The sequence below is a fragment of the Rhizobium sullae genome (assembly GCF_025200715.1).
Classification (GTDB): Bacteria; Pseudomonadota; Alphaproteobacteria; order Rhizobiales; family Rhizobiaceae; genus Rhizobium; species Rhizobium sullae.
Window position 1 is genome coordinate 509,416 of record NZ_CP104144.1, and the last position, 57,671, is coordinate 567,086.

48 protein-coding genes and 4 pseudogenes (2 of these 52 only partly in view) are annotated in these 57,671 nt (G+C 59.3%); 16 read left to right on the forward strand and 36 right to left on the reverse strand.

Annotated features, from left to right (window positions below; translation table 11 throughout):
• Window positions 1-1,135 carry the 3' portion of an MFS transporter gene (locus N2599_RS23075; protein WP_027511108.1) on the forward strand. Its footprint begins 200 nt before the window's first position, so the window shows 1,135 of its 1,335 coding nt (coding positions 201-1,335); the start codon falls outside the window, past its left edge; it ends in the stop codon at window positions 1,133-1,135.
• Window positions 1,136-1,203: 68 nt separating this feature from the next.
• On the opposite strand, the gene N2599_RS23080 is transcribed toward N2599_RS23075, so the two are convergent.
• The 10 genes from N2599_RS23080 to N2599_RS23125 all read right to left on the reverse strand — a co-directional run bounded on the left by N2599_RS23080 (window position 1,204) and on the right by N2599_RS23125 (window position 15,841).
• Window positions 1,204-1,674 carry a cyclic nucleotide-binding domain-containing protein gene (locus N2599_RS23080; RefSeq protein WP_027511109.1) on the reverse strand — a complete coding sequence of 157 codons (471 nt, stop codon included), beginning with the start codon at window positions 1,672-1,674 and terminating at the stop codon, window positions 1,204-1,206.
• Between the two features lie 107 nt (window positions 1,675-1,781).
• Window positions 1,782-4,496 carry an ABC transporter transmembrane domain-containing protein gene (locus N2599_RS23085; RefSeq protein WP_027511110.1) on the reverse strand — a complete coding sequence of 905 codons (2,715 nt, stop codon included), beginning with the start codon at window positions 4,494-4,496 and terminating at the stop codon, window positions 1,782-1,784.
• A 191-nt stretch (window positions 4,497-4,687) separates the two neighbouring features.
• Window positions 4,688-5,821 (reverse strand): glycosyltransferase family protein, encoded by a 1,134-nt coding sequence (locus tag N2599_RS23090; RefSeq protein WP_027511111.1) that lies wholly within the window; start codon window positions 5,819-5,821, stop codon window positions 4,688-4,690.
• Complete coding sequence (locus N2599_RS23095; protein WP_027511112.1) at window positions 5,818-7,065, reverse strand: glycosyltransferase family 4 protein; 1,248 nt, start codon at window positions 7,063-7,065, stop codon at window positions 5,818-5,820. Before N2599_RS23095 ends, N2599_RS23090 begins: the two co-directional genes overlap by 4 nt.
• Window positions 7,066-7,076: 11 nt before the next feature.
• Window positions 7,077-8,285 (reverse strand): glycosyltransferase family protein, encoded by a 1,209-nt coding sequence (locus N2599_RS23100; RefSeq protein ID WP_027511113.1) that lies wholly within the window; start codon window positions 8,283-8,285, stop codon window positions 7,077-7,079.
• 93 nt (window positions 8,286-8,378) lie between these two features.
• Entirely contained in the window at window positions 8,379-9,551 is a 1,173-nt protein-coding gene (locus N2599_RS23105) for an ABC transporter permease (RefSeq protein ID WP_027511114.1), read from the reverse strand.
• Entirely contained in the window at window positions 9,551-10,549 is a 999-nt protein-coding gene (locus N2599_RS23110) for an ABC transporter permease (RefSeq protein ID WP_027511115.1), read from the reverse strand. The genes N2599_RS23105 and N2599_RS23110 overlap by 1 nt, the downstream gene beginning before the upstream one ends.
• Window position 10,550: 1 nt before the next feature.
• Window positions 10,551-12,461 (reverse strand): ABC transporter substrate-binding protein, encoded by a 1,911-nt coding sequence (locus N2599_RS23115; protein ID WP_027511116.1) that lies wholly within the window; start codon window positions 12,459-12,461, stop codon window positions 10,551-10,553.
• Entirely contained in the window at window positions 12,455-14,350 is a 1,896-nt protein-coding gene (locus N2599_RS23120) for an ABC transporter ATP-binding protein (protein WP_027511117.1), read from the reverse strand. The genes N2599_RS23115 and N2599_RS23120 overlap by 7 nt, the downstream gene beginning before the upstream one ends.
• 147 nt (window positions 14,351-14,497) lie before the next feature.
• Window positions 14,498-15,841, reverse strand: a complete 1,344-nt coding sequence (locus N2599_RS23125) for an adenylate/guanylate cyclase domain-containing protein (protein WP_027511118.1) — start codon at window positions 15,839-15,841, stop codon at window positions 14,498-14,500.
• 448 nt (window positions 15,842-16,289) lie between these two features.
• Here N2599_RS23125 and N2599_RS23130 point away from each other — a divergent pair, with 448 nt between their 5' ends.
• On the forward strand, window positions 16,290-17,630 hold the full coding sequence (locus tag N2599_RS23130; RefSeq protein ID WP_037142409.1) for a nucleotide sugar dehydrogenase: 1,341 nt from the start codon (window positions 16,290-16,292) through the stop codon (window positions 17,628-17,630).
• On the opposite strand, the gene N2599_RS23135 is transcribed toward N2599_RS23130, so the two are convergent.
• A complete protein-coding gene (locus N2599_RS23135; RefSeq protein ID WP_027511120.1) occupies window positions 17,620-18,795 on the reverse strand; it encodes a DUF3095 domain-containing protein in 1,176 nt (391 codons plus the stop codon). The two genes, N2599_RS23130 and N2599_RS23135, sit on opposite strands and share 11 nt — an antisense overlap.
• Before the next feature lie 123 nt (window positions 18,796-18,918).
• Between N2599_RS23135 and N2599_RS23140 the strand changes: the two genes are divergently transcribed.
• Complete coding sequence (locus N2599_RS23140; protein ID WP_027511121.1) at window positions 18,919-19,398, forward strand: class I SAM-dependent methyltransferase; 480 nt, start codon at window positions 18,919-18,921, stop codon at window positions 19,396-19,398.
• On the opposite strand, the gene N2599_RS23145 is transcribed toward N2599_RS23140, so the two are convergent.
• Both N2599_RS23145 and N2599_RS23150 read right to left on the reverse strand, forming a co-directional pair.
• Window positions 19,399-20,277, reverse strand: coding sequence for an FkbM family methyltransferase (locus N2599_RS23145; RefSeq protein ID WP_027511122.1), 879 nt, complete (start codon window positions 20,275-20,277; stop codon window positions 19,399-19,401).
• Complete coding sequence (locus N2599_RS23150; RefSeq protein ID WP_027511123.1) at window positions 20,267-21,994, reverse strand: adenylate/guanylate cyclase domain-containing protein; 1,728 nt, start codon at window positions 21,992-21,994, stop codon at window positions 20,267-20,269. Before N2599_RS23150 ends, N2599_RS23145 begins: the two co-directional genes overlap by 11 nt.
• Before the next feature lie 302 nt (window positions 21,995-22,296).
• Here N2599_RS23150 and N2599_RS23155 point away from each other — a divergent pair, with 302 nt between their 5' ends.
• Window positions 22,297-23,385 (forward strand): glycosyltransferase family 4 protein, encoded by a 1,089-nt coding sequence (locus N2599_RS23155; RefSeq protein WP_027511124.1) that lies wholly within the window; start codon window positions 22,297-22,299, stop codon window positions 23,383-23,385.
• Window positions 23,382-24,161 carry a polysaccharide deacetylase family protein gene (locus tag N2599_RS23160; protein ID WP_027511125.1) on the forward strand — a complete coding sequence of 260 codons (780 nt, stop codon included), beginning with the start codon at window positions 23,382-23,384 and terminating at the stop codon, window positions 24,159-24,161. Before N2599_RS23155 ends, N2599_RS23160 begins: the two co-directional genes overlap by 4 nt.
• Here N2599_RS23160 and N2599_RS23165 read toward each other — a convergent pair.
• Both N2599_RS23165 and N2599_RS23175 read right to left on the reverse strand, forming a co-directional pair.
• Complete coding sequence (locus N2599_RS23165) at window positions 24,143-24,973, reverse strand: MBL fold metallo-hydrolase (RefSeq protein ID WP_027511126.1); 831 nt, start codon at window positions 24,971-24,973, stop codon at window positions 24,143-24,145. The genes N2599_RS23160 and N2599_RS23165 overlap by 19 nt on opposite strands.
• Before the next feature lie 289 nt (window positions 24,974-25,262).
• Window positions 25,263-26,013: pseudogene (locus N2599_RS23175) on the reverse strand (SDR family oxidoreductase).
• A gap of 89 nt (window positions 26,014-26,102) precedes the next feature.
• Between N2599_RS23175 and N2599_RS23180 the strand changes: the two are divergent.
• Window positions 26,103-26,606 carry a GNAT family N-acetyltransferase gene (locus tag N2599_RS23180; RefSeq protein WP_027511127.1) on the forward strand — a complete coding sequence of 168 codons (504 nt, stop codon included), beginning with the start codon at window positions 26,103-26,105 and terminating at the stop codon, window positions 26,604-26,606.
• Between the two features lie 14 nt (window positions 26,607-26,620).
• Here N2599_RS23180 and N2599_RS23185 read toward each other — a convergent pair whose 3' ends face one another.
• From N2599_RS23185 to pcaD, 11 genes are all read right to left on the reverse strand, one after another.
• The gene (locus N2599_RS23185) at window positions 26,621-27,337 is read right to left on the reverse strand and encodes an ABC transporter ATP-binding protein (RefSeq protein ID WP_027511128.1); all 717 of its coding nucleotides are present in this window, start codon (window positions 27,335-27,337) and stop codon (window positions 26,621-26,623) included.
• Window positions 27,318-28,082 (reverse strand): ABC transporter ATP-binding protein, encoded by a 765-nt coding sequence (locus tag N2599_RS23190; protein ID WP_027511129.1) that lies wholly within the window; start codon window positions 28,080-28,082, stop codon window positions 27,318-27,320. Before N2599_RS23190 ends, N2599_RS23185 begins: the two co-directional genes overlap by 20 nt.
• On the reverse strand, window positions 28,079-29,074 hold the full coding sequence (locus N2599_RS23195; protein ID WP_100771692.1) for a branched-chain amino acid ABC transporter permease: 996 nt from the start codon (window positions 29,072-29,074) through the stop codon (window positions 28,079-28,081). The genes N2599_RS23190 and N2599_RS23195 overlap by 4 nt, the downstream gene beginning before the upstream one ends.
• Window positions 29,075-29,087: 13 nt before the next feature.
• Complete coding sequence (locus tag N2599_RS23200) at window positions 29,088-29,951, reverse strand: branched-chain amino acid ABC transporter permease (protein ID WP_027511131.1); 864 nt, start codon at window positions 29,949-29,951, stop codon at window positions 29,088-29,090.
• A gap of 189 nt (window positions 29,952-30,140) precedes the next feature.
• A complete protein-coding gene (locus N2599_RS23205; protein WP_027511132.1) occupies window positions 30,141-31,313 on the reverse strand; it encodes an ABC transporter substrate-binding protein in 1,173 nt (390 codons plus the stop codon).
• A gap of 163 nt (window positions 31,314-31,476) precedes the next feature.
• Window positions 31,477-32,523: a 3-carboxy-cis,cis-muconate cycloisomerase gene (locus N2599_RS23210; RefSeq protein ID WP_027511133.1), complete on the reverse strand. Its 1,047-nt coding sequence runs from the start codon at window positions 32,521-32,523 to the stop codon at window positions 31,477-31,479.
• Window positions 32,524-32,635: 112 nt separating this feature from the next.
• Window positions 32,636-33,805, reverse strand: coding sequence for an acyltransferase family protein (locus N2599_RS23215; protein ID WP_027511134.1), 1,170 nt, complete (start codon window positions 33,803-33,805; stop codon window positions 32,636-32,638).
• 184 nt (window positions 33,806-33,989) lie between these two features.
• Window positions 33,990-34,601: a protocatechuate 3,4-dioxygenase subunit alpha gene (pcaG, locus tag N2599_RS23220; RefSeq protein WP_027511135.1), complete on the reverse strand. Its 612-nt coding sequence runs from the start codon at window positions 34,599-34,601 to the stop codon at window positions 33,990-33,992.
• Between the two features lie 2 nt (window positions 34,602-34,603).
• Window positions 34,604-35,353 carry a protocatechuate 3,4-dioxygenase subunit beta gene (gene pcaH, locus N2599_RS23225; RefSeq protein ID WP_027511136.1) on the reverse strand — a complete coding sequence of 250 codons (750 nt, stop codon included), beginning with the start codon at window positions 35,351-35,353 and terminating at the stop codon, window positions 34,604-34,606.
• A gap of 9 nt (window positions 35,354-35,362) precedes the next feature.
• On the reverse strand, window positions 35,363-35,767 hold the full coding sequence (gene pcaC / locus N2599_RS23230; protein ID WP_027511137.1) for a 4-carboxymuconolactone decarboxylase: 405 nt from the start codon (window positions 35,765-35,767) through the stop codon (window positions 35,363-35,365).
• Entirely contained in the window at window positions 35,764-36,573 is an 810-nt protein-coding gene (gene pcaD / locus N2599_RS23235) for a 3-oxoadipate enol-lactonase (protein WP_027511138.1), read from the reverse strand. Before pcaD ends, pcaC begins: the two co-directional genes overlap by 4 nt.
• Before the next feature lie 92 nt (window positions 36,574-36,665).
• On the opposite strand from pcaD, the gene pcaQ reads away from it, so the two are divergent.
• The 5 genes and pseudogenes from pcaQ to N2599_RS23260 all read left to right on the forward strand — a co-directional run bounded on the left by pcaQ (window position 36,666) and on the right by N2599_RS23260 (window position 39,781).
• Window positions 36,666-37,589, forward strand: a complete 924-nt coding sequence (pcaQ, locus tag N2599_RS23240) for a pca operon transcription factor PcaQ (RefSeq protein ID WP_027511139.1) — start codon at window positions 36,666-36,668, stop codon at window positions 37,587-37,589.
• A gap of 728 nt (window positions 37,590-38,317) precedes the next feature.
• Window positions 38,318-38,584 (forward strand): DUF2277 domain-containing protein, encoded by a 267-nt coding sequence (locus N2599_RS23245; protein ID WP_027511140.1) that lies wholly within the window; start codon window positions 38,318-38,320, stop codon window positions 38,582-38,584.
• Window positions 38,585-38,690: 106 nt separating this feature from the next.
• Window positions 38,691-38,984: pseudogene (locus N2599_RS23250) on the forward strand (RES family NAD+ phosphorylase); the annotation flags it as partial.
• 233 nt (window positions 38,985-39,217) lie between these two features.
• Window positions 39,218-39,364, forward strand: a pseudogene (locus N2599_RS23255) (DUF2934 domain-containing protein); the annotation flags it as partial.
• 231 nt (window positions 39,365-39,595) lie between these two features.
• Window positions 39,596-39,781 (forward strand): DUF3008 family protein, encoded by a 186-nt coding sequence (locus N2599_RS23260; protein WP_027511141.1) that lies wholly within the window; start codon window positions 39,596-39,598, stop codon window positions 39,779-39,781.
• A 32-nt stretch (window positions 39,782-39,813) separates the two neighbouring features.
• Here the strand turns inward: N2599_RS23260 and N2599_RS23265 are convergent.
• A pseudogene (locus tag N2599_RS23265) lies at window positions 39,814-40,227 on the reverse strand (recombinase family protein); the annotation flags it as partial.
• 99 nt (window positions 40,228-40,326) lie between these two features.
• On the opposite strand from N2599_RS23265, the gene N2599_RS23270 reads away from it, so the two are divergent.
• Window positions 40,327-40,683, forward strand: a complete 357-nt coding sequence (locus N2599_RS23270; RefSeq protein WP_037142410.1) for a hypothetical protein — start codon at window positions 40,327-40,329, stop codon at window positions 40,681-40,683.
• A 392-nt stretch (window positions 40,684-41,075) separates the two neighbouring features.
• On the opposite strand, the gene N2599_RS23275 is transcribed toward N2599_RS23270, so the two are convergent.
• The 4 genes from N2599_RS23275 to N2599_RS23290 all read right to left on the reverse strand — a co-directional run bounded on the left by N2599_RS23275 (window position 41,076) and on the right by N2599_RS23290 (window position 44,372).
• Window positions 41,076-41,522 carry a hypothetical protein gene (locus N2599_RS23275; protein WP_311319507.1) on the reverse strand — a complete coding sequence of 149 codons (447 nt, stop codon included), beginning with the start codon at window positions 41,520-41,522 and terminating at the stop codon, window positions 41,076-41,078.
• A 519-nt stretch (window positions 41,523-42,041) separates the two neighbouring features.
• The gene (locus N2599_RS23280) at window positions 42,042-42,509 is read right to left on the reverse strand and encodes a transposase (protein ID WP_027511142.1); all 468 of its coding nucleotides are present in this window, start codon (window positions 42,507-42,509) and stop codon (window positions 42,042-42,044) included.
• Between the two features lie 181 nt (window positions 42,510-42,690).
• Window positions 42,691-42,867 carry a hypothetical protein gene (locus tag N2599_RS23285; RefSeq protein ID WP_156915298.1) on the reverse strand — a complete coding sequence of 59 codons (177 nt, stop codon included), beginning with the start codon at window positions 42,865-42,867 and terminating at the stop codon, window positions 42,691-42,693.
• Between the two features lie 35 nt (window positions 42,868-42,902).
• The gene (locus N2599_RS23290; protein ID WP_027511143.1) at window positions 42,903-44,372 is read right to left on the reverse strand and encodes a DHA2 family efflux MFS transporter permease subunit; all 1,470 of its coding nucleotides are present in this window, start codon (window positions 44,370-44,372) and stop codon (window positions 42,903-42,905) included.
• 451 nt (window positions 44,373-44,823) lie between these two features.
• Between N2599_RS23290 and N2599_RS23295 the strand changes: the two genes are divergently transcribed.
• Window positions 44,824-45,249 carry a VOC family protein gene (locus tag N2599_RS23295; protein WP_027511144.1) on the forward strand — a complete coding sequence of 142 codons (426 nt, stop codon included), beginning with the start codon at window positions 44,824-44,826 and terminating at the stop codon, window positions 45,247-45,249.
• An 86-nt stretch (window positions 45,250-45,335) separates the two neighbouring features.
• Here the strand turns inward: N2599_RS23295 and N2599_RS23300 are convergent, their stop codons facing one another.
• The 5 genes from N2599_RS23300 to N2599_RS23320 form a co-directional block, all read right to left on the reverse strand.
• On the reverse strand, window positions 45,336-45,539 hold the full coding sequence (locus N2599_RS23300) for a hypothetical protein (protein ID WP_037142411.1): 204 nt from the start codon (window positions 45,537-45,539) through the stop codon (window positions 45,336-45,338).
• 49 nt (window positions 45,540-45,588) lie between these two features.
• On the reverse strand, window positions 45,589-45,852 hold the full coding sequence (locus tag N2599_RS23305; protein ID WP_027511145.1) for a DUF1488 family protein: 264 nt from the start codon (window positions 45,850-45,852) through the stop codon (window positions 45,589-45,591).
• 208 nt (window positions 45,853-46,060) lie between these two features.
• Complete coding sequence (locus N2599_RS23310; protein ID WP_027511146.1) at window positions 46,061-46,939, reverse strand: beta-1,6-N-acetylglucosaminyltransferase; 879 nt, start codon at window positions 46,937-46,939, stop codon at window positions 46,061-46,063.
• A gap of 275 nt (window positions 46,940-47,214) precedes the next feature.
• Window positions 47,215-48,840, reverse strand: coding sequence for a chaperonin GroEL (gene groL, locus N2599_RS23315; RefSeq protein ID WP_027511147.1), 1,626 nt, complete (start codon window positions 48,838-48,840; stop codon window positions 47,215-47,217).
• A gap of 63 nt (window positions 48,841-48,903) precedes the next feature.
• Window positions 48,904-49,200: a co-chaperone GroES gene (locus N2599_RS23320; RefSeq protein ID WP_027511148.1), complete on the reverse strand. Its 297-nt coding sequence runs from the start codon at window positions 49,198-49,200 to the stop codon at window positions 48,904-48,906.
• A 425-nt stretch (window positions 49,201-49,625) separates the two neighbouring features.
• Here N2599_RS23320 and N2599_RS23325 point away from each other — a divergent pair, with 425 nt between their 5' ends.
• The 3 genes in view from N2599_RS23325 to glgB are tightly spaced (at most 15 nt apart) and all read left to right on the forward strand, a layout consistent with a single transcriptional unit that may run on beyond the window.
• Window positions 49,626-52,871, forward strand: a complete 3,246-nt coding sequence (locus N2599_RS23325; protein ID WP_037142412.1) for a maltotransferase domain-containing protein — start codon at window positions 49,626-49,628, stop codon at window positions 52,869-52,871.
• 15 nt (window positions 52,872-52,886) lie between these two features.
• Window positions 52,887-56,201, forward strand: a complete 3,315-nt coding sequence (treS, locus tag N2599_RS23330) for a maltose alpha-D-glucosyltransferase (RefSeq protein ID WP_027511150.1) — start codon at window positions 52,887-52,889, stop codon at window positions 56,199-56,201.
• A protein-coding gene (gene glgB, locus N2599_RS23335) for a 1,4-alpha-glucan branching protein GlgB (RefSeq protein WP_027511151.1) crosses the window boundary here: on the forward strand, window positions 56,198-57,671 show its 5' portion. 734 nt of this gene lie beyond the right edge of the window; the window shows 1,474 of its 2,208 coding nt (coding positions 1-1,474); the start codon lies at window positions 56,198-56,200; its stop codon lies beyond the right edge, outside the window. The genes treS and glgB overlap by 4 nt, the downstream gene beginning before the upstream one ends.

The following is a 57,671-nucleotide window of genomic DNA, read 5'->3' on the forward strand; positions in this document are numbered from 1 at the left end:
GCCGGACCGGCTGACCGCCACGCTTTATTCTTTCGCGATCTTTTCGCTGGCTTTTCTCGCCCGCCCTGTCGGCTCCGTTGTCTTCATGACGGTCGACCGCCTTTACGGCCGCGGCACAAAACTGACGATCGCGCTCTTCCTGCTTGGCGGCTCGACAGCCTCGATAGCCTTCCTGCCCGGTTATAGCCAAATCGGCTACTGGTCGATCGCGCTGCTTGCGCTCTTTCGCCTTGGGCAGGGCTTCGCCCTCGGCGGCGCCTGGGATGGGCTTGCTTCGCTGCTGGCGCTCAATGCACCGGAACGGCACCGCGGCTGGTATGCGATGATCCCGCAGCTCGGCGCGCCGATCGGCTTTGCCCTGGCGAGCACCCTCTTCGGCTTCTTCGTTGCCAATCTTTCAAACGATGATTTCCTCTCTTGGGGCTGGCGCTACCCGTTCTTCGTCGCGTTCGCGATCAACGTCGTGGCGCTCTTTGCCCGCCTGCGTCTCGTCATGACCAAGGAGTTCGGCACGCTTCTGGAGCAGCATGAATTGGAAGCCGCGCCAATTCTCGATGTCCTCCGCATCCACGGCCGCGATATCCTGATCGGCGCCTTCGTGCCTCTCGCAAGCTTTGCGATGTTCCATCTCGTTACCATTTTTCCGCTTGGCTGGATGAGCCTCTACGGCAGTCAACCGCTCGGCACTTTCCTGGTCGTGCAGATCATCGGTGCCATGGTCGGCATCGTCGCGATCATCGCCTCGGGCCTGATTGCCGATCGCATCGGCCGCCGCGGTCAGCTTGCCGTCTGCGCCGTGCTGATTGCGATCTTCTCGTTCATCGGCCCGATGCTGATTGCCGCCGGCGACACTGGTCAGGATGCTTTCGTCATCATCGGCTTCGGTGTGCTTGGCCTTTCGTTCGGACAGGCGACCGGTTCGATCTCTTCGCGATTCGGCCGCGGCTACCGCTACACGGGCGCAGCCTTCACGTCGGATCTCGCGTGGCTGGTGGGTGCAGGTTTTGCGCCGCTCGTTGCGCTTGGCCTGTCCAGCCGCTTCGGCCTGCCTTTTGTCGGCTATTACCTGCTTTCAGGCGCCATCTGCACGCTTGCCGCGCTTGCCTTCAGCAAGGCGCTGGAGCAGCGCGAATAGCGACGACTGAAGCATGAAGCCCGCCGGCTGTCCGCCGTACGGGCTTTTCACGTCCGGATTCGCCGAAATTACTGAAGGGCTGCCTGCGGCTTTTTTGCAGCACGTGCTGCCGTCAGTTCCGCGGTCGTATGGTTCAGGCGGTCGGCAAGGACGCGCATGATCTCGACGGCGATTTCGGGAAAATCGCTGAGAAGCTTCAGGAAATGTTCCTTGCTGATGCGAAGCACTTCGAGCGCGGAGGTGGCACGGACGGTTGCGGTACGCGACACGTCACAGAGAATGGCGATTTCGCCGACGATGGAATTAACCTCGACATCGGCGACCTTTATGTCGCCCGCAGGCGAATTCACCAGAATATCGGCGGTTCCGGAAAGCACGACATAGGCCGCGTCGCCCGGATCGCCTTGGTGGAAAAGGTCCTGACCGGCCTTGTAGGTCATCCGGTCGGAGGTGAAGGCCAAAAGCTTGAGTTTCGCCGGGGCGACCCTTGCGAAGATCGGCACCCGCCGTAGCATTTCGACTTCATCTCTCAACAGCATGAGCGTCTCACCCCCTGCCGCTTCTCCTCGCCGAAGGAGAACGCGCTTTAAAAAACTCTACTGACATTCCCTCGCAAGAATGCCGTCTCTGCCGCCCTAATAGAATATTACGATAACAGTTCCTTGAACATACCGTTTTTCTCGGAAAGTTCCGGATAGTTCCCAGCTTCCACTAAATCACCGCGATTAAAAAGCAGAATCCGATCGAAGATTTCTGCAAGTCTTGCGTTTGAAAGCACCCAGATAATCGCTGGACGTTTACCTTCCTCGTGTAGACCTTGAACGACATTGCGGATGATCTGATCCTGCACACGCTGATCGAGCGCGGGAAGCGGCCGGTTGAAGATGAAGTAATCAGAACGTTTCAAAAGCGCACGGGCAAGGTTGAGTTTTTGCCGCTGGACCATGGTCAATCGTTTGCCGCCGGAGCCGACATCGAATTCAAGTCCGATCGACAACACGTCGTCGAAAAGATCAAGTGTGTCGAAGAGTTCGCTCATGATGGTACGAATACGATCGGACGCGTCCGCCTGTTGATAGGCGATGCGGCCGAACAGCACATTGTCCATCAGCGACGCGGATGAGGTGAAGCGCTCGGGATCGTAGCGCTCGATGAGAGCTGCCAGATCGTCCGGTATATTCTCGTGAAATTGCTTGCGGGCGCCCACGATCTTCGCCATCAGTTCATCGCTCAGCAAGCCGAAGCGGTGGCGCGGCTCGATATAGGCAAAGCTCAGCCGGATGATCATCGACCGCTCGTCGATAGTCGCATCCTCGAACCTGCGGCTCTGCAATTTCTGCAGCAATGCCTGATAGGTCGGAATATCATCCGCCGTCATGAAGGTCAGTTGCTGGAAGAAGGGGTGGTCCGGCGGCAGATCGTGGAAGAGTTCGACGGCGTTTTCGGCGATTTCCAGACCCATCGCATAGAGGTCGTTGCTGAGGCCGGTATCGCGGAAAAGCTGCTGGAAATACGGGTGTGCCGCAAGCCTGCGGTTGTTCATCATCGGCCGTTTCATCGTGCCGAAAAGCAGGTTTTCACCGACCGTTGCCTGGGGATTGTAGTTGTCGAAGTCAAAGGGCACGACAACGGCATCGAGGTTCTCGTCCTTCATGCGTTCGCGCAGCGACCGGCGCAGATCAACGATGCGACCTGCAAGAGCAACGTGCACGCTTGTATCGACCGTCGAGCGGAGAGCAAGGTCAAGTATGTCGTGCGAAATCAACACGGCATCGAGCACCGGCCGGATCGCCGTCAGCAGATCGTCCGGGCCGGTCGCGCCGGCGGCGTTGTAATCCACCCAGTCGCTGTTGAGGTCGAGCGTCGGGTTGCCGGCCTTCAGCGCCTCGGCGGCATGCCATTTGAAGTCCTGGGCGGCCTCGCCTTCGTAGCCCGGATCGGTCAGCGGCGCGTGCTTGAGGCCGTAGAGCAGGTTGTCACGCAACGTGCCGTGGAAAAAATAAGTATCGGCGGAAGCGTAGGAAATGCGGCGGCCGGTAATCGATTCCGGTAGTTCCAGAAGGTCGCGGCCGTCGATGCTGATACGGCCCGAGTCGGGCCAGACGATGCGGCCGAGCGCTTCTGCGAAAGCCTCCGCACCGCTGCCGTTCGGCCCGACGATCGCCACCGTCTCGTTCGGCCTGATCTCAACCGAGACGCGATCGACCAGACGCGCGCCGCTATCGTCGCTGACGGCGAGGTTACTGACGACGAGTGCCGCCGTCAGTGGGCCGACTGCTTCTGCCGGGATTTCCTGGATCCGGCTGTCGATGAGGGGCTCGACATTGAACTGTTCATAGACCTGCTGATACTTCACCTGAACGTCCTGGCGCATCTGATCCCAGTCGATCAATTCCTTCAATGGTCCTGGAAGATCCTTGTAGGCGCTGATGACGGCGACGAGCTGGCCTATGTCAAGGCGCCCCTGCAGCGCCAGATAGCCGCCGATCGCGTAGAAGAGGAAGGGGGTCACCTGAGCCAGGAAGTTGTTCAGGAACTTCACCAGGAATTTCCACTGGTAAAGGTCGTAACGAATTGAAAAGATCAGGCCGAGACGCGTAGCGATGTCAGCACGTTCCAGGTTCGAGGTGTCATTGCCGTGGATCGTACCGATCCCCTCGACAATCTCGCCGACGCGGCCGGAAAGCTCGCGGGCCGTCAACTGGCGCTGGCGGCCGAGCTCGAGCAGCCGTTTTCTCATACGCGGAATGATGACCGCCTGCACGCCGACGATTGCTGCTGCAATCATGCCGAGCCAGAAATTCTGGACAATGATGAAGGCAAGCGCCGTCAGCGCCTGGCCGCCGAGAAGGGCAGGCGAGACAAAAGCATCACCCGTGAAGCCGCCCATCGGCTCCACCTCGTCCTTGATCATCGTGGCAATTTCAGCAGATTTCACGCGCTTGAAATGAACGGGCGGGAAACGCAGCACCCGGTCGATCAATTGAAACCGGATACGCCGCAGCATCCGTTCGCCGAGGCGGCCCTTATAGGTGTTGATATAGAACTTGAAGAGGCCGTTCAGCACCACCAGTGCCAGGAAGACGAGGCTCAGCGCCATCAGCGTCTGCAGCCGGTTGAGCTGCAGACCCTCGAAGAATTCGACATGCCCGATCAGCGGGATGTCGTAGGCAATATGCATGAAGGTCTGCCTCGCATTCGCATTCTCGAAGCCATCACCCTGGATCGGTCCGTTGACGATCTGTTTCGGCAGATCGAAGGACAGGAAGTAAGGGACCATCGAGACGGCGACCACGGCCAGAATCCAAAGCTGCTGCCGGCGCGTGTTCGACCAGATATAGCGGGCGAGGCTTTTTTCCATGCTAATCGTCAGCCTGATGGGAAAGGGCGGACCGCGATATCGGGCCGTTCAAAAGGGGAGATGCCGAAAACAGATTCATGCAACCGGACCGCCGGATATCGTAGAAGATCAAGGAGAAGCGGATTGATGTGGAATGCCGATTCTCGCCAGAGGTTAGTTATATCACAGGATTTTCATAATAGGCGAGCGATTCAACCGAGCATCGATCGGATGATCGAAGCGGTTGTCCCGGCGCCTGTCAGATCGAGCGCGACTTCCTTTCTGGCCGGCGCTGCAAGCGCGCTTTCGACCGCCGCGGCCACATGCTCGGCCGTCAATCCTTGCTCCGGAAGAATAGTGGCAAGACCCATCGCCTGCAGGCGCTCGGCCCGCACAGTCTGCTCCGTTTCGCCGCCGGCGACAAAGGGAATGAGGATCGAGCAGCAATCCGCATGCAGCAGGTCTCCGATCGTATTGTAGCCCGCCTGCGAGATCGAGACCTTCGCGCCGCGCAGCAGGGAAGGAAAGTCCTTGCGGAAGCGCGTGAGCCTGATGTTAGCGGGCGCATTCCGGCTCAGGCCTATAAAGTCCGCTTCCGGCAAATTGGGACCGGTAACGAGCAGCCAGCGATGGCTTTCGGGGAGCATGGCGGCTGCATCGCGGGCCGCGCGGATCAGGTCCAGGCCAACGGCTCCGCCGCCCGCAGAGGCAATGATGTCGAAGATTTCCGCTGGCTCGGCCGCTGGTGCTGCTGCAACGAGGCCTGTGTAATGCACCTTGTCTGCGATTTCAGCTGTCAGCCGAAAGGTATCTTCGAGCCGCACGAAATCCGGATCACCGTGAATAAGCACGGCATCGAAGTGGCGCTTCACCAGGTCGACGGTTTCCTCGTCGCGCCCTGGCTTGCGGTTTTCCTGCAGGATGTCGCGCACGGAGGTGAAAAGCTTCGGCCGCGGATCGGTCTTTTCGATCATATCGAGCAGCGGCAGCAACTCGAAACGCATCTGCCGCCGGCCGAAGGGGAAGGCCTCGATTATGACGGCGTCCGGCTTCGCCTCTTGAAACGCTGCAAGCAGCAGATCGCGACGTCGCGAGAGAAACTCCTCGCCGGCGACATTGCCGTCGGCGTCCGCAAGGCCAGAAAAGCCTGCATTGCTGGCGACGACCGCTGGCAGCGCTACGGTCTTCACGCCGTCGCCGGGAAAACCGGAAACCGGCAGGCCGCCGGTCACGATCGTCACATCGAAGCCGTCCTTGGCCAAAGCGTCCGCAATGCGGCTTGCGCGCGCGATATGGCCGATGCCGAGTAGGTGCTGGACGTAGAAGAGGATGCGTTTTGCACTCATGAGGGTTTTTGCCATTCCTCTTCAAAGAGGCGTATTAGCTGCTTTACGCTGGAATGATAGTCGAAATGTTCACGCACGCGTTTTTCCGCCGCATCGCCGAGACGGCGGCGCAGTGCCGGATCACGGATTGCCGCCTCGAGTGCATAAGCGAGCGCCTGCGGATCATCGGGCGGAACGACAAGACCGTTCTCACCGTTGGTCAGCAGTTCAGGAACGCCTGAAACATCGGTCGAAAGGCACATCAATCGCTGGCTCGACGCCTCGACCAGCACGTTCGGCAAACCGTCCCGATCGCCGTTGGATGCGATACGGCACGCAAGCGCGAAGAGATCAGCCTGGCGGTAATGGCCGAGCACCTCCTCCTGCGCCATTGCGCCTTTCCAGCTTATCTTGCCGGCAAGCCCGAGCTCTGAAGCGAGAGCTCTCAGCTTGGCAAGTTCATCACCACCGCCGATATGCTCGAAACGCCAATGCAGGCTTTTCGGAAGCAGGGCAAGCGCGCACAGCAGCACGTCGTAGCCCTTCTTTTCGACCGCCCGGCCGACGCTCAACAGAAGAACCGGATGGGCAGGGTCGGCGCCGTCGCGGCCTGAATGTTGGCCTTCGAAATGGCCGAAGCGGGCCAGATCGAGGCCGTGATAGCTGAGATGCACCGCATCCGGCCGGTCGGTTAGGCTGCGCATATGCTCGTAGCCGCTCCTGGTGCATGTCACTGCCCAGCGGGCGCTGCCAAGTTTGATATTTAACTCCCAGTCGGGCGACGTCCAAATGTCTTTCGCATGTGCCGAGACGGTCCAGGGCACGCCCGTCAGGATGCTTGCATATTCGGTCACAGAAGCAGGTGTGTGGATGAAATGCGCGTGCAGCCACTGGCCGCTATCCGGCCATTCGCAAGCCAGGACCAGCGCCTGACCGAGGCGGCGGAAGCGGTTGCGGGACATATCGCGCGGCAGATCGGCCAGGAAGCGCTTCATCAACGCCTTGAATCCCGGCTTTCCGACGCCGGCGAAAAGTCCCTTCAGTACGCGCATCGGCTCTTCGTGCAAGTATTCCGGCAGGTAGACGACGCGGGCCTTGATCTCGTCATGCACTGGATGGCGTTTCTTGTCGGTCGGCCGCCTCATCGAAATCAGCGTCAGGTCGAAGCCTGCTTTTTCCAGGCCAAGCAACTCTTGGGCAATGAAGGTTTCGGAAAGGCGTGGGTAGCCTTTCAGCACGACAAGGATCTTGCGGCGTTCCGGCAAGGCTTTGTTCTTTACTCTGCGCCGACGACGGCAAGACGGCTGCCGCGATTGTCGAGCCAGTGGCCGACTGTCTGCGAAATATGATCGAGCCCTTCGAGTTGCATATCGCTTCCGCTCTTTGATGGCGGCAGGCGTTGCGGCAGCCGCTTCAGCGCCTCGGCCATGACGGTCGGATCAGCCGACTGATCGGGAAGCAGCATGTCCACCAGGCCGAGGGCGCTGGCGCGCTGGGCGCGCAGCAACTGCTCTTCCCTCGGCTTGATGCGCGGCACGATGAGCGCCGGCTTGTCGAAGGAAAGGATTTCGCAATAGGTGTTGTAGCCACCCATGGCAACGACGCCCGTGGCGCCGACGATGAGCTCTTCCATATGGTTGTCGAACTCGATCACCTCGATATAGGGAATCTTCTCGCCCTTCCTGACGAGTTTCGACCGCTCGGCTGCCGGCATATAAGGCCCGAGTACGACCAGTGCTTTTTGCTCAAGCGTCGCATCATGCTCATAGGCGTTCATCACGTCATGAACGAGGTCGGAGCCATCCCCGCCGCCGCCGGTGGTGATGAGGATGTAGTCGTCCTTGCGGGCATTGATCGAGGTGTTTCCTTTCGAAACGCTGCGCTGCAGGAAGCCGACGAAGTCCATTTTCCGGCGCACGCTTTTCGGGACATCGAGGCCGATCAGCGGATCGTAGAACTCGGGCGGCCCGTACACCCAAACGCTGTCATAATACTGGTCGATCTTCTGCATGATGCCGTTTCGCTTCCACTCGGCGTCGAGCAGATGCGGCGCATCCATGATTTCGCGGAGACCGAGCACCAATGTCGTGCCCTGCGCCTTCAGATAAGCAAGCGTATCTTCGACTTCGCCCTTGAGTCCCATCGGCTCCTTGTCGACGATGAAGATGTCCGGTTGGAAGGTCTCAGCCGTATGGCGGATGCTCGATTCGCGCATCTTCAGCGTTTCGTGCAGGTCGATATGGCTCGCCATCGACGTATATTCGCCGTTATGAAGTTTGATCACGCTGGGGATCTTCACGAAATCGACGCGCGCCCGGTAGTCGAACGCACCGGCGATCGTTGCGCCGGAAATGATCAGCACATTGAGACCGCGATAATCCTCGACCAGCGCATGTGCGATTGTCCTACAGCGGCGCAGATGGCCGAGCCCGAACGTGTCGTGGCTATACATCAGGATGCGAGCATCTTCCACGCGTCTGGCCATGGGCAGTTCCTTCGGGGCGAACGACATACTTAGACCCCCAATTTTCCGGAGGCCGAGACATGGCAGAACGGAATATCTCCGCCGCGCTTGCTGCTATTTGTAGGGATCTGCTGCATCGCGCAACCCATCTCCCAGAAAGTTGAAGGCCAAAATGACAAGAACCACCGGAATGATCGGGAAAAGCAGCCACGGGTAAAAGGCGATGACACTGACGCTCTTGGCCTCGGTGAGCAAGATGCCCCAACTGGTGATCGGCGGACGGAGGCCGAGGCCCAGGAAGGAAAGCGCCGTTTCGCCAAGGATCATGCCCGGAATCGAAATCGTTGCAGAGGCAATCAGATGCGACATGAAGCCGGGAACAAGGTGCCGCCCGATGACCCGGGGCGTGCTTGCCCCCATGAGCTGGGCAGCTTGCACGTAATCCTCCTCACGCAGTGCCAGAAGCTTGGAACGCACCGCACGTGCAAGCCCGGTCCAATCGATGATACCGAGGATGACGGTGATGCCGAAATAGATGACGATCGGGCTCCACGTCACCGGCATGATGGCCGCAAGGGCCATCCAGAGCGGCAGGCTCGGCAGCGACTGCAGCACCTCGATTACGCGCTGGACGATGAGATCGAAGACGCCGCCCCAATAGCCGGCAAGGCCGCCGATGACGATGCCGAGCACAAAGCTGATCGCGATGCCGAGCAGGCCGATCGTCAACGAAATCCGCGCGCCGTAGAGGATACGGGAAAGTACGTCGCGCCCGAGACGGTCGGTGCCGAACAGGAACATCTGGCCGCCTTCTGCCGGGCAGACAAGATGAAGATTAGACTGAACGAAGCCCCAGAACCTGTAGGAATCGCCACGGCAGAAGAAACGGATCGGCTGAACGTCGTCCGGTTTGTCGGTATAGATCCGACGCAGCGTGTCGAGGTCGAGTTGCATCGCGCGGCCATAGACGAAGGGACCGACGAACTCGCCCTTGTCGAAGAAGTGCACGCGCTGGGGCGGGGAATGGATGTAATCGACATTGCGCGTGTGCAGGCCGTAAGGCGCCAGAAACTCGACGACCAGGATCATCAGATAAATGGCAAGCAGGAAGATGCCGGAAGCCAGCGCCAGACGGTGCTGTTTGAACTTCCACCACATCAGTTGCTTCTGGGAAGCAAGGTGAATGCGCGAATTCGCAGCCGTCATCGTTTCCGTGGCGATCGGATCGAACGGTGCGGTCGAGACGTAGTGCTGCAAGGGAGCGCCGGGCGGCGGCAAGGGCGACATTATTTGGTGCTCCTGCCTTGCAGACGGATGCGCGGGTCGAGGAAGCCAAGCGCAATATCGGAAACCAGCACGCCAATGACATTCAGGAAGGCAAGGAACATCAGGAAAGAACCGGCAAGATACATATCCTGGCTCTGCAGCGCCTTGATCAGCATCGGGCCGGTCGTTTCGAGCGACAGCACGATGGCGACGATCTCGGCGCCGGAAATGATCGACGGCAGGATCGAGCCGATGTCGGCGACGAAGAAGTTGAGCGCCATGCGCAGCGGATATTTGATCAGCGCACGGGTTGGATGAAGGCCTTTGGCGCGCGCAGTCGTTACATATTGCTTCTGCATCTCATCCAGCAGATTGGCGCGAAGGCGGCGGATCATGCCGGCCGTACCTGCCGTGCCGACGATAATGACGGGGATCCAGAGATGGGACAGGATCGACCGCGCCTTCTCCCAGCTCATAGGCTCGGAGAGGTATTTCTGATCCATCAGATGGCCGATCGAGATGCCGAACCAGATATTGGCGAAATACATTAAGATCAGCGCCAGCATGAAGTTCGGAATGGCGATGCCGAGCAGACCGAGGAACGTCAGTCCGTAGTCGCTCCAGCTATATTGATGGGTGGCGGAATAGATGCCGATCGGAAAAGCAATCAGCCAGGTGAGCAGGATCGTCGTGAAAGAAACGAGAATCGTCAGCCATAGGCGGTCGCCGACTACTGCCGAAACCGGCAGCTGGTATTCGAACGAATAGCCGAAATCGCCGTGCAGCATGCCGCCGACCCAGTAGACGTAGCGGATGATCGTCGGCTTATCGAAGCCGTATTGCTGACGCAGCTCCTCGATTTCCTGCAGGTTCGCACTCTCGCCCTGCGCCCGCAGTTCGGCGATCTGGCTTTCGAAGAAATCGCCCGGCGGCAGTTCGATGATCGTAAAGACGAGCGCCGAAATCACGATCAGCGTCGGCACCATCGCGGCAATCCGCCATAGGATATATTTCAGCACCTCACGCCTCCTTCAGCCAGAAAGCATCCGGCATGTAGATGCCGAGATAGGAGGTTGGATCGAAACCGTAGAGCGCCCGCTCCGGCACATTCTGCATCTTGGCAGAACGCAGGATCGGCTGCAGGGCGCCGTTGATGAGTCCGATCGAGAAAACCTGCTGTGTATAGATCGACAGCATCTTATGCCAGATCGCTTCCCGCTCGCGGAAGTCGGCAGTGGCACCCCACTGGTTGAGGAGGTCGACGAGCTCGACTGCCTCAGGCAGGTCGGGCGCACTGCCCTCCTGACCGGCAGAGAGATAATGCATGCCCCAGATCGGCCATTGCAGCTGGTCGTCCACGGTTGGCGCGAGCTGGTTAGGCGCCATATCGGCGGTCGGAACGCCGTTCTCGATGCCGAACCATGTCGACATCATGATCGCGCCGCTCATGGCGCGGCTCTGGAAGACGTCGCGCTGAGAAGTTCGCGTGTAGAGCGCGAGCCCGATATTCTTCCAATGATCGTGCACGAGTTCGAGGACGTCGGTATCGAGCGTGCTCTCACCGGCAGTTTCAACGATGATTTCCGCTCGCCGTCCGTCCGGCAGTAGGCGGAAGCCTTCGCCGTCACGCCTTGCAAGGCCGAGTTCGTCAAGCAGGCGGTTGGATTCATTTGGATCGAACTGGATGAAGGCGTCGGCATATTCCTGCTTGTAGAGCGGGCTGTCCTGCAGGACGGTGTCGGCGCTCGGCCTGCCGAGGCCGTAGAAGGCCACCATGTTGATTTCGTGCCGGTCGATCGAAAGCGACAGCGCCCGGCGGAAGCGAACGTCGCGGAAGAGCTTCCGCCAGGTTTCGTCGGCGCAATTGAGGTTCGGGAGCAGCGCGATCCGCGATCCGCGCGCCTGCTTCCAGAGATTGACCTTTACCGGGAAACGCTTCTCGGCCTCCTTCAGGAAGGTATAGTCGTTGAAGTCGATACCGGTCGCCTGCAAGTCGGATTCACCCGCACCCGCTTTGGCCGCGATGATCGACGACGAGCTGACGTTCACGACAAAGCGGTCAATATAGGGCAGTTGCATGCCGTTTTCGTCGACGCGATGGAAGAATGGGTTGCGGATGAAAATGAATTGGTCGGCTGGCGGCGCTGTCGTGTTGCGCCACGGATCGAGCGTCGGCAGTTCTGGATTTTCCGGACGCGAGGCGCGCGACATCTTGATGTGCAGGTCGACCCATTTCTTCGCGCGGTTCTCGCGCATGAGTGCGGAAAGCCGGAAGTCATCCTGGTATTTCTTGTGGAACTGCTTGAGGTAATGCGCGGGACCGAAGATGACGAGCGGCAACGGGCCGGCGAGCGCCGGCAGGAAATTCGGGTTGGGCTTGTCCCAACTGTAGCGGACGGTGAATTCGTCCAGTACCTCGAAACGCGGAAGCGTGCCGTGAGGTCGCAGTTCGAGCGCGCCGCCGCCGGGCGTCAGGGCTTTGTCGAGGATGACGTCTTCCCACCAGTAGCGGAAATCGTCGGACGTGAAGGGATGGCCGTCGGACCATTTGTGGCCTTCGCGCAGGTGGAAGGTGAAGACGGCATCATTTTCCGAAGTATAGCCGCCGAGGATATCCGGCTGGAACCGCAGGTGCTTGTCGTAACCGACAAGGCGCGAATAGCCGTAAACGGTCATGTAGCGGATGTCACGGGCGCTGCCGATAATGGTACGCACCGAACCGCCGTAGACGCCAGGCGTCAGGCCGGCCTCCTTCATGTTGACGATGCGCGGATGCTTCGGGATCCGCTCGACCATCGGCGGAATACGGCCTGCCCTCAAAAGGTCGCGCAGGAATTCCGGCTCGATATCACGGTCGCCCACAGCATATGCGATCGAGGGTCCGAAGGCTGAGCCGATAAGGCCGCCGAGAAAGGTTCGGCGGCTTACCATGCACGTAGTTCCTTTGCATCGGCACCCTTGCGGGCGCGCACTAGGTGGCCGTTGCCGAGATCGGCATAGGCGAGCTCTGACGCGTCGTCATGTTCAGCGGTAAAGGTTATGCCCCAGTTCTGCTTGTCGGCGGCGCCGTTCTTGCGTAGCGCCTCGAAATCGAGCGGCCGGTCGAGATCGGGGAAGGGCACGGCGGCAAGCAGCGACTTCGTGTAGGGATGCACCGGGTCCCGCAAGATGATCTCGCGCGGGGCGATTTCGACGATGCGGCCCTTGCACATCACCGCGATACGATCGGCCATATAGTCGACAACCGCGAGATTGTGCGAAATGAAGAGGTAGGTCAGGCCGAGCTCTTTCTGCAGATCCTTCAGCAGATTGAGGATTTGCGCCTGCACGGAAACATCGAGTGCAGAGACCGGTTCGTCGAGGATGATGAGCTTAGGACCGAGAGCAAGGGCGCGGGCGATGCCGATGCGCTGGCGCTGGCCGCCGGAGAAGCTGTGCGGGTAGCGGCTCAGGTAGCGCCGGTCGAGGCCGATCGCGCCCATCAGCGCTTCGACCTTCCGCTTGCGTTCGGCGCCGTCTCCGCGGTCATGGATTTCCAGCGGCTCGCTCAGGATGTTGCGCACTGTCATGCGCGGCGACAGCGAGGAGACCGGATCCTGGAACACCATCTGGATCTTGGTGCGCAGCGCCTGCAGATCGTCGCCCTTGACGGAAAGAACGTCGATCACGTCCTTGCCGTCGTTGAAGATCACCGAGCCGCCGTCGGGCGTGACCGCGCGCATCAGGATCTTGCTGACAGTGGTCTTGCCGCAGCCGGATTCGCCGACGAGCCCCAGACATTCGCCCCGCTGGATATCAAAGCTGACGTCGTCGACGGCCCGCACGACCGCGGCTTCATCCCTACCAAAAAGGCTGCGCTTGCGGGTCGTAAAGGCCTTGGAGAGGTTGTTGACCGAAAGCAAAAGCTTCGGGGCGTCCGTATCCGCCATCTGCTTTTTGCCAAGGAACGATTCCAGATTGACCGGCACATCGCGCAGGGCCTTCAGCCGCTCGCCAGGCTTCATGTCGAAATGTGGCACGGCAGCCATCAGGCCCTTGAGGTATGGATGTTGCGGATTGCGGAATATCGCATTCACGGGCCCAGCTTCCATGATTTCACCGTGATAGATCACGACGACTTCGTCGGCCATATTGGCGACGACGCCGAGATCATGGGTAATGAGCAGCATGGCCATGCCGAGTTTGTGCTGCAACTCGCGCAGCAACTCGAGAATTTGTGCCTGGATGGTCACGTCGAGCGCCGTCGTCGGCTCGTCGGCGATCAGCAACGCCGGCCTGCAGATCAGGGCCATCGCGATCATCGCGCGCTGGCGCATGCCGCCTGAAAGCTCGAATGGATACATGTCGTAGGTGCGTTTCGGATTGGCAAAGCCGACAAGGCCGAGCATCTCTTCGGTTCTTTCGCGCGCTCGCTTCTTATCGGCGTCCGTGTGGATCAGCAGCACTTCGCTGATCTGGTTGCCGATCGTGTGGAGCGGCGAGAGCGAAGTCATCGGTTCCTGGAAGATCGTTGCCATGCGCTGGCCGCGCAGATCCCGCATTTCCTCGCTGTCGCGGCCGAATTGCAAGATATCGGTAGTCTCGCCATTGAGTGGATCGGTGAAAAGAATGCGGCCGCTTGCCTTTGCGGCGTTCGGCAGGATGCCCATGATCGACTGGCTGATGACCGATTTGCCGGAGCCGGATTCACCGACCAGTGCGGTCACCTTTCCCGGAAGAACGCGCAGTTCGGCATTTTTTACAACGCGCAGCTTATCCCCGAACACCGAGAATGAAACGTCAAGGTTCTCGATACGCAATAAGTCGAACGCGGACGCCATACCAACGATATTCCCCAGTCACTTTTGTGTTCCCGTTAAGGCACACTATCGTACCGCAATCGGGGTGTCTAGTTAATGACAGGGGTATGGGAAACCCGCGCGTTTCGCCTGATTTTACAAAAGCAAAACAAACATTTCAGCCGCGGCCTACTGAACGAATCTCTCGACCGTTGGCCGCTTCGCCTGCTTCTTGGCGTCGCGGTGGAGCAGGATGACCTGTTCGGCTTCGGAAAGGCCGTTCGGGGCGACTTCGCGGAAACCGCCTTCAATGGCGAGTGCCGGTGCGGGAGCGCGCGGCTGAAGGATCGTCACCTTCTGGCGGATGCCGCGCAGCTTCTCTTCGCCGAGGGTCGTCCATTCGCCGCCGCAATAGCCGGCAAACGCCTGGCTGGCAACGACCTCGCGATTATACTTCTTGGTCAGTGCCTGCAGGCGCTGGACCTCGTTGACGGCCGAACCGAAGGCCGAAAACGTCAGGCGGTCCTTGAGGCCGACATTGCCAAGCATCACGTTGCCGATATGCAGTCCGATGCCATAGCTGATCGCGCCAAGACCTTTTTCGGCGCGTTCGTTATTGAGTTCGGCAACGCGGGCCTGCGCCTGATAAACGGCGGAAAGGGCCGCCTGCGAGGCAATCTTCGACGGATCCTTGTGACGGCCGCAGGGATAGACAGCGAGGAAGCCGTCACCCAGGAAGCTCAGGATCTCGCCGCCGTTGCGGTTGAACGGTGCTGCTATCGCGTCGAAAAATTCGTTCAGCGTGTCGATATAGGCCTGCCGGCCTTCCTTTTCGGCATACATCGTCGACTGGCGCATATCGCCCATCACAAGGGCGGCTCGGATCGTTTCTCCGTCGCCGCGGCGGATCTGGCCGTTCAGCACGCGCTTGCCTGCATCGCCGCCGAGATAAGTCGTCAGCATGTTGTTTGCGAGCTTGCCGAGCACGGCCATCTTGGCGGCAACGGCCAGATGATTCTGCATGCGCAGCAGCGCATCGATCATGTCGTCGGAAAAACCAAAATGATTGTCCGTCGACCACGAACCCATCATGCCCTGGACAGAACCGTCGCCGAAGGGCTGCACGAAAGCAAGATAGTCGGTGATCTTCTCGGCGCGAAGATCCTCGAAGATCGGGAATTCCGCCGGGCCATCGAGCGGGATGCGGCGGCGGATATGCTGGAGATTGTTGTCCAGCAGATAATAATAGGGGCTTTGGAGAAAACGGTCGGGCTTTGCGCCTACCGAATGGCGATAGCCCTCGATCGTGACGCCGCTCGCCCGCCGCCAGGTAAAACCCAAAGCGTCATAGAGCGGATGAAGCATCGAAAACGTCAGGTGCACGCGCGCGATCGGCAGGCCGGCGGCAGCAATCCGCTCGCAGAAACCGCGAACGATGTTCTCGAGATCATCACCTGCAAGCGAAGAATGTGTCAGCCATTCGGCGACGCGGTCCAGAAGGATGGAGGACACGCTGGATTCGATCGTGCTCATTCTCGGTATTATCCTCATAAAGCACGTCCGTTCCTGAAAAACGATAGAAAACCGGCCCGCGGCACCGTCATGCGCAGGGCGGAAATTCAAGATGGACGAGCGGTATTATCGTGTCAACGATCTGCCGAAGACCCGGCAGACGCACCTGTCAGACCCATAGAAATCGGGAGGACGGGCAGTCCTTTCTGTCATTCACTTATTCGATTTAAATAGGCGTGCCGGAAATGCGAAACAATGGCATCGGGGCAATTTTCTCCCGTTGCGCGATCATCGCGAACGATGGCCGGGTCTTTTCGGTCACACTGGAGAACCCATGCCCGGCAGATGCGGCGCCGATGAAGCATGGCGATCGCGTCTGCCTCACATCGTCGTTAGGAGACTGCGGGTTTCAATCCCGGCGATCTTGCATTATCTCACAGCCTAACTTCCTCTTTTGAAGAGACCTGCCTTGGCCAGCCCATCCTCCTTCGCCGCCCTTTCCGCAAAGATTAAAAACCGCTCGGCCCGTGCGGGCATCATCGGACTTGGCTATGTCGGCCTGCCGCTGGCGATTGCGATTGCAAGGAGCGGCTTTGCCGTTGTCGGCTTCGATATCGATCCGAAGAAGATCGTGGCGCTCGACGCCCGCAAATCCTATATCGACGCGGTGGCCGACGATGCGTTGAACACGGAGGCGGAGGCAGGCCGCTTTTCAGCGACGGCGGACTTTGCGGGCCTCCAGGCTTGCGACATCGTCATCATCTGCGTGCCGACGCCACTCACGAAGCATCGCGATCCCGATCTTTCCTATGTCGAGGCGACGTCACGCTCGATCGCAGAGCATCTTCGTGCTGGCCAACTCGTGGTGCTGGAATCGACGACCTATCCTGGTACGACGGACGATATCGTGAAGGTGATCCTTGAAAAGACGGGACTGAGATCCGGCGTGGATTTCTTCATCGGCTTCTCACCAGAGCGCGAGGACCCCGGCAACCAGCACTATCATACCGCAACCATTCCGAAGGTTGTCGCCGGCGATGGGCCGGAAGCGCTGGAACTGATGAAAGCCTTCTATGGTGCGGCGGTAACAACCATCGTTCCGGTGTCCTCTAACGCGACTGCCGAAGCGGTAAAGCTTACGGAGAACATCTTTCGTTCGGTCAATATCGCGCTCGTCAACGAGCTGAAGACCGTCTATGCGGCGATGGGTATTGACGTCTGGGAAGTGATCGACGCGGCCAAGACCAAGCCGTTCGGCTATATGCCGTTCTATCCGGGGCCGGGGCTCGGCGGCCACTGCATTCCGATCGATCCGTTTTATCTGACGTGGAAATCCCGCGAATACGAACTGCCGACGCGCTTCATCGAACTTGCAGGCGAGATCAATTCGGCAATGCCGCGCTATGTCGTCGGTAAGCTTGCAGAAGCACTCGATATCCGCGCCGGAAAAGCGCTCAGCCGCAGCAAGGTTTTGGTCCTTGGTCTTGCCTACAAGAAGAATGTCGCGGACATCCGCGAGAGCCCGTCGCTGCGCCTGATCGAAATCATCGAGGAGCGCGGCGGCAGGGCGGATTATCATGATCCTTTCGTTGCCGAAATTCCGTCGACCCGCGAATATCAGGAGCTGAAGGGCCGGAAGTCCGTGGCGCTGACGCAGGAAGCCGTGGCGGGTTACGACGCGGTTCTGGTTGCAACCGATCACGATCAGGTCGATTACGCCGCGCTTGTCAAAGATGCACCGCTGATCGTCGACACGCGCAACGTCTTTACGCGGCTCGGCCTTTCGGCACAGCACGTCATCAAGGCGTGACGTTTATCGCAGATAGCGTCTTGCCGGTGATTTTGCTGGCGGCAACGGCATAGCCGCCGCTTGCGCCGTCGATGAAGTGCATGTGATCGCGCGAAAGCGGTGTCGGCACGAAACAGGTCATCAGCGCCGATTCTTGCCGATGCAGTCCATAACGGGCGATCCCCTTGGCCCGCGCTTCATCGAGCAGCTTTTCGATCCGCTTCAGCCGTGCGGCATCCACATCGATCGTCATCTTCAGGCCGTCGTCGAATTTGCGGAAATCCGAGTTTCCGGCAACATCCTCCTTGTAGCGCCGGGCGTCGAATTTGCCGAGCGGCATACCGATTTTGTAGAGCGCGGCCAAGAGAGCGAGCTGCAGCATGATGAAGAGCTTTGTAAGAAAACGCTTTCCCTTTGGCGCGGCCACCTTTACTTCGCGATCAATGCCTTTCATCGAGAAGGAGAGCTTCGGACCTTCCGGAGGTATCGGATGGCCGCCACGACCCTGCTCGGCGGCAATCGCGACGATTGTCGTGACCAATTGCTGAAACTCCGCTCCTACTCCCATTGCGCCAGGCACGGCAATGATGGAGACGATTTCTCCATAGTTCGATGAGATCGGGTTCCAACGGCAGGAGAGCCCGGCGAGATTCGGCCGGCTACCTGGTGCTGCGCGTGCAACGGCGTAATTGCCGTCCTTCATCTGCCGTTCGGCCCAGCTGTTGCCGCCCCCCGAAAACATCGCGTAGGTAACGTAGGGGCTCGCGGAATAGCGGGCGATCATCACATCGAGACCCTCGCGGCGGATATCGGCAAGCGGCACGACGGCGGCGCGGAGCGTGAAACCGAGATCCTCCTCGACCCAGATCTGCACGGCCGCGAGCGCATCGCGCGCAATCTGTTCGAGGGATCCCGGCAAAGCTATGAGCGCCCCATCGCCGCCGAAAACGAAGGGATAATCGCCCTTGCCGACGGCATTCAGCACGGCGGAGATAACGGAGGCGCCGGCCATGTTGACGTCCTTGTAGCGGCCGCCTTCGATCGCCTGCGTAGATCCGACGATATCGGCAAGCGCCAAAATCCAGCCGTCCGGCAGTGGCCGGTAGTTTCCGGCATCGGTCACACCCTCGAAATCGGTGAAGACCGGCACTGTCGCAAAGAATTTCTGATCCGAAACGGCATTCATAATCCAACCTTATCACAGACCCGTATCGCTGCGGCAACGGCATTTTGATTTACGGTGATCGACTTTGCGCGGTTTCATGTGATAGCACCGGATTGAAAAAAAGAATGACGGACAAGGACATATATGAGCCGCCTCGACAGCTTCATCCGCCGTTTGACGGCTCAGCGCGATATCCTCAATTCCATCGGCGCTCTGGTCCAGGATACGGACGGTCCGGTTCTGGAATTCGGCCTCGGAAACGGCCGGACCTATGATCATTTGCGTGAACTTCTCCCGAACCGCCGCATCATTGCCTTCGATCGCGAGGTGCACTCCTATTCAGCCTCGACACCGCCTCCGGAGGACATGGTAACGGGCGATATCCGCAAGAGCGGCCCGGCCTTCGTAGGCATCGGTGCGGCACTTGCCCATGCCGACATCGGGACCGGCCACGACGAGATCGACGCGGTAACGCTGACCTGGCTGCCGCAGCTGGTGGCCGGCGTTCTTAAAGCGGGCGGTATCGCCGTCAGCGGCCTGCCGCTCGATTGGCCAGAGCTGGAGCCGCTGCCGCTGCCTGACGGCATCAAGGATGGACGGTATTTTCTCTACCGGCGCAAATAGTCAGGGCAGGAAGAGCACGTCATATTGGTCGATGCCGCCCGGCAGGTCGCGGACCTTCATGTCCTGCTCGCCCACCTCGAAGAAGACGATGCAATCCTCGTAGAAGCTTGAAAGCGCTGCTACGAAATCGCGGGTCTGTCCTGGCCCGTAGAAGATCGGCGTGAATTCCATGTAGAGCGGCACGCGCCGCGACATCAGCGGTGCCATGGAACGGCAGGCGACAGGTTCATAGCCTTCGATGTCCATCCAGACGAGGCCGATGTCGCTCTCATTGAAACCTGCGTGACCGATGATATCGCCCACTGGCTTTACCGGAACGCTCACCCTGATATCCGACGAACTTTGGCGAATGGCGCTGCTCTTTCCGTGGTTGTTTGCGTTGAGAAAGAAATCGATCTCTCCCGCAGTCTCCCCTGCGGCGCAGTTGACGAGCGTGACCTTCTCCTCCAGCCCGTTCTTGCGAATGTTGGTTTCCAGCAGCCGAAAATTGCGGGGGTCAGGCTCCACGCTGACGATGTGCGAATAGGCGTTGCTCAGCGCGAAATAGACGGTCTGCGTCCCGATATTGCCGCCGAGTTCAAGCAGGACGCCCTCCTTTCGCAACAGGCCGCGTTCACGCAGCGACGCCAGCAGCCGGTCGACGTTCTCGCGTTCGAAATGCCCCTTCCGGAAGACCTTGCGGCCGATATAGTCGGACGGCGAAAAGGTCATCAGATGATCGCCGCCATCAACGGTCATGGAAACTACGCGCGGACCGATATTCTCGATGAGCAGTCGGCGGCCGAAGCGCGTGTCAAAGAAGCGGCCCGCCAGGGTGTTTCGCACCTTGCGCAGCCGCTTTCGCCAGTATTTTTTTGAACGCCACGTGTTAACGGCCATCAGGCTTTCCGTTGAGCGGCCTAGCCGCTTGTTCTTTATCGACCACATAGACTTTCAAAGGCAGAGCACGGCCGCGCACGCTGATGTTGCGGCTTTCGATGCCGCGCATGTCCGCGCCCGAAAGATCGGCCACCGGCTCGGAAATAACAAGCGCCGCACCGAACTCCTTGGCGGCGCTCTCAAGGCGGCTTGCGACGTTCACCGTGTCGCCGACGGCGGTCAGATTTCGCACCCTGCCATACCCCATTGTTCCGACGACGGCCGGCCCGAAATGGATTCCGATCGCGATCTGCAGGGGGATCGTCAGTTCATCGGCGAGTTCGGCACCCAATTTTTCGATTTCGAAGGCGATCGTTTCGGCTGCCTTGAGCGCCTGTCGGCAAGCGTCCTCGGGCGAAGTGCCGATGCCGAACAGAGCCATGGCGCCGTCGCCGATGAACTTGTCTATCCGTCCGCCTGTCTGTTCCACTGCCTTGCCGACAAGCGCAAAGTAACGATTGAGCAGGAAAACGATGTCGAAGGGCAGCCGGGTTTCCGTCAGGCTCGTGAAGTTGCGGATGTCGCAGAAAAGCACCGCGATGTCCCGCTCCCGGCCGGGGTTTGTTTCCTGCGTATTGGCGGGCAGGGAGGTTTCCGTTGCCGGGATCAGGAGCGGTACGACGGTGATGTCGTGGTCCGGGCGGAGCTGACAGGCGAGACGCACGTCCAGGCCCGCATTGATGCGGTCGAGCGTCTTCTGCTCCAGTTGGTCAGGCTGCGGCAGACGCTCGTAATCGCCGAGAATCTGAACGCGGCAGGTGGAGCACTGTCCTTTGCCGCCGCAGACCGAGTAATGCGGCAGCCCACCGAGACGGCTTGCCTCAAGCACCGTGAAACCGCGCGGCACCTTGATCGTTTCGCCTCCCGGATAATGCACGGCAATCTGGTCGGTACGCTCCTTCCATTTGCGGCGGGTGCGCGCAGCGACGACGGACAAAAGCGTCAGCGAAAAGGAGCCGTAGAGCCCGGCGCGGATCATTGCGATCTGCCGCTGGGCGTCCGGATCGGAAAAATAACGGGTGTTCAGGTTCTCCTGATAGCGCCCGGTGTCGACAAGACCTTCGTAATCCGGTTCGGCGATCGTACGGCCCATTTCGATAAAGCCGAGCAGCGAAAGCACCGGCAGCAGGATGGCAAGCGCCAAAAGCAGCGGCGCAAGACCGTCATACCAAGGCCGGTAGCGCAGCCAGAAATGCAGGCCGATGCAGCCGTGGATCCAGACGACGACGAGCGCGACTGCCTGCCGGATGCCGTTGCCGAAAGAGAGGATCCATAGCTGGCGAACGACCGTTTCGTAGCTGTCGGCATATCTGTAAAGTTCGTGAACGATACGCGTTCCGACCACATGATCGATCAGAAGCAGCGGGATCGCGAGGCCGACCACGATCTGCGCCATTTCGCCGTTCGGCATGACCAGGCTGCGGCGCATGTATAACGAGCGAAACACCAGCGTGATGTGAACGAAGATCGCGCTGTAGAGGATCAACGTGCCGAGCGGATTTCGCCAAAGGGCGACAAACAGCCGGCGGCCATCATCGGCAGCGGCGACGGAAATGAGGCCGAGTGCATGGTTCGACAGGTGAAGAACCACGAAAGCGAACATGACAAGGCCCGAGCCGAGCCGCGCGCGCCGGATGTTGCGCTCCGAGAAGATCCCTGTGTGCACGACGGTTGCCATTCATTCCCGTTCTTGAAGTTCGAATGCTTTTGCTGGGAACCGGTTAACTTTAGATCGACTTGACCTAAATCTGAATCCGCCGCCCGACCGAAAGGCTGGAATGTGATCCGGCGAAAATCACTTCACAGCTTTCAGCATCATGCTCTAGTGATGTTTGGATAAATGCGGAATGCTGTCTTCTCCAGCCGCGATCACATTCCATATGTTTATCAGTAACTTTTAAGGAAGCGGACAATAGCGGAAATTTTCGCGATAGGCCGGATGGCTGGTTGGAAACAGTGCGTTCTCAAAGGAGCGTGCTGATGCGGATTGCATTTTACGCGCCGCTGAAATCTCCTAACCACCCGACACCCTCCGGCGACCGCCTGATGGCACGGCTGCTTGTCAGGGCGCTGCAACTCGCCGGCCATTCCGTCGAGATCGCCTCCGAGTTCCGCAATTTTGCACCGACCCCCGAGGCGGCAGCGGCGCTTGAGGACGAGCGGCAGGCAGAACTTCTTCGGCTGAGGAGGGCGTGGCACAACGAGCCAAAACCGCATCTCTGGTTCTGTTATCATCCGTACTACAAATCTCCGGATCCCTTCGGACCGATACTCGCGGCGGAATTCGGCATTCCTTATGTCACTGCCGAGACATCCTATTCCCGCAAACGTGACGCCACCGGCTGGGCACCGTCGCAGGCGCTGGTTGCCGCAGCAATCCGGCAGGCGGCCATTAACATCGCGCTCACGGAACGTGACGAGGCAGGAGTCGGGCAGGCTGTTCCCGAGGCTCGACTTGCCTTAATCAAGCCGTTCATCGACACGGCGTCTGTCAGGAATATCGATCTGCGGCCGGATTCGAAACGGCTTGTAACGGTCGCCATGATGCGCGCCGGCGACAAGATGGCCAGCTACACGATGCTGGCCGCGGCGTTGCGGATGATCGAAGAAAAGACCTGGACGCTGGGCATCATTGGCGATGGACCGATGCGGACGGAAGTCGAGGCGCTGTTTTCGGATTTCCCACCTGGCCGTATCGATTGGCTGGGAGAGCGCAGTGCTGGCGACGTCGCCTGTCTGCTCTGCACATCAGGCCTTTATGTCTGGCCTGGCTGTGGCGAAGCCTACGGTCTTGCCTATCTGGAAGCTCAGGCGGCCGGTTTGCCGGCGGTGGCGCAGCGAACCGCGGGCGTGCCCGCGGTGATCCAAGATGGCGTGACCGGCATATTAACGGCGGATGGCAATGTCGGCGCCTTTGCGGCCGCGATCGACCGGCTGCTGCACGATCCGGCGCGACGCCAGGAGATGGGGGAAGCGGCGCGGCGTTTCGTGCTGGAAGAGCGATCGTTGGAGATCGCCGCCAGGGAACTGGACGGGATACTGAAAATATACGCAGGAGTTGAACCATGAGCGGCAATTCGGTCTGGAGACCCCTCCATGAAGAACTTGCGCGCTGGCAGGAGGCTGGAAAAGTGGCCCGCTTCTGGTGGCGCGATGACGATGCGATCGAGCCGACGGCGGCGCTGGACAGATTGCTCGGCCTTGCAAACGCGCATGAGACGCCGTTGACCGTTGCTGTCGTTCCGGCAAAGACCGGTCCGGCGCTTTCCGAGCGGCTTTCGGCTGCGAGCGGCGTCAGCGTTGCCGTGCATGGTTGGTCGCATGAGAACCATGCGCCGCCGCAAGAGAAAAAGCAGGAGCTTGGCGGACACCGCCTGGCGGAGGCCGTGCTTGGCGAACTTTATAGCGGCTTTCTGACACTGCAGCGACTGCATCCGGCGCGGTTCATTCCCATGCTGGTGCCGCCGTGGAACCGCATCGACGGGAGCCTTGTTTCAAAGCTCCCGGCGCTCGGTTTCGAATGCATGTCGGCTTTCGGCCGGGCGGCCGAGGAAGCCTCGATCCCGCTCCTCAACACCCATATCGACGTCATGGGACGAGGAGCGGACCGAAAGGGGCCGCGCGTCGGAAAGCCGCATGACGAACTTGTAAGCGAACTGGTGACGGAACTGCAGGACCGTTTCGAAGGCCGCCACGAACCGGTCGGCTTGCTGACCCATCATCTCGCACATGACGCGACTGCGTGGAAATTTACCGAGGGGTTCCTTGCAGAAACCGGCGATCACCCGGCGATCGCATGGAAGCCGGCGACTGCCCTTGTGAAAGATCAGATGTCGACAACCTGATTGTCACGCGCCGCGAACGCGCCGGGAAACGCCGCCTGGGCATCCTTTTCCATTTTGCCGAGCTGCTCGTCTGTGCGCGACGGCGCATGGTGGAAGAGCGCAAAGCGCTTCGTCCCGGCCATTTTGGCAAGTTCCGTGCCGTGCTGCCAGGTCGAGTGGCCGAAACCCTTGAAACGCTGCATCTCGTCTTCGTTGTAGGTGCAGTCGTAGATCGCCAGATCCGCACCTTTCATCATTTCCAGCGCGACGGGGTCGTGTGTTCCCGGAATGTGTTCGATGTCGAAAACGAGGGCGATTGCGCGGCCCTCCCACTCGATCCGATAGCCGATTGCGCCACCGGGATGATTGAGCATGTAGGTCTTTATGCGGACGCCGCTATGCGGGGAAAGCGTGTCGCCGGCACGAAAGTCGCGGAAGTTCATCGTTGCCTGACAGATATCCGTCTTCACCGGGAACCATGGCGGGCTGATGAACTGATCGACCATCTCCTTGGTGCTCATCTTGCCGTTCAGATGGCCGGACCAGATGTTGACGTTTATCGAGGGATAGTAGATCGCCTTGAAGAAGGGCAGACCGATGATGTGGTCGTAATGACAGTGGCTAAAGAACAGATCGACGTGCGTGACGCCTTCATTAAGCATGGCAAACCCCGCCTCGCGCAGGCCGGAGCCTGCATCGAAGATCATCAGGTGGTCGCCGCAGCGGACTTCGATGCAGGAAGTGTTGCCGCCGTAGCGGTCGAATTCGGGGCCCGATACCGGGATGCTGCCGCGAACGCCCCAAAATTTTACCTGAAACTGATCGTTACTCATGGTTCTTCAAAATCGGGCTCCCGCGTGGCGCTATCGTAATCATAGTTTAACCCTGATGCGAAGTGCGGAATTCCGCGGGGTTGCCTCTATCCTGCCTATTGTCCCAATCGCTAGCAGCAGAAGGAGTAGATTTTCCTAAGGCAGCAGTATTTGGATCCGAATGCAGCCGGACATGGTTTGTTTTCCGTAAACGGAAATGCCGGAGTCTGTGAGGCGGCGGACAGTTCCTGCCATATTAGGTGGCCCTTCCAGGACGAAAATACAATTCTCTGCTTTCCGGCGTCCCTATCTAAAGGCTGGCGGTGATGCCGCCATCGACCATCAGCATGTGGCCGTTGACGAAGGAGGAAGCGTCCGAGGCGAGAAAGACGACTGCGCCGACCAGTTCTCCCGTTGCCCCATCGGCCTGCAGGTGTCCGGTTCTCCAGCCAAGCCGAGAAATTCGGATCGTCCACCAGCGCCTGGTTGAGTGGCGTCTTGAAATAGCCGGGTGCGATCGCGTTCGCCTGCAGGCCGTATTTTACCCAATCTGTCGCCATGCCGCCGGTGAGATTTCTGACCGCACCCTTGGTCGCCGTATAAGGGGCAATGCCCGGGCGAGCGAGTTCGGCCTGGACGGAGGCGATGTTGATGATCTTGCCTTTTCCGCGGGCAATCATTGCCTGCGCCGCCGCCTGGCTGACGTAAAAGATGCTTGAGACGTTGGTCTTCAGCAGTTCATCCCACTTTTCGATCGGGAAAGATTCCAGCGGCGTTCGAAACTGCATTCCGGCATTATTGACGAGGATGTCCACCGGGCCGATCTCGCTTTCGATATAGGCGATGCCATCGCGCGCCGCGGCAGCGTCGGTCACGTCGAAGGCCGCGCTCAGCGCATGGAATCCTCTTGCCCTGATCGTCTCCGCTGCGGCGGCTGCTTTCCGGGCATTGCGGCCGTTGATGACGAGGGAAGCGCCGTGTTCTGCAAGGCCGAGCGCCAGCGCATGGCCGAGGTCGAACAAGTGAAAAGACAAACCAGACTCCTCATTGTTACGGCTGATTGAAGAGGAGTTGCCGTGTCAATGCAAGCAGTGGCTTTGACGCAGGCCGCTGCGGTCTGTTATGTCCGGCCCTAGAGTGGAGGATCATCATGCGCATCCGCAACGAGACCGAAGCCGATATCCCGGCGATCCGCGCGCTGGTTAGCACGGCATTCGCCGGCAAGGCTTACAGCAGCCAGACGGAAACGGCAATTGTCGACGCCCTGCGCAGGAACGGAGCGCTTTCCGTGACGTTGGTTGCCGAAGACGAAAGCGGCATCATCGGCCATATCGCGTTCTCACCCGTGATGATCGACGGCGAAGATCTCGGTTGGTACGGCCTGGGTCCGATCGCCGTCGCGCCTGAAAGACAGCGCGAGGGCATCGGCAGCGCTCTGGTGCGCGAAGGGCTCGCAGCCATCCGAAAACGCAATGCCAATGGATGTCTCCTGCTTGGAGATCCGAATTATTACGGCCGGTTCGGCTTCAGGGCGGATGCGCGCCTCAGGCTTGCAGGGGTTCCGCCCGAATATTTCCAGGCGTTGTGTTTCAGCGGCGAAATGCCGGCAGGCATGGTCACCTATGACGCGGCTTTCGAGGTGACGAACGACTAGGCCGCGCATAGGGCCTAATGCAAGCCGCCGACGCCGAGCAGGCGTTCCACGGCATCGTGATCCGTCGATAGCGCATCGGGTGTGCCGGTCCAGGCAAGGCGGCCGCGCTCCAGAATGATGACCTGATCGGCGAAGTCGAGTGCGCTCTGGATGCGCTGTTCGACGAGCAGTATCGTCATGTCGCCGGTTTGAGCGAGTTCGGAAAACGCTGCCATCAGCTCTTCGCAGATGACGGGTGCGAGACCTTCCAACGGTTCGTCGAGCAGCAGCACGGAGGGGCGGCCGAGAATGGTGCGGGCGGTCGAAAGCATCTGCTGCTCGCCGCCGGAGAGCTGGCTGCCGAGATTGCGGCGGCGTTCCTTCAGGCGCGGAAACATCTGGTAGGCCTCTTCGAGCGCCGTCTTCGGCCGTCCCTTGAGGCCAACGAAGAGATTTTCCTCGACCGTCAGCGTCGGGAAGATGCAGCGCGCCTGCGGCACATACCCGAGCCCCTGATGGGCGCGAGCGGCGCTGGCCATTGCCGTAACGTCGGAGGAGCCAAGGCGGATGCGGCCATCATAAAGCTTGGTCTGTCCGGCAAGCGTCGCAAGCAAGGTTGTCTTGCCCATTCCGTTGCGGCCGAGGATGGCAAGGCGCGCGCCAGCGGGCATAGAAAAGGAGACGCCCTCCAGAACCCGCGTCGGTCCATAGCCGGCGGAGAGATTTTCGACATCAAGCGGCGTGGCTGGCATTGGCATAGCTCCCGAGATAGGCCTCGCGCACGCGGGCATCCTTGGTGACGTCGGCTGGGGCGCCATCGAAGATGATGGCGCCTGCCGCAAGCACGATGACGCGCCTGGCGAAGCGGAAGACGAGATCCATGTCGTGCTCGATCATCAGGACCGCTAGATCGGCGGGCAGATCGGCGAGCGCCTGTTCGATGCGGCCGGTGTCGCTCTGGGGCACGCCTGCTGCGGGCTCGTCAAGCAACAGCACTTTCGGCTTCAGTGCCATGGCGACGGCAATTTCGAGGAGGCGCTGCTGACCATAAGCAATTTCCCTGACCTTGCGATGCATGAGATCGTTAAGGCCGAGCGTGCCGAGCAGATCGACGACTTCTGCCATGACGTTCGGCATTTTGAGAAAGTTTCCGAACATCCGGCCCGTGCGTCCGTCGCGCTGCAGGATCGCAAGCGCGACATGTTCGGCCGGCGTCATTTCCTGGAAGAGCCGGGTGACCTGGAAGGAACGGACGAGGCCGCGCCTGACGCGGCCTGCCGCACCGATCCTGGTCACGGTCTCGCCAGCGAGGCGCACGTCGCCGGAGTCCGGCGGAAGGTTGCCGGTGACGAGATTGACGAAAGTGGTCTTGCCGGCGCCGTTGGGGCCGATGAGCGCGACGCGATCACCTGGTGCCATCGAGATCGACACGTTGTTGGTGACCGCAAGGCCGCCGAAGGATTTCCTGAGATTGATGACTTCGAAGACGGGGCTCATTCGGCCTCCCTGCGGCGGGCGAAGAAGGCAGCTGCGGTCCCGTAAAGCCCCTTCGGAGCGAAGAGTACGACGGCAATCAGAAGCGCGCCGACCATCGTCAGCCAATGGAAAGGGTTTGCAGCCGACACATAATCCTCGAAGAGCATGAAGATGACGGTGCCGGAGAGCGCACCGAAGAGCGAGCCGGTGCCGCCGAGCACAAGCATGACAAGGCTTTCGGCCGAAAGCGTGAAGGAGAGGCTGTCGAGGCCGACGACCTGCGTCGAGATGGCGTTGAGCGCACCACCAACACCGGCGACCGCACCGGAGATGACATACATCTTCATCAACGCTGCTTTCGGTGAAGCGCCCATTGCGCGGATGCGCAAGGCGTCTTCCTTGATGCCGCGGCAGAGCATGCCGAAGGGCGAACGCACCAGAAGGCGGAGCAGAATGACAACGGCAAGCAGCAGGATCACCCCGAAAACATAGGCAGTGTGGCCGTAAAGATCGAACTCGAAGATGCCGAACACCGGATCGGCCGAGACGCCCGAAAGGCCGTCGCTGCCGCCGGTCCAGGACGACGCCTTATTGGCGAATTCGTGGAAGAGGTGGATGAGCGCGATCGAAAGGACAAGCTGCGGCAGGCCATGGGCGCGCAGGACGACGAAACCGCAGACGAGGCCCGCAGCCGCACCGCCGGCGACACCGGCAGCGGTCATCAGGAGCGGATCGGTGATGCCGTAATGGGCCGAGACAATGCCCGCCGCATAAGCACCGGAGCCGAAGAGCGCGGCGTGACCGAGCGTCGCCACGCCGCAATAGCCGGTGACGAGATCGAGCGACAGGACGAGCAAGGAGATCGCGATGACGCGCGTCAGCAGCGCAAGGTTATCCGGAAAGAGCAGATAGCCAAAACCGGCGAGCACAAGGATTGCGGCAATGCCGGCCGCATCGCGGCCAAGCGAGCGATGGCGCCGGGTGGGTGCGGCCGTCGTTATTTGTGTGTTCATGGCGATCGTCATCCTACTTCATCCTTCCGGCAAAGCCGCGCGGGAAAACGCAGATGATGGCGATGACGGCGAGATAGAAGAAGAATTCCCCATATTCCGGCATCAGATAGCGGCCCGTGGTATCGATGCCGCCGAGCACCAGGCAGGCAATCAGAGCACCCGGAATGGAGCCCGCGCCGCCGACCGAGACGACAACGAGGAAGGTCACCATGTAGCGCAGCGCATAATAGGGCTCGACAGGCAAGAGCTCGGCGCCGACCACGCCGCCGAAGGCTGAAAGGCCGACGGCGACGGCGAAGCTTAGCGCATAGATGATCTCCGTGCGCACCCCAAGCGCTGCGGCCATGGCGGCATTGTCGACGGACGCGCGCAGTTTCACGCCGAAACTCGTCTTCTCGATCGTGTACCAAAGGGCGGCTGCGACGGCGAGGCCGCAAAGGATGGCAAAAAGCCGGTGCACCGGAATGGTGCGAAAACCAAGATCGGCGGAGCCTCGCAAGCCGTCGGGCAGCGGAATGGTCTTCAGCGTCGGTCCCATGACGTAGTTGGCGATGCCGATGATGCAGAAGGTGATGCCGATCGTCATCAGCACCTGGGTAAGTTCCGGCGCACCATAGATGCGGCGGAATAGGAAGCGTTCGACAGGAATGGCGATGACGATGGTTCCGACGACGGCGACAATAACTGCTATTCCGTACCCGAGACCGAGATCATGCGCTGCGTAGGAGGCGATATAGCCGCCGATCATTGCGAAGGCGCCATGGGCGAGGTTGACGACGCGCATCAGGCCCATGGTGACTGACAGGCCGATCGAGATCACGAACAGCACCATGCCATAGGCAAGCGCATCGACGGCTATGCTGAAGACAGTTTGCATGAGGTTCGTGTGTTCCTTTTGTCGTCCATGAAGCCGCGCCGATGGCTCTCGCTCTACATCGTCCCGCGTACCGTGCCGCCTCCTCGTCCGCCTGCCGGCATCCTCTCGCTTGGGAGAAGGGATTTGCGGCGCTGGGAGAGGACAGGATGAGGGGGCGGTTTCCACGATCGCGCCCTCATGACAGGCGGTTTACTTCATAGCCGCCAGACCCGGATCACCCTGCTTTTCGAAGACCTGGATTTCCTTGTTGATGTATTTGCCGCCCGCATCCTTGGTGACTTCGCGCAGATAGATATTCTGCGTGAGATGGCGGCTTTCCGGATCGATCGAAACCGGGCCGCGCGGGCTTGTCCAGGAGAGACCTTTCACGGCTTCGACGGCCTTTTCGGCGTCCTGCTTTCCGCCGGTCGCCTCGATCATCTTGTAGATGACGTGCATGCCGTCATAGGCGCCAACCGCGGGGAAGGTGAGTTCGGACGGGTTGCCGAGCGCCTTGCCGGTGGCTTCGACGAAGGCCCTGTTTTCCGGCGAATCATGCGAAACCGCATAATGGAACGTCGTCAGCATGCCGAGCGCGGCATCGCCGAGTGCCGGCAAGTCAGATTCCTGCGTCAGGTCGCCGGGGGCAAAGAGCTGGATGCCGCCGGCCTTCAGACCATTTTCGTCATAGGCCTTCACGAAGCCGAGCGTCGTCGGCCCGGATGGCAAGAAGGCGAAGACGCCTTGTGCGCCGGAGTCTTTGATGCGCTGCATGATCGGGCTGAAATCATTGGTGGCAAGCGGCATGCGGATCGCCTCGACGATTTCGCCGCCGGCCTTTTCGAAGCCCGCCTTGAATGCATTTTCAGCGTCGACGCCCGGACCATAATCGCTGACGACGGAGATGACTTTCTTCACACCCTTGTCGAAGGCGACCTTGGCGATTGGCGTGGAGGTCTGCCAGAGGGTGAAGGATGTACGAACGACCAGCGGGCTCTTGGTGACGATCGCCGAGGTCGCCGCGTTCATGATGACGAGCGGCGTATTTGCCTGCTTCAGGATGGGCGTGACGGCCATTGCATCCGGCGTAAAATAAAAGCCGGCGAGATACTGGACCTTTTCCTTGACGACGAGTTCCTGGGCAAGCGCCTTAGACTGCGCCGGATCGGCGGCCGGCAGATCGCGATAGATTACTTCGATGGTGTTGTCGCCGATCTTGGCGCCGTTCGTTGCCATGTAGGCGTCGATACCAGCCTTGAAGTTCTTGCCCTGCAGCGCGAACGGACCCGAAAATGGGCCGACAACGCCGACCTTGATCGTGTCGGCATAGGCGGCCGCGCCCATGACGAGTGCCGCTGCAGCGGCCAGAACCATCCGTTTCATGTTTTCCTCTCCCTTTGTGTCCGGCGCACTCCACCGCCGGATTAGCGCGAAGCTAATAATTTTCGCGTCAGTGTGTCATGCGGAATAGTAATGTAAAATGAAATAAATGCCGTAATTCATAACCGGAGAATTATGTTTCGTACTACCATGACGTCGCCATGGTCTATGATCTTCCGAGGCGCAAGATATTGCCGGTCAACTCACGTGCAAGCCGCAGGGCGGCGGCGGTCGCCATCACCATCTGCGGTATCACGAGCCATTCGAGCGTCCAGGCGGCACCTGAACGTTCCTGTTCGTGAACGAGCGATTGATGGATGGCGGAAAGCTGGGCGGCGTTGAAGCGGGCAAGCGCAACAAGCGTCTCGGCCGCGACGGGATTTTGCTTATGTGCCATGGCAGACGAACCGCCGCCGCCAGCAAGTTCGATCTCGCCGCCCGCCTGCGCCAGAAGGGCTATGTCCTGGCCCATCTTCCCGAGGCTGCCGGTGATCAGCGAGAAAAGGTTGGTAAGATCGGCGATCATGGCACGCTGGCTTTGCCATTGCGGTTCGTCAGCGAGCCCGAGTTCCTGGGCAAGTGAAGCGCGGATGGCGGCCGCCTTGTCGCCAAGCTTGTCCAGCGTTCCGGCCGCGCCACCGAACTGGACGGGAAAAGACTGTTCCGTCAGCCGGCCGCGATAAAGTTCAAGCGGTGCCCGCCATGTCCGCAGACGATCGGAAACGGCAATCGGGATTGCGGCCTGCATGCGGGTATGACCCATCAGGGTGTTCTGGCCGAATTCGCGGTCGAGCGCGTCGAGAGCGAAAATAGCGGCACCGAGCCGGCCGGAGAAAAGAAAGGCGATCGATTTCAGCCTGATCATCAGGCTGGTGTCGATGACGTCCTGGCTGGTCGCGCCGAAATGGATATGCTCGGCCGCGTCGCCGCCCACGGACTTGCGCAGTTGCTTGATAAGCTCGGGAACCACGACGCCGTCCCTGGCGGTCGCGGCCTTGAGGCCGGCCATATCGGCAGTGAAGCCTTTACAGGCGTCGGCAATGCGGCTTGCCGCCTTTTCCGGGATCAGGCCGTGGATGCTTTCGGCCTTCGCAAGCGCTCGTTCGAAAGAGAGCATGGCGCGGATATCGGCATCGGCCGAAAGATAGGCAGCAACCTCGTCGTCGCCGAGAAGGCCGCACAGAAACGGGTGGTCGAAGGCCGGTGTGGTCACGTGACGTCTCATTGATTTCTGCCTGCTCTGCCGCCAGTTTGGCGGCAGAAGGACCGCATGGCTACCGAAATCCCGGAAGACTAGGGACAAAGGCTTTCCGCTCCTTTGCCGACTATACCTTTACCGGCTCTTCGACGGACAGGATTTTTGTATCCGCATTCTCGTCGACGCCACGCGCCTTTGCAACGAACGAGAATTTCTTTCGCATGCCCAGGATGGGTTTTTCGATCATATGCCAGGAAAAGACGGCGATACCCAGGGCGGCACAGATGCCGACGGCATAGAGTGCGAGCGCTCCCGTCTTGGGGATGAGGAACAAACCCGGTGCCAGGCTGATCAAAATCTGTAGAAAGGGATCGTGATAGAGGTAGACGCCGTAAGAGTAGTCGCCCTTGTGAAAGACGGAGGGCAAGGGTACCGGCGTCAGGCCGACAAATATCGTGATATAGACGAGTGCCGGCAGGACGAGCAGCCTGTTCGGCACGCTCTCGATGGATGGGCTGCTCAAAAGGAGCATCGCCAGGACGGAAATCGCCAGGCTGGCCACAAACAGCGATCTTTTGTGCGGAATAAAATCCCGCAATTGATAGGCGAGGATGCCGAGCAGAAACGCGAACACCAGTTGGGCGCCGCGGCTGACGAATAGCGTGCTCAAAACCAGGTTTATGCGATAGGGCAGCAGATGTCCGAGGAACTGGACGACGAGCCCGGCCAGGATGAAGCCGCCAGTCAAAAGTGCCAGCTTCTGCCACGACTTGATGATCGAGGTGATCATCAGCGCAGACATGATGATGTAGCAGAAGATTTCCCAAGGCACGGTCCAGAGAGCCCCGTTCACCCGATGCGTCGGGTTCTCTTCAAACACGCCCGGCAGGCTGTAATGGATCCAGCCGACGATGTTGAGGAAATACTTGTAGAAATCGGCACCAAGAAAATAGTCGCGCGAGGCGACGGTCGTCACCAGGGGGCCGATGATGAGCGCGCAGACGACGATATCGACGGCAAGGGCTGGGACAATGCGCAATCCGCGGTTCAGGAGAAAGTTCTTGAGGCTGAGCCGCTGAGCGCTGCCGGCGATCAGAAAACCGCTGAGCGCAAAGAACATCGGCACCAGTGCGTATTCCGCAAACCAAAGCGGGCTCGAACGAAAAAACGCGTCATTTCCGGTCAGCAAAAGCGAATGTGCAAATACGATTGAAAAAGCCAGAGCAATTCTGAGGAAGTCGAAACCTGGACCAAGACCCTTGTGTGCGGACAGGACGTGCCCGAATGTTTTCTGCATGTTTCCACCATCACCGTTCAGCCCGTCCAAGTCTTACTGCGGTGCAGCATTTTTAACAACCCGCATATCGCTGTTTTGTCATGCGCGCAGCTCTCTTTGATTGTAGTCCTGACCGTCAACGGCATTGCCCTCCGCCAGGAGTTGCCTGCACCATAAAGGCAAAACCTCTTATTTTACATCATGGTCAAATGTCGAGAAATACGGTTTCCTGCTCCCCCTGAAGGCGGATATCAAACGTACAGGTTGTGTCATCGCGGGACGCGATCATTGTTGCAGTGCGCTCGCGGTGCTCGATACGGGAAAGCAGCGGATCGGCCTTGTTGGCGTCCGCCTCTTCGGGAAAATACATACGGGTGTGGAGTCCGATATTGATGCCGCGCGCGACGATCCAGAACGAGATGTGCGGCGCCATCATGCTGCCGTCCTTGAACGGGACGCGGCCGGGCTTGACGGTTTCGAAGATGTAGGCGCCGTCTTCGGCGCTGGTCGGGCAGCGCCCCCAACCGGTGAAATTCGGGTCGGCCGTACCGCGCATTTCCGATGGGCTGTTGTAAAGCCCGGCGCTGTCGGCTTGCCAGATTTCGACCACTGCGTCACGCACGAGCGCGCCTGTGCCGTCATAAATACGGCCTGTGACGGTGATGCGTTCGCCGAGCGTCTTGTCGTTGACCATCGCGCTGCCGAGGTCTTCTGCGTAAACGCCGCCGATATCGCAGAAATTCGGCGTCAGGCCGATATGGACATAGGGACCTGCCGTTTGCGACGGGGTTTCCTTGAGATAGCTGGATTCCTGCATAGTCAGTTGCCCTCCAGCCGATTTTCGAACAGTGTCGAACGGCGGCCGCGCAGCACGATATCAAACTTATAGGCGCGCGCATCCATGGGGATGGTGTTGCCCCAGTCGAGCGGTGCAATCAGCTGCTCGATCGCTGCCTTGTCCGGGATCGTGCCGACGATCGGACATTTCCAGATCATCGGATCGCCTTCGAAATACATCTGCGTGATCAGCCGCTGGGCAAAGCCGTGACCGAAGATCGAAAAGTGGATATGCGCCGGGCGCCAGTCGTTGACGCCGTTCGGCCACGGATAGGCGCCGGGGCGAATGGTGCGGAAGGAATATTGCCCATACTCGTCGGTGATGCAGCGCCCGCAGCCGCCGAAATTCGGATCGATGGCCGCAAGATAGGTTTCTTTCTTGTGGCGATAGCGCCCGCCGGCATTGGCCTGCCAGAATTCGACCAGCGCGCCCGCAACCGGCTGGCGACGTTCGTCGAGCACCCGGCCGTGAACGATAATACGCTCGCCGATGGCGCTTTCGCCGGGGCGGGCGAAATTGTGGATCAGGTCGTTGTCGAGTTCGCCGATGATCGAGTGGCCGAAGACCGGTCCGGTAATCTCGGAAATCGTGCCATCGAGCGATAAGAGTGCGCGCTGTGGAGAGCGCAGCACCGATGTCTTGTAACCGGGCGCATAGGCCGGTGGGTGCCAGGCGCGGTCGCGGGCGAAGAAGGCGCCAGTTTCCGGCTTGCGGTTCGGGATATCGGACATCTCTTCCTCTCAGGCTGCCTTTTCGGCGTCCATTTGCTCGAAAACCTGCTTGGCGATCTTGATTGCGTGATTGGCTGCCGGAACGCCTGCATAGATCGCCACATGCAGAAGCGCTTCACAAACATCATCGCGGCTGGCACCGGTATTGGCTGTGGCGCGCACATGCATCGCAACCTCGTCGTCCTGGCCCAGTGCCGCCAGAAGCGCGATCGTCACGATCGAACGCTCGCGCTTGGTAAACGCCGGACGCGACCAGACATGTCCCCAGGCAGCCTCCGTGATCAGGTCCTGAAACGGCTTGTCGAAAGCCGTCGAGCCTACTTCGGCGCGATCGACGTGATCGTCGCCGAGGATCGCGCGGCGGGTCGCCATGCCCTGCCTGTAGCGTTCGGACGGGATCGGGGCTTCATTCATGGGCTCTGTTCTCCATGCAAGGCAAAGTCGATGAAGGCACGGATGATGGCGGTGAGTGCCTCCGGCTGTTCGACGCAGGGGATGTGACCGGCATCGCGGATCACTTCAAAACGGGCATTCGGGATCAGCTGCGCGGTCGACCTCACCAGGTCCGGCGGCGTCGAGCCGTCCTGATCGCCGGCGATGCAGATGGTGGGAACCGCAATCTTCTTTGCAGCCTCGGTGTAGTCGGCATCACGGATCGACTCGCAGGTCGCGATGTAGCCTTCGAGCGGCTGACGGGCCAGCATATTGCTGTAGCCGTGATAAGCGGCGTTTTCCGGGCGGCGGAATGCCGGTGTGAACCACAGCTCCATCACCCGATCGACGATGCTGCCGATTCCCTCTTTTCCAACGGTGGCAATCCGCGTGTTCCAGCTTTCCTGGGTGCCGATCTTGTGTGCCGTATCGCAAAGGATGAGGCCGCGCACAAGGTCCGGGCGCTGCTGATAGAGAGATTGCGCGATGAGGCCGCCGACCGAAAGGCCGCAGATGAAGGCCTGTTCGACCTCAAGCGTCTCTAGGAGACCGATCAGGTCGGAGGCATGGTCCTCGATCGAATATGGCACCTGGCCGACATCCGAGAGGCCGTGTCCGCGCTTGTCGTAAAGTACGATCGCAAAGTCTCCTGCGAGCCGCACGATCACATCGCGCCAGATCCGGAAATCCGTGCCGAGCGAATTGGCAAAGACGATGACCGGCTTGTCGGCCGGACCGCCAATGATCTGGTAGTGGATCGTGACATCATTGACGCGAGCAAATTGCACGGGGCTTCCTCCTAAGGCGAAATTGAATGTTTAATTCGGTTAGGTAAAATGATATTTCGTGGCTTTCCGATAACTTATGGGTTATGTGACACATGATCGACAGCCGCATCAAGTTTCGCCATCTGCAGACCTTTGTCGAGGTTGCGCGTCAGAAAAGCGTCATGAAGGCAGCGGGACTCCTGCGTGTCAGCCAGCCGGCGGTGACGAAGACGATCCGTGAACTGGAAGAGGTGCTTGGCGTCGACGTTTTCGAGCGCGACGGACGCGGCATAAAGATCACCCGATACGGCGAGGTATTCCTGAAGCACGCAGGCGCGGCGCTGGCGGCGCTCCGTCATGGGCTCGATTCCGTCACCCAGGAACGGGTGGGCGACGCTCCGCCGATCCGCATCGGCGCGCTTCCGACGGTCTCGACGCGCGTCATGCCGCGGGCGATGGAACTATTCCTTAAAGAGAATACCTGGAGCCGCATCAAGATCGTAACCGGCGAGAACGCGGTCCTTCTGGAACAGCTTCGCGTCGGCGATCTCGATGTCGTCGTCGGGCGCCTCGCCGGGGCGGAAAAGATGGCGGGCTTTTCCTTTGAGCATCTCTATTCCGAGCAGGTGGTCTTTGCCGTGAGAGTAGGCCATCCGCTGCTGAAAGCCAAACAGTCGCCTTTTGCGGCGCTCGGTGATTATACGGTGCTGATGCCGACGCGGGCCTCGATCATCCGCCCTTTCGTCGAGAGTTTCCTGATCGCCAACGGCGTGCCGAACCTGCCGAACCAGATCGAGACGGTCTCCGATTCTTTCGGCCGTGCATTCCTGCGGTCGAGCGATGCAATCTGGATCATCTCGACCGGTGTCGTGGCCGCCGATATCGAGGACGGCATCCTGGCGGCGTTGCCGATCGACACGAGCGAAACGAAAGGGCCTGTGGGACTGACGATGCGTACCGACGCACTTCCGTCGCTGCCGCTATCTATTCTGATGCAGACGGTCCGCGAGGCCGCACGGGAGATTTCCGCAAAATGAAGGGACGAGGACGCCGTCGCAAGGAAGGCGATCCGCGGTTCCGTTCCGTTATGCCGAAGGTGAAGAGCCGGTTATCATTCGATGGCCGATGCCAAGGCGCAAGGTGTGACGATGGCCCGCGTCCACGCGGCTTCAAACGTGTATCCGCGATGGAATTTCGGACGATACGATCTCGACCTGAACCATTTGCTGCACCGTCCGCTGGCCTCGGTGTCGGCCTTGGGGACATTGCCCGCAGATTCTCTGAAATCATTGTCTGATCTAGCGGTCCGCCTTTCATCGACCGTCGCCGCTACCAAAGGGCTGACGCGGGTCCGATGCCACGGCGGCTGCAATGGGGGCAATGTCCGGATTGCAAACCATCGGGCGACTGGTCTTATACGAGCTGCGTGGTCGTGATGGGGGAATGCATTGATTCCGGCGCCGGCAGCGCGGTGGAAGTCGCCGTCAACGGTGCCGCTAACGCTGTGGCGCATTGTGCTCTATGCCTGGACCGATGGACGCGAGGATGACTTATAAGTTCTGTTTGGTTATTTTTGGTCATCTAGCGTGTCTTCCGCCAAACCGCAGCAGGCATCAAGGCTATCTGGTTGAGGGGAGATGGCTGGAAAGCACGCAATAGCCCCTGAGGCCTGCTAAGCCGCCGCCCGCTGTCAAGGTGGGAAGGAGACGACGATGACGAAGACGACGAAGACGACGAAGACGACGAAGACGACTGGGAGCAAGTCATGTGCCGAAACATAAGAACTTTGTTCAATTTCGATCCGCCTGCGACCGACCAGGAAATCCATAACGCCGCGCTGCAGTTTGTGCGAAAGCTGAGCGGAACGAACAAACCGTCGAAACGTAATGAGGCGGCGTTCGACCGCGCGGTCGGTTCGATCGCGGCATGTTCCCGCGAACTGCTCGTTTCACTCGAGACTTCGCAACCGCCGCGCGACCGCGAAGAAGAAGCCGCAAAAGCGCGCGCGAGAACAGCGACCCGGTTCGCGTGAACTGTGCCGGTGGTCTGGCCCGCTGCAGGATGAATCCGGCCCTTGCGGGCGTGGGACGTCATGACCAATGCTCGGGACATGGATGCCTCCCTCCAGGAGGGATGGAGGCCGTTTGCCACCCAGCCAGCACTATGTCGAGATCACCATTCCACGCGGATTAACGTATGAAGTCTTCTCGCCTCCAGCACTTCCTGGTTGGGATGCGATGCCGGCGACCGTGAGTAGGAAGTTCGGTGAACAATGGTGCTTGGAAAAGCGAAGTGCGATCCTGCTGGTGCCCAGCGTGGTGGCGCGCCTCGACCACAATGTCCTGATTAATCCGGCTCATCCGGAATTCCCACAAATCGGGGCAAGCTTGCATCAGCCGGTCTATTGGGACCGCCGATTGTTTGGTGCCTAGTCTTCTGCTTAGGCAGGAGGCGCTCCCGGACTGGCTGCTCGAAGCGGTCGTTGGCCGCCGGTTTGACGCGGACAGGGAGGGAGTTCTTGTCGGCCCGCTCGGTGCGCACCGGCTCTTCATCGATGAGATTCTCTATGCGCAAATTGGGTCTGGTGCAGGATCGCTACGGAGAGCCCAAGGCTCGTCTCGTACGCGCAGCCCTGAGCCTGTGAAACCAAAAATGTTCCACCATGATGGCGAACCATCCGAACGAGCTCTTTGCTTTCGAGGCAACAGCACTATCTCAGTTCCCTTGCAACTCGGAGGAGCAAACCGTGAAGGCGACGCGAGAGGAACAAATCCGAAAACGAGCCTATGAAATATGGGAGCAGGAGGGCCGTCCGCATGGCGAGGACCTCAAACACTGGCTGAAGGCTTTCGAAGAGATTGGAAGCAGGCCCCAATCTACCGCGAAGCAATCAGGATCCAAAGCTGACAAGCGAGCCAAGACGGTCGCCGAGGCGAGAAAGCCGGCGAGCGGTGTCGCCGCCACTGACCGAAAGCCATCGAAAGACAAACGCACTCTTGAGCCCGAGCATCAATCTAGTGCCTCGAACGCAACGGTGCCCGAAATGCCAGCAAAATCCAAAGCTCAGCAGACGGCCTCAGGTGCTGCCTTATCAGCAAAGCGCGGCGAGACGTCCAAGAATAAGGTAAAGGGCGCCTCCAAGAGCACGGAAAAATCCATGAGCGAAAAGCAGCCCGAAGAGTTTGCATCGACCAAAACAAAAGGCAAACCCGAACGCGTTGCTAAGTAGGCGGCCGGATCCGGCCGCCTCGTGACGGGCTCTCATGAGCGAACGAGCCGGAAGCGACACGCTTCGTCCAGCCGCCCCGACGGAAGACGGTTGCCATTTCCGGCCACCACGCGGCGGCCGGCCATGCATCCGGTCCAATTGGGCAGCAATGTCGCGCAGCGATAGATCAGGATCGGCGATTGCGATCCCGGCGACCAGTTTAATCAGATCGTCCTCCGCCGGCCAATGCGGCGATCGAACAAGTAGCTCCGGCTCCGCGAGCTTTTCGTGCACCATCCGGTGGACCGCCCGGCGCAGCCGTTCGACTGTCCAGTCATGACCTTCTACGATTGAGGATCCGCATGACACTGCACCGAGGTAATAAGCTCGTCGAGACAGGTGCGCTCAAGCGCCGCCGACACCGCACGCACCGCCTCTCGTCGGCGTTTCTGAAGCTCGGGGGGACCCATAGCGGTCAGCCCGAACTTCGTCATATTCCCGTATTGGCATATAGCCCACTTTGAAGGATCGTGGCATCGTCGGCTCGACACGAATCGAGGTTCTGCATGACAATCGGAAGCCGCCGGGCGGCTGTCACAAAGGCACTTGGGCGCGCGCGCAGGCTGGGCATCGAAATCGACCCTGATCCCGCCTTTCATATGCTGATCGAATGCTGGGTCAAAGGCGAATTAACAATGCCGCAGATTCGCGAGCGGTATCTCGCGCTGCTGAAGGAGCGAGAACAGTCCCGGCGCGAGTGGAAAGGACGATCTGGACTTTCCGTTGCTACTGAACCCGAAGACGCCGCAGAGTCCTCACTGATGGGAGGAACCGAGGCTATAGGCATGCAAGAAGGTGATCGGCAGAGGGAGGAAAAAAGTCACCCGCGTTTGCCAAAACGACGCCGGCCGCGGAAGCCGTGAATGATGGTTTCGATGCATTTCCGCTGAAGACCGGCGACGTCCCCGTACCGGCCGCCTTCACGTCAGATTTCTCAGTCCCGGTCGACCTCGCGCGGATGACATCGTCGATATTGCACGGTGGCTGTGACGGCCAGGCCCGTGAGAGGAGGGTTGCGCCTAATGGTGCGATCACAATCGGCACTCCAGTGATCGGGCAGGACACCACTCCAAGAGTCAGGATGGGATCGACCATCCGGTAGTTGTGGTTTGGGCCGTCTGTGTCCCACCGCGTTCCAGGTCTGTAGTCCCGCGAAAGGTCCGCCACTGCGCGATGTGGCGGGCAGTTCGTTACACGAAATCTGCGACGTGTCGCAGCTTGCGACACCGGGCAGATCTCGCCGCTCGAAAGAACATCAACGCGCTGCGTTGATGTTTGCCGACATGGCTCTTTTGAAGCGGTCTGCTTGCGCGACATCAAACCGCTCGAGCATCTTCTTGAGCTGCACGTTCTGTGCATGGAGCTGTTCGGCCAGCAGGCTGTTGAGCCGCTTATTTTCTGCATCAAGGGCAGCTAGTTCGTCGAAGGAAACCCAATCTCGGGCAGTCACGGATTCCGCGCTTAGGGGCTCGTCCCTGCCCATCGCAATGTGCGCGATCGGGGCTGCGCTACGCTTGGCGCGCTTTCGATGGGTGCCTTTTGATGTTTTCCGAAGCTGCGGCGCAGGCTCGCTCTCCTGCACGGGCGCAACAACTTCTGCGGTTAGAACATCTGTCTCATGCTGCTTCGGCACCTCAACCTCAGCAACCTTTGGGCCGTTGCCCGTTGGTACCGCTGCTTCTGCAGTGCTGACCTCGCCCACGTGTCCGCTAGCAGAACCCGCATTCATCGGGCCAGGCGGCATTGTGTCGCCGTCGTCCGGCGTACGAGGTGCTGCATTTGAATTGAACGGATGCGGCGCCGTATCTTCCGATTCGCGAACGAAAGCCTTGAGGTCAGTGTCACCCCAAATTGAGCTTGTCCGCACCTTCGTCGATCGTCGACCCGACTTGAATTCAACAACGAAATTCCGTTGTGGCATTTTCATATGATTTCAACCTTGAGCGATGCGTGGCAGAGCCGGCGCCGATCAGCGCCACGCGTTCCTGCCAGCGGATCCATATATCGCCTTACCGCGCGCTTCAACTGTCACCGCGCAAGACAGTGACGATACTTCGCGCTGACACCCGGTGTAAACGACCTTTGAGGCGCTACCGCAGGGAATGTCGCCTTCGCGATTGCTCGCCTCGACGGCAGGATTGGAGGCGAGCCCGACCTTTGAAGTCGCGCAAGACCGGGCGGTCAATCGATAGAATGACCGCCTGCAAGGCCTCGTCCTGGATCAATCCAGCCCGAGCCTCTTGCGCAGTTGCGTATTTTCCGCACGCAACTTTTCCGCCAGGCGCTTGCGAAGCTTCTGGTTCTCCTCTTCGAGCTTGACCAGATCGCCCAGTTCATCGCTGGTCGGAACCGGCTTCTTGTTCCTTTGAACAACCGGCGTCGCGGTCCGCTTCCAATTATAGTAGGTCTGCTCCGATATGCCGGCCTTCTTGATCGCGTCCTTGAGGGTGCTTTTGCCTTCGGTGATTTCCGTTCCGATCAGCTTGAGCTTACCGGCTTTTTCCTGCTCGCTATACGTCCTGGGCTTAGCCACGGGCGACTTTACAGCCACTGCCTTTGATGTAGCGCGCGCCGGTTCGGCAGCCGTCTTTTGCGGCCGTGGCGACCTCTGCTTCTTGACAGCAGGTGTTTTTGCCTCGGCGTCCGTCGCCGCAACTGCATTCGGTCCTATGTTGTTCTCGTCAGCCATCAGTATTTCCTCTCTAGCCATTACCTGTTTTCCGCCGAGTGAGCTCCAGAGTCAACACCGCCGCAAGCCACCTGCTTTTGCGGGCAGTCGAAACCAATTGGGTCGGCCCGGAATGGCATGCGGGAGTCGACCTGACGCGCTCTAAAGATCGCTGAGGATTATGCTTTTCGTCCCGCCTTTCTCACTCGATCTCGTAAATCGCCGCGTTGTTGTCCTCCACCTCGCGCAGCCCCTCATATGACGAATGCCGCAACTTCACGAGCGGTATCCGATCTCGGCAATCAGCGTGGGTGCCTGCATCACTGAGACAACCACCGGCGGGCCCGAACCGTGGCCGCTTTCCAGTGATGGATTTCATGGGTGTCGTCCTTCGAGTAGGCGGATTGCCTCTTTTCAATGCGATACGCCGTGGCCGCCTATCGGCTTCTTGATGAAGAAAGCCGTCGCGATAGCTGCAATGGAAATGGCCGCCCCACAGAAGAACGCCGCGCGGATCCCACCCGTCGTCGCCGCTACAGCATCGGCGCCGGCAAGTGTGAGGCTCGAACCTTCCATCGTCATGATCGCAACGAAGAGCGCGGTGCCGGCCGCGCCGGCGACCTGCTGGGTGGTGCCGATCATGGCACTTCCATGCGAATAGAGATTGGGCGGCAGTGCTCCGAGGCTCGCAGTGAAGAGAGGGGTGAACATCAGCGCAAGGCCAATGCTGAGGACGATATGGGCGATCAGCAGCATCCAGACGGGCGTGTCCTGCTGAACGAAGGTCAGACCCCACATCGAGACGCTGAACAGAATGGCGCCCGGAACGACGAGCGGCATCGGACCATACCGGTCGAACAGGCTGCCGACCGTCGGGGCGCAAAGTCCCATGATCAACCCACCCGGGAGCAACAGCAACCCGGTCTGAAGTGTCGTCAGCCCCAGCACGTTCTGAAGATAGATCGGCAGCAGGATGAACACGCCGAACATCGACATCATCAGGATCGCCATCATCACGACCGGAATGGTGAAGGCCTTGATCGTCAAGGTGCGCATGTCCAGCAATGCCCTGTCCTGGCGCTGAAGCCGCAACTGCCGCAGGACGAAGATTGCAATGACCGCCGCACCTACGCCGAGCGGAATCCAGGGCGAGACGGCTGGCGTCTCAAGCGCGGCCTCGCCCAGTCCGCTCAGGCCATAGACGAAGCTGCCGAAACCGATTGCGGAGATGGGGACAGAGAGGATATCGATCGGCGCCTTCGTCGGCTCGGTGACGTTCTTGATTTTCCATGCACCGAGCGCCAGAGCTATGAGCGCGATCGGCAGGACGAGCAGGAACATCCAGCGCCAATGAAGCGCTGCCAGGATAAGCCCGGAAATCGTCGGGCCGATGGCGGGCGCCACGGAGATGACGATGGAGATATTGCCTATCGTCTTGCCGCGCGAGTGCGGCGGCACCAGATGCATGATCGTGGTCATCAACAGCGGCATCATGATCGCCGTGCCGGATGCCTGTACGATCCGTCCGATCACCAGCATGCTAAAGCCCGGCGAGAGTGCGGAAATCAGCGTGCCGGCGCTGAATAGCGACATCGCCAAAATGAATACGGGCCGCGTATTCAGGCGCTGCAATAGATAGCCGGTCACCGGAATAACGACGGCCATGGTCAGCATGAACGCCGCTGTCAGCCATTGCGCCAGGCTTGCGGAAATCTTGAGATCAGCCATCAAGTGCGGCAGCGCGACGCCCATGATGGTTTCGTTAAGGATGACGACGAAGGCCGAAACCAGCAGGAGACCGATGACGAGCTTATTACGGGCGCTCTGGTCTTCGGTGACGGGGACATCTTCAACGCCGGATATTGCTTGGGAATCGAGGGTCATAGCGGTGCCTTGAATGGATGCGGGACTGTATCGCTATCGAATGCAGAAGCGAGCACCATCATGACGTATCGTCAAGCGAAGATCCGACAATGAGGTTTAGATTTTCTCAGCGCAGGTTCGATCGCTGATATGATGAATCGCGTGCTGACGACAATACTGGTTTCAACGACCGGTTCCGAAATCACATGAGCCATTGGAGCGGGCTCGCCTCGTTCTCCTGGTTGAAAGCCGATCGCTTCTCGCTGTGACTTAAACGCCGTTTGCAACGCAGATTTCGCGGCAGATCAGAATGTCGTCCGCGATTAGGGATGCCTTAAGGCCCAATAAAAAACACCTCCGAGTGATAAGCGCAAGCCCAACTCTCAGTCGGTGCTCCTTGGACAGCGCTGTGCGGAATCGAGGGCCGTTCGATCTCGGATGTGCCAGAGCTGACTGAAATGGAGGAATGTCCATGAAGCCGCATATTTCTGTCTTGACGCTGGGTGTCGCCAATCTTGAGCGGTCGCTCGCCTTTTACCGTGACGGCCTTAAACTGCCTACTCAAGGGATCGTGGGCCGTGAGTTCGAGCATGGAGCCGTTGCGTTCTTTGACCTGTCGAGCGGCGTCAAACTTGCGATTTGGGCCCAGGACGACCTGGCCCACGACAGCGGTCTGGCGAAAGCACCCGCAAGCAGCACCTCATTTTCGATTGGCCACAACGTCTTGCATCGACGTGAGGTGGACGAGGTCATGGAACAGGCCCGGCATGCGGGGGCAGACATCGTAAAGGTCGCCGAGGAGACCTTTTACGGTGGATACGCTGGATACTTTACCGATCCGGACCGCCACCTATGGGAAGTGGTGTGGAATCCGGCCAATCTGCCACCGGAGGATTGAATCGACGTGGTTTCCGGGCTTCGACGTCGATCTCTCCAATGCGAAAACCAAGGAGCTTAGTTTGAAGGCTGAGGTCAAGCCGGTGATCACTTGCTCTTGGCGGTCGATTTTTTGAATTCCGGAGCGGGAAGCTTGGCCTCCGCGAGCATTTCTTCCTGCGTCGCTGAAGCACCGAGCTTGAGAAAGAGCCGCTCGGCTTCCGTATCACTCAATCGGTATTTTTTGGCGAATTCGTAAACGGCGGCTCGCGGTCCGTCCAAACGTGGCTGTGTGGCTTCGAATTTTATCATCGGGAATTCTCCTAAGGTCCTCAAAAAAGTATGTGCGCGAAGAGCGGCGTCACTTCAGATCGGCTGCAGTCAGCGTGTAGGCCGATCGGCGATTGCGCTTGTAGACTTTGATCGCCGCGTCCTGGATAGCCGAACGCAATCTGTCGAAGGCATTGAGATAATCCGCTTCGACGAAGCTCTGATCGGCTTGCTTCATGAGCGCGGCAGCCTCTATGAGAAAGCGCACTTCAAACATGCCATCATAGCCTTGAAAGCGGACTGACCGCTTCCCTTCGTCGAAACTGCGGCTGCTGTTTGGGAATTGAAGTGTCATGTCAGCCTCTTTCAGGCGTGAGTAAGCCGGGATGGCGGGTGCCGTCCGGCGTCAACCCGTGGCCAGATCGGGAAAGACCGGCTCTAAAGCCTCCTGGCAGCCGATATCCCTATCGCGATAATGGCCGGAATTGCGACGTTTGTTCAATACAACCATCTGACCCTCATCTGGCGCTGTGGTTCCTTCCATGGCGGTCAGGAAGGCAAGTCTACGCTGCATTCGCCGGCATGAGCTGCACCCGGTCAACATTTGCAACAGCCTGGGCGGCGAGATGTCGTTCCAAGACCCCGAGAATCTCGCTATCAACCGTCTGATCGAATTTCCGGGCAAAGAGATTGGGGCTTGATATCAGTTCAGGGGCGTCTTGGCGCTGATAGGTTCTGGGACGCAGCTTTATGGTGCCATCGGGAATCCAGTCGATCGTCCGCAGGTCATCGTTGACGATTTCGCTTTGCATCGCAGAATTCATCATCACCGTTTGGAAGAATCCTTCGTCTGCAATCAGGGTGTTTTCATAGAACGCCTTGTAACGAGCCACACTCGGGTCGTGGCAGACGAAGTCGCAGAAAGCCCTTGTCACGATCATCCACTGATTGCCGATATAGGGTACGGCGTCGGTAAGGAAGGGCCTTGAATGTGCAGTGCGCTGAATGGTCTCCTCCAACTCGACCACGTATTCGCTGACGCGGTGCATTGTGTCGGGGCGCTCCCGATCCTGGTCCCGAACCTTGATGAATTCGCAATTGAGGTTGGCATTCAGGAATGCGGTGATCTGCTTTTGGGGTTTCAGCGGAAAGTCCTGGCCACTCAGGTTGATGAAATGGCTCCATTCGCCCATTTGCAGCAGGCGCTCCATGCCGCGTAGTTCGGCATCGACCAGACTGTAGCCGCCCCAAAGAGCCTTCTCGCTTTTGATCATGTCAGCGTTGGCATAGGGCAATAGAAACCTCCGGATTTCGGCTTCGAGATCGGCACCCGAGTTCTTGTCGACATGCACGACGTAGTGATTTTCGCTATTGTGGATCGCCCTGAACAGACGCTTGAATTGATCGGGATAACGATGAACCAGGATTAGATAACCGATCATATGTTGGCCCCGCAGGATACGGATGATCGGAGGCATTGGGCGGGATGGGTAGTCATCGCGTTGATCCTTTGAGAAGCGTGTCGAGCGGCGAACAGCGAGGCTGATCGGCCGATTTCTTCTTTGTTCGGGGAATATTGAGGCAAGCACGGAACTGGCGGAGCCAGGCACCTCCAGACACAGAGTAAAGTCGCGCTTTTTATTGGTGTGACCAAGGGCCTCTATCGATCGGGGCCCTTGGTCGCAGCGTAGTTTTGGAGGTTTCGCAAGGGCCCTCGTTACATCATGCCGCCCATATCAGGCATGCTGCCTCCGGCGGCATCCTTCCTGGGAAGGTCGGCAACCATTGCTTCCGTCGTCACCAGCAGGCCGGCAACCGAAGCGGCGTTCTGCAGGGCCGTGCGGACGACCTTGACCGGATCGACGATGCCCATGGCGATCATGTCGCCATACTCGCCGGTCTGGGCGTTATAACCGAAATTGTCGGTATTGCTTTCCAGTATACGGCCAACGACCAGTGAGCCTTCGTCACCGGCATTTTCGGCGATTTGGCGAACCAGCGACTGCAAGGCCTTGCGGACTATGCTGATGCCGGCATTCTGATCGTCGTTCTCGCCCATGATCTTAAGGGTAATGGAGGCCCTAAGCAGAGCCGTGCCGCCGCCGGGAACGATTCCTTCTTCGACTGCGGCGCGGGTTGCATTCAACGCGTCGTCTATGCGGTCCTTCTTTTCCTTGACTTCGATCTCCGTCGAGCCGCCGACACGGATCACCGCAACGCCACCGGAAAGCTTGGCAAGACGCTCCTGCAGCTTTTCCTTGTCATAATCCGAGCTGGTTTCCTCGATCTGGGCCTTGATCTGTGCAACGCGGCCTTCGATGTCGGACTTGGTGCCGGCACCATCGATGATCGTGGTATTTTCCTTGGTAATGGAGATCTTCTTGGAACGGCCAAGCATGTCGAGCGTGACATTTTCGAGTTTGATGCCGAGGTCTTCGGAAATGACCGTGCCGCCGGTCAGGATCGCGAGGTCTTCGAGCATAGCCTTGCGGCGATCGCCGAAGCCTGGAGCCTTGACGGCGGCGATCTTCAGGCCGCCGCGCAGCTTGTTGACGACGAGTGTTGCAAGCGCTTCGCCTTCGACGTCTTCGGAAATGATTAACAGAGGCATGCCGGTTTGAACGACGGCTTCCAGGATCGGAAGCATGGCCTGCAGGTTGGAAAGCTTCTTCTCATGCAATAGCACATAAGCATCTTCCAACTCCGCCACCATCTTTTCGGCATTGGTGACGAAGTAAGGTGAAAGGTAGCCGCGGTCGAACTGCATGCCTTCGACGACTTCGAGTTCGGTTTCAGCGGTCTTGGCTTCCTCGACCGTGATGACGCCATCGTTGCCAACCTTCTGCATCGCATCAGCGATATACTGACCGATTTCCTTCTCGCCGTTGGCCGAGATGGTACCGACCTGGGCAATCTCTTCCGACGTATTGATCTTTTGCGCCTTGGCAAGCAGATCCTTGACGACGGCGGTGACGGCGAGGTCGATACCGCGCTTCAGGTCCATCGGGTTCATGCCGGCTGCAACAGCTTTTGCGCCTTCGCGAACGATCGCCTGGGCAAGAACGGTTGCCGTCGTGGTGCCGTCGCCGGCGATGTCGCTGGTCTTCGACGCGACCTCGCGCAACATCTGGGCGCCCATGTTTTCGAACTTGTCTTCAAGCTCGATTTCCTTGGCCACCGAAACGCCGTCCTTGGTGATGCGCGGTGCGCCGAAGGACTTGTCGATCACGACGTTGCGGCCCCTCGGACCGAGCGTCACCTTCACGGCATCGGCGAGGATATCGACGCCGCGCAGCAGCTTTTCGCGCGCATCACGACCGAATTTGATTTGTTTGACAGACATGGAAAAACTCCCGGGCTGATCGCCCAATGGTCTTCATGAAGGGAAATAAAATGGAAGAAACGGTTAGGCGACAACGCCCATGACGTCGGCTTCCTTCATGATCAACAGGTCTTCGCCGTTGAACTTGATCTCGGTGCCGGACCATTTGCCGAACAGGATCCGGTCGCCGGCCTTGACCTCGAGCGGCTGGATCTGGCCGGCATCATCGCGCGCACCAGGCCCAACAGCGACAACTTCGCCCTCCTGCGGCTTTTCCTTGGCAGTATCTGGAATGATGATGCCACCCTTGGTCTTGGCGTCAGCCTCAATACGGCGCACGACGACACGGTCGTGCAACGGCCGAAAAATGGTACTAATCATTTCTGGGTTCCTCAACGAGAACGCAGCCGAATGGCCGATCTCGATAGACAATCTTAGCAGTCTTACGTTGAGAGTGCTAGGATTGATTCATGTTTTGGTCGCATTCGGCAAGTTTGCGCTCAAACGCGCCACGTATTTCCAGCCGAAGGGCAGCCCAGCACTGAAAAGCCATCGTTATCGATGCTTTGGCACATCGCGCCCTTAAGATGAAAAGCCGCAATTCAGTGATCGGGAACTGCTGACTGCGCCAATCGGGGCTTTTCAAGATAGTTGGCCCAGAACGGACGTCTCATTCGGGAAATTGCATTCCGGTCAGAGCTCCGGTCAACCCTGCACCACGTACCGAAATGGTGGCCAATTGCGACAGCACAAAGGAACAAGCACGGTAGCCTTGCAGTTAATGCGTAAACCGTTAGGCACCCACGATGAACACGCGCCCCCAATTCGCGTCGCGAACCTCGCAACTGCCGCCGCAGATTTACTACGTGCATCCTCTGATGTTGAAGGGGTTGGAGGCGTGGAGGGAGGTCTTTGCGCATGCGAGTGACCTTGGCTTTGACACGGTCCTGACGGCTCCGCCTTTCGAACGTGGCCATAACACCAGTGTCTTTGTCGCAAAAAGCTTCGATCGCCTCGATCCGGAATTAGGGCTGGGTGACTCCGTCACGGACGCCGTCAGAGACTTGGTCCAAGCAGCAACAGACAACAACCTCAAGATTATGCTCGACCTGGTCGTTGATCGGGTCGCCGTTGATAAGCCTTTAGGATCGATCATCGCCGATCCGCGCGTACCCCCGCACGAAGCCGGCAGCCGGCGCATCGATTTCACACGTGAACCGGGCCATATCGACGACTGGCTTAGTCGGATGAGGCTGCTTACAGACCTCGGAATTGCAGGCTTTCGCTGCCTTGGTATCGCAAGCCTGGCTCCAGAAGCCTGGTTCAACATTATCATGTCGAGCCGTAAATCGGCGCCGCAAACAACCTTTCTGGCTTGGACACCTGGCACCGACTTAAAGGATCGCAAGGCCCTGGAGGGCATCGGCTTTGATGGCAGCTTCTCCTCGTTGGCATGGTGGGACCTCGAGGAGCGATGGATCATGGACGAATACCAGATCCAGAGGCAGATCGGTTATCAGATCACGTTTCCTGAAGCGCCGTTCGGCAAGCGCATGGCCCACGGCACCGACAGCCAAGAGGTTTTGCAGCGCAAGGCTGTCCGGGCACTGCGGCTCTCTTCCACATTTGCCAGCGGCCTGATGATCCCGATGGGCTTCGAATACGGTGCCGCGACACCACTCGATCCCATGCATGGGGATGGAACCGGCCTGCGCGGCCTTCGCGAACAGGGCGCGTTCGACCTTTCCAGCGATATCCGCGCCGTCAATGCCTGGACCAACAAAACGGCCGCCGGCTTCGCGCGTCGGCCTCTCAAGCTCATCTCCACCAGCCAAACGCCGGCCGTTGCTCTGATGCAGACGGACCAAGAGGATATGCATAGCTCACAGAAAGTGCGCGTGGTCGTCCTCAACCGCGACCTGCGGCGCAGCGTCAGCGCGCCGTTCAATCTTTTGCGTGAGGCCGCATCCTCGTTCCTACCGCTGATCAACCCGCAAGACGATGATGAGATTCTTGCCGCCCAACTGAAGCTGAAACCGGGTGAGCTTCGCGTTTTCGAAGGACAGTCATCCGTTCCCATCATTGACGCGGTTGCAGTACCTGCTGTCAGCGAGGCAGCGGCATCTGCAAGACTGGCAATCGAAAAGATCACGCCGGCAGTCGACGAGGGTCGTTTCGTCGTCAAACGCGTTGTCGGCGAAGTGATAAAGGTTGAGGCCGATATTTTTGGAGACGGCCACGACCCCCTTTCGGCGGCACTTCTGTGGCGGCCGGCCGATCAGAGCGGGTGGAACGAAACCCGCATGGAGCTCGTCGAAAATGACCGCTGGCGCGCCGAATTCGTGGCAAAGCGCCTAGGACGGCATGAATTCGTCGTGGAAGCGTGGCGTAACCCCTTCCAGATCTACCGCTATGAATTGGTCAAGAAGCACGAGGCACGTCTCGACCTTAGGCTCGAGATCCAGGAGGGCATCAACTTCGTGCTCGATGCGCTCGACCACGCCGACGGCCAGATCAAGACCCGACTGAAAACCCTGTTCGACACGCTGACGGAAACGCAGGATGCTCGGCGCACCGAAATCCTGCTCGCCGCAGACACCGCCGAGCTGATGGCAGCAGCAGACAGGCGGCCCTACCGCCTCCGCTCACAGGTCATCCCGCTCGATGCCGAGCGTTCGGCCGCCGCCTTCGCAAGCTGGTACCAGGTATTCCCGCGCTCCCAGAGCGGCGACCCGAACCGTCATGGCACATTTGATGACGTTATCCAACGGTTGCCGGCCATCCGCGCGATGGGTTTCGATGTGCTCTACTTTCCGCCGATTCACCCGATCGGCACGACAAATCGCAAGGGTAAGAACAACAGCCTGCGCGCAGAACCAACCGATCCCGGCAGTCCTTATGCGATTGGCTCGCAGGCCGGTGGCCATGATGCGATTCATCCCGAACTCGGCACCTTCGAAGACTTCCGGCGGTTGATCGAAGCTGCCAAGGACGAGGGCTTGGAGATCGCGCTTGATCTTGCAATTCAAGCGTCACCCGATCACCCGTGGCTAAAGCAGCATCCGGGCTGGTTCGACTGGCGACCGGATGGAACGATACGTTACGCGGAAAATCCCCCCAAGAAGTACGAGGACATCGTCAACGTCGACTTTTATGCGGGCGAAGCAATCCCGTCGTTGTGGATCGCGCTTAGAGACATTGTTCAAAAGTGGGTCGATAACGGAGTAAAGCTGTTTCGCGTCGATAACCCGCATACCAAGCCCTTTCCCTTCTGGGAGTGGCTGATTGCCGATATCCGATCACAGCACCCGGAGGTCGTATTCCTGTCGGAAGCCTTCACGAAACCCAAGGTGATGTACCGGCTCGCCAAGATCGGCTTTTCGCAGTCCTACACCTATTTTACCTGGCGCAACTCCAAGTGGGAACTCGAACAGTACATGCGTGAGATCACGACGGAAGAACCTAAGGAATTCTTCCGTCCGCATTTTTTCGTCAACACGCACGACATAAACCCTGACTTCCTGCAGAATGCGCCGCGTCCGGCATATCTTATCCGTGCTGTGCTCGCAGCGACGCTGTCGGGACTTTGGGGCGTTTATAACGGCTTTGAGCTTTGCGAGGGTCGGCCGGACGCCAAGCGCAAGGAATATGCCGACTCTGAAAAGTACGAGATCCGGGCGTGGGACTACGATCGGCCTAGCAACATTAAATCCGAAATTGCGATGCTTAACCGCATCCGCAGGGAAAATCCGGCTCTACATTCCCATCTCGGCCTGCAGCTTCTCACAGCCTGGAACGACAACATCATGTTCTACGAAAAGGCGAGCCCCGGGCGCGAGAACGCTCTGCTGATCGCCGTCAATCTCGATCCGTACAAAGCCCACGAGGCAGATGTGGAAATTCCGCTCTGGTCATGGAACCTCCCCGACCATGCCGCACTCGATCTCGAAGACCTGATCAATGGTCACAAGTTTACCTGGGCCGGCAAGGTTCAGCGCCTTCGGCTCGATCCGCACGCCGGGCTGCCGTTTTCGATCTGGCGCGTGAGATAAGGGAGGAAAACAAAAATGGACGTCGCTACAAGCCGGAGCCAGACGCAGACCGAGACGCAGACAAGCACGCAAGATTCCGATCCCCACTGGTATAAGGACGCGGTCATTTACCAGCTTCACATCAAGTCGTTCTTTGACGCTGATGGTGACGGCATCGGCGACTTTAAGGGACTGCATGAGAAGCTCGATCACATCGCTTCGCTCGGCGCCAATGTCATCTGGCTCTTACCTTTCTTCCCTTCCCCGCGCCTTGACGACGGATACGACATCGCCGACTACACCAATGTCAGCCCGGACTACGGCACCATGGAGGAGTTCGAGGCCTTCGTCGAAGCCGCACATCAACGTGGGCTGCGGGTCGTGATCGAGCTCGTCATCAATCACACCTCCGATCAGCACCTGTGGTTCCAGCGGGCGCGCCATGCGCCTCCCGGTTCGCCGGAGCGCGACTTCTATGTCTGGTCGGACACGGATCAGAAGTTCCCGGAAACACGAATTATCTTTCTTGACACTGAAAAATCCAACTGGACCTGGGACCCCGTCGCCGGCGCCTATTATTGGCACCGGTTCTATTCCCACCAGCCCGACCTCAATTTCGATAACCCGCTCGTGCTGGAGGAGCTTCTGAATGTGATGCGCTTATGGCTGGAGACCGGGATTGACGGTTTCCGCCTGGACGCGATCCCTTATCTGGTCGAGCGGGAAGGAACAATCAACGAGAACCTGCCCGAGACACATGCGATCCTGAAGAAGATCCGCGCAGCCCTCGAGTCCACTCACCCGGGCAGGATGCTGCTTGCCGAGGCCAATCAGTGGCCGGAGGATACCAGCGATTATTTCGGCGATGGCGATGAATGTCACATGGCATTTCATTTTCCCCTGATGCCACGCATGTATATGGCAATCGCCAAGGAGGATCGTTTTCCCATTACCGATATCATGCGGCAAACGCCGGAAATTCCGGAGAGTTGCCAATGGGCGATCTTCCTGAGAAACCATGACGAGCTGACGCTCGAGATGGTCACCGACGACGAACGAGACTATCTTTGGAATATCTATGCCGCTGATCGCCGCGCGCGCATCAACCTCGGAATTAGGCGACGTCTTGCCCCGCTGATGGAGCGCGACCGCCGCCGCGTTGAGCTGATGAACGCGCTTCTGCTTTCGATGCCTGGTACCCCTGTGATCTACTATGGCGACGAGATCGGCATGGGCGACAATATCTATCTCGGAGATCGCGATGGCGTGCGAACGCCGATGCAGTGGTCTCCGGACCGTAACGGCGGTTTCTCGAAGGCAAACCCTGCCCGCCTCGTTCTGCCTCTCATCATGGATCCGCTTTATGGCTACGAAGCTGTCAATGTCGAAGCGCAGGGCGCTGACGCCCATTCGTTGCTCAACTGGACGCGACACATGCTGGCGTTGCGCAACAAGCACTCCGCATTTGGGCGGGGTTCCTTACGATTCCTAAAGCCGGGCAACAGGAAGATCCTTGCCTATCTTAGGGAATACCAAGGCGAGACGATCCTTTGCGTCGCCAACCTGTCGCGCCTGCCGCAGGCCGTCGAGCTGGATCTTGCCAATTTTGCCGGTTACGTCCCGATTGAGCTCACGGGCATGTCACCTTTCCCGCCGATCGGTCAGCTCACCTATCTGCTCACGCTGCCCCCTTACGGTTTCTTCTGGTTCCAGCTCTGCCAGGACACTGATGGCCCCGCCTGGCGCGCCGAGCCTCCAGAGCAGATGCAGGACATGGTGACCATGGTCGTGCGTCGCGACCTGCAGGAACTGCTCGATGAGCCCCGGCTTTCAGGTACACTCTCGAACGAGGTGTTGCCGGCCTATCTCGGTAAGCGGCGCTGGTTCGCCGCTAAGGGCGAGAGGTTAAGGCATGCGTCCCTGATTTCCGCCATGCCGTTTCCCTTCGCCGGCAACATCCTGTTTGGAGAACTGGAAGCCGAGCTAGACGCGCGCAACGAGACCTACCTGCTGCCGCTTGCCGTGTCGTGGGATGACAGCCAGCCGAGCGCCCTTGTCCAGCAGCTCGCTCTTGCTCGTCTCCGTCAGGGACGTCGCGTAGGCTTTCTGACTGACGGTTTTGCGATGGAGGGATTTGCGCGCGGCATCATACGCGGACTCTGTGAACGTGCCGTCATAGCCGGTCGCGCTGGTAAGCTCGAGTTTCTTGGAACTGCGCAGCTCGACTGCACGAGTGTCAATGATGAAATGCAGGTGCGTTGGCTCTCCGCAGAGCAATCCAACAGCTCGCTGATCGTCGGCGATATGGCGATGGTAAAACTCATCCGCCATATCTTGCCGGGGGTCCATCCGGAAGTGGAGATGACCCGCCATCTGACGAGCGTGGGATATGCGAATACCGCGCAGCTGCTTGGTGAAGTCGCGCACATCGCACCTGACGGCAGCCGCTACACACTGATTATCGTGCAAAAAGCCATCCGCAATCAGGGTGACGCCTGGAACTGGATGCTGGCCAATCTGCGCCGCTCGATCGACGAGGTCGTGGTGACCGGCATCGATGGCAAGGCGGCCGACGAACATTTCCAGCCGTTGGTCGAGTTCGCTGCGACCGTTGGCAAGCGGCTCGGCGAACTGCATGTGGCGTTGGCGCAGCCGACCGAAGACGAAGCCTTCAAGCCTGCCGGCATCACCGGCGAGGACGCCGCTAGCTGGGCAAACGCCGTAAGAGAGCAAATTCGCGACAGCCTCGTCATGCTTGAGGCGAGTGGCGACAGTCTTGCGCCCGCGCTTGCGAAACAGATTGTCTCGCTCACCCAGCTGCGCGAGCCTCTCTTGAATACTGTTGACGATCTCGCCAAGGCTGCAGTCGGCACGCTGATGATCCGAAATCACGGCGATTTTCATCTTGGCCAAATCTTGGTTGCGGAAGGGGATGCCTACATCATTGACTTTGAGGGCGAACCCGCCCGCGATCTCGCCAAGCGCCGCGCCAAGGCCAATCCCCTGCGAGATGTCGCAGGCCTCCTCAGGTCGCTTAGTTACTTGGCATCATCCGCCGATCTCGACCGCGAACAGGTAAGCGAGGTGGAAGACCAAAGGCATACCGCACTCGTCAGGCGCTTCATCGTCCTGGCCGAGCCGGCGTTTCTTCATGCCTATTTCGGAGTGATCGACAACGCGCGCGAACTCGACATTCCGAGCAATTCGCGCGGTCGCATCCTCGATCTTTTCCTGCTGGAGAAGGCGGCTTACGAGATCGCATACGAAGCGCGGAACCGACCCAACTGGCTGGCGTTGCCGCTTGGCGGTCTTTCTGCCATCGCGTCGAGACTGCTGGAGAAGGTCGCATGAGATACGAGCGCACAGACTTGATGACCGGTACTGTCGAAGAGGGCCTTCAGGCTCTCGTCGAAGGCCGTCACGGTGATCCATTCTCGATCCTTGGACGCCACCAGTACGGCGATTTTGCGGTCGTAAGGGCGTTGTTACCCGGGGCGGCATCGGTCGACCTCGTCGAGGCTGACACCGGCCACGTGCTGAGGAGACTTGAGACGATTCATGAGGGTGGTCTTTTTGCCGGGGCGATCGGCGACACGACGAGTTACCTCTTTCGCATCAACTGGCCGGATGCCGTGCAGGAGACGGAGGATCCTTATTTCTTCGGTTTATTGCTCGGCGAGCTTGACCTGCATCTGATCTCTCAGGGCACCCACTATGATCTCGGCCGTACGCTCGGCGCCATTCCGATGGAAATCGATGGCATCCAGGGCGTGCGTTTTTGCCTGTGGGCACCCAGTGCACGGCGGGTTTCGGTGGTTGGCGACTTCAACAGTTGGGATGGTCGCCGACATCCGATGCGACTGCGTCCGTCAGCCGGCGTATGGGAGATCTTCATCCCGCGCCTGACGCAGGGGGAACGCTACAAGTTCGAGTTACTTGACGCCAACGGCAATCTGTTGCCGCAAAAAGCCGACCCGGTTGCCCGTGCCAGCGAGGCTGCGCCCTCCACGGCTTCGGTCGTCGCGTCCTCGAAACCCTTCCGCTGGAGCGATGAAGACTGGATGCGTGCTCACCGCGCCGACCGCGCACTCGAAGGTGCAATTTCAGTCTACGAGGTGCATCTCGGATCTTGGCTTAAGATGACTGAGGAGGCAAACCGGCCGCTCGACTGGGTCGAGCTCAGCCAGAGGCTGGTCCCCTATGCTCGCGATCTCGGCTTTACGCACATCGAACTGTTGCCGATCATGGAACATCCGTTCGGAGGCTCCTGGGGCTATCAGCCCCTTGGCCTTTTTGCTCCAACCGGCCGCTATGGCATGCCGGATGACTTCGCCTATTTCGTCGACCGCTGCCATGCCGCGGGCATTGGCATCATCCTCGATTGGGTACCGGCGCATTTTCCAGCCGATGTCTGGGGGCTCGCCCGCTTCGACGGCACCGCGCTCTATGAGCATGAGGACCCACGGGAGGGATTCCACAAGGACTGGAACACCCTGATCTACAACCTCGGGCGCAACGAGGTGAAAGGGTTCCTGATCGCCAGTGCACTCGAATGGCTGGAGCACTATCACGTCGACGGTCTGCGCGTCGATGCGGTCGCCTCGATGCTTTACCGCGACTACAGCCGCAACGAGGGCGAATGGATACCCAACAAATACGGCGGGCGGGAGAACCTCGAGGCGGTGGAATTCTTCAAACATCTGAACAGTATCATCCATCATCGGTGCCCGCATGCCTTTACGGCGGCCGAAGAGTCGACCGCCTGGCCGGGGGTTACGAAGCGGCCCGAAGACGGCGGCCTTGGCTTTGATTTCAAGTGGA

Coding starts and splice junctions, on each gene's coding strand:
- N2599_RS23080 (WP_027511109.1), bottom strand. CDS start 1,674: ATGCTGTTGAGAGATGAAGTCGAAATGCTACGGCGGGTGCCGATCTTC.
- N2599_RS23085 (WP_027511110.1), bottom strand. CDS start 4,496: ATGGAAAAAAGCCTCGCCCGCTATATCTGGTCGAACACGCGCCGGCAG.
- N2599_RS23090 (WP_027511111.1), bottom strand. CDS start 5,821: ATGAGTGCAAAACGCATCCTCTTCTACGTCCAGCACCTACTCGGCATC.
- N2599_RS23100 (WP_027511113.1), bottom strand. CDS start 8,285: ATGGCCAGACGCGTGGAAGATGCTCGCATCCTGATGTATAGCCACGAC.
- N2599_RS23105 (WP_027511114.1), bottom strand. CDS start 9,551: ATGTCGCCCTTGCCGCCGCCCGGCGCTCCCTTGCAGCACTACGTCTCG.
- N2599_RS23115 (WP_027511116.1), bottom strand. CDS start 12,461: ATGGTAAGCCGCCGAACCTTTCTCGGCGGCCTTATCGGCTCAGCCTTC.
- N2599_RS23120 (WP_027511117.1), bottom strand. CDS start 14,350: ATGGCGTCCGCGTTCGACTTATTGCGTATCGAGAACCTTGACGTTTCA.
- N2599_RS23125 (WP_027511118.1), bottom strand. CDS start 15,841: ATGAGCACGATCGAATCCAGCGTGTCCTCCATCCTTCTGGACCGCGTC.
- N2599_RS23135 (WP_027511120.1), bottom strand. CDS start 18,795: ATGAATGCCGTTTCGGATCAGAAATTCTTTGCGACAGTGCCGGTCTTC.
- N2599_RS23140 (WP_027511121.1), top strand. CDS start 18,919: ATGAGCCGCCTCGACAGCTTCATCCGCCGTTTGACGGCTCAGCGCGAT.
- N2599_RS23145 (WP_027511122.1), bottom strand. CDS start 20,277: ATGGCCGTTAACACGTGGCGTTCAAAAAAATACTGGCGAAAGCGGCTG.
- N2599_RS23150 (WP_027511123.1), bottom strand. CDS start 21,994: ATGGCAACCGTCGTGCACACAGGGATCTTCTCGGAGCGCAACATCCGG.
- N2599_RS23155 (WP_027511124.1), top strand. CDS start 22,297: ATGCGGATTGCATTTTACGCGCCGCTGAAATCTCCTAACCACCCGACA.
- N2599_RS23160 (WP_027511125.1), top strand. CDS start 23,382: ATGAGCGGCAATTCGGTCTGGAGACCCCTCCATGAAGAACTTGCGCGC.
- N2599_RS23165 (WP_027511126.1), bottom strand. CDS start 24,973: ATGAGTAACGATCAGTTTCAGGTAAAATTTTGGGGCGTTCGCGGCAGC.
- N2599_RS23180 (WP_027511127.1), top strand. CDS start 26,103: ATGCGCATCCGCAACGAGACCGAAGCCGATATCCCGGCGATCCGCGCG.
- N2599_RS23185 (WP_027511128.1), bottom strand. CDS start 27,337: ATGCCAGCCACGCCGCTTGATGTCGAAAATCTCTCCGCCGGCTATGGA.
- N2599_RS23190 (WP_027511129.1), bottom strand. CDS start 28,082: ATGAGCCCCGTCTTCGAAGTCATCAATCTCAGGAAATCCTTCGGCGGC.
- N2599_RS23195 (WP_100771692.1), bottom strand. CDS start 29,074: ATGAACACACAAATAACGACGGCCGCACCCACCCGGCGCCATCGCTCG.
- N2599_RS23200 (WP_027511131.1), bottom strand. CDS start 29,951: ATGCAAACTGTCTTCAGCATAGCCGTCGATGCGCTTGCCTATGGCATG.
- N2599_RS23205 (WP_027511132.1), bottom strand. CDS start 31,313: ATGAAACGGATGGTTCTGGCCGCTGCAGCGGCACTCGTCATGGGCGCG.
- N2599_RS23215 (WP_027511134.1), bottom strand. CDS start 33,805: ATGCAGAAAACATTCGGGCACGTCCTGTCCGCACACAAGGGTCTTGGT.
- pcaG (WP_027511135.1), bottom strand. CDS start 34,601: ATGCAGGAATCCAGCTATCTCAAGGAAACCCCGTCGCAAACGGCAGGT.
- pcaH (WP_027511136.1), bottom strand. CDS start 35,353: ATGTCCGATATCCCGAACCGCAAGCCGGAAACTGGCGCCTTCTTCGCC.
- pcaC (WP_027511137.1), bottom strand. CDS start 35,767: ATGAATGAAGCCCCGATCCCGTCCGAACGCTACAGGCAGGGCATGGCG.
- pcaQ (WP_027511139.1), top strand. CDS start 36,666: ATGATCGACAGCCGCATCAAGTTTCGCCATCTGCAGACCTTTGTCGAG.
- N2599_RS23245 (WP_027511140.1), top strand. CDS start 38,318: ATGTGCCGAAACATAAGAACTTTGTTCAATTTCGATCCGCCTGCGACC.
- N2599_RS23260 (WP_027511141.1), top strand. CDS start 39,596: ATGCCAGCAAAATCCAAAGCTCAGCAGACGGCCTCAGGTGCTGCCTTA.
- N2599_RS23270 (WP_037142410.1), top strand. CDS start 40,327: ATGACAATCGGAAGCCGCCGGGCGGCTGTCACAAAGGCACTTGGGCGC.
- N2599_RS23280 (WP_027511142.1), bottom strand. CDS start 42,509: ATGGCTGACGAGAACAACATAGGACCGAATGCAGTTGCGGCGACGGAC.
- N2599_RS23285 (WP_156915298.1), bottom strand. CDS start 42,867: ATGAAATCCATCACTGGAAAGCGGCCACGGTTCGGGCCCGCCGGTGGT.
- N2599_RS23290 (WP_027511143.1), bottom strand. CDS start 44,372: ATGACCCTCGATTCCCAAGCAATATCCGGCGTTGAAGATGTCCCCGTC.
- N2599_RS23295 (WP_027511144.1), top strand. CDS start 44,824: ATGAAGCCGCATATTTCTGTCTTGACGCTGGGTGTCGCCAATCTTGAG.
- N2599_RS23300 (WP_037142411.1), bottom strand. CDS start 45,539: ATGATAAAATTCGAAGCCACACAGCCACGTTTGGACGGACCGCGAGCC.
- N2599_RS23305 (WP_027511145.1), bottom strand. CDS start 45,852: ATGACACTTCAATTCCCAAACAGCAGCCGCAGTTTCGACGAAGGGAAG.
- N2599_RS23310 (WP_027511146.1), bottom strand. CDS start 46,939: ATGATCGGTTATCTAATCCTGGTTCATCGTTATCCCGATCAATTCAAG.
- groL (WP_027511147.1), bottom strand. CDS start 48,840: ATGTCTGTCAAACAAATCAAATTCGGTCGTGATGCGCGCGAAAAGCTG.
- N2599_RS23320 (WP_027511148.1), bottom strand. CDS start 49,200: ATGATTAGTACCATTTTTCGGCCGTTGCACGACCGTGTCGTCGTGCGC.
- N2599_RS23325 (WP_037142412.1), top strand. CDS start 49,626: ATGAACACGCGCCCCCAATTCGCGTCGCGAACCTCGCAACTGCCGCCG.
- treS (WP_027511150.1), top strand. CDS start 52,887: ATGGACGTCGCTACAAGCCGGAGCCAGACGCAGACCGAGACGCAGACA.